The organism is Pseudomonas abyssi (assembly GCF_003444685.1).
Classification (GTDB): Bacteria; Pseudomonadota; Gammaproteobacteria; order Pseudomonadales; family Pseudomonadaceae; genus Halopseudomonas; species Halopseudomonas abyssi.
In genome coordinates, this window is sequence record NZ_LMAZ01000005.1 from 114,185 (window position 1) to 170,431 (window position 56,247).

Genomic DNA, 56,247 nt, shown 5'->3' on the forward strand with positions numbered 1-56,247 from the left:
TATCCCCCTTAAAGACCTGACGCCCGCCCAGCAGGGCGGACCCATTCATACCCGCAGTTTCAAGGGCCTGTACCGCAACTTGCGCCTGCTCGGAGCCGGTGCACTGATGCTGCTGTTTTTCGGTACCGCCTGGATCGACTGGAACGGCCAGCAGGCCGTGCTCTGGGATCTGGACAGCAAGCAGTTCCATATCTTCGGCGCGACCTTCTGGCCGCAGGACTTCATCCTGCTGTCAGCCATTCTGATGATTGCCGCCTTTGGCCTGTTCTTTATCACCGTGGTCGCCGGCCGGGTCTGGTGCGGCTACAGCTGCCCGCAGAGCGTCTGGACCTGGATGTTCATGTGGGTGGAGAAAGTCACCGAAGGCGAGCGCCACCAGCGCATTCGCCTGGACGCCGCGCCCTGGTCGCTCAACAAACTGCTGCGCCGCGGAGCCAAGCACGGGCTCTGGCTGGCGATCAGTCTGGCTACCGCCATCGGCTTCATCGGTTACTTCACCCCGGTGCGCGATCTGGTCGGCGACCTGCTGAGCTGGCAGGTTGGCGCGACCACCGCATTCTGGCTACTGTGCTTTACCGCCGCCACCTACTTCAACGCCGGCTGGCTGCGCGAGCAGGTATGCCTGCACATGTGCCCGTACTCGCGCTTCCAGAGCGCGATGTTTGATGCCGACACGCTGCTTGTGACCTACGACGCCGCACGCGGCGAAGCCCGCGGCCCGCGCAAGAAGAACAGCGATCCGGCTGCCGCCGGGCTCGGTGACTGCATCGACTGCACCGTCTGCGTGCAGGTCTGCCCGACCGGCATCGACATCCGCGACGGCCTGCAAATCGACTGCATCAGCTGTGGCGCCTGCATCGACGCCTGCAACGGCATCATGGATCAGATGGGCTATCAGCGCGGGCTGATTCGCTATACCTCCGAGCGCGCGCTGGCCGGCGGCAAAACCCACTGGCTGCGGCCGCGCCTGGTCGGCTACGCCATTGCCCTGTTGCTGATGATCGGCGGACTGGTGTGGGGGCTGCAGGAACGCCCGCTGATCGATCTGGACATCAGCCGGGACCGCAGCGTGTTCCGCGCCAACAGCAACGGCGAGATCGAAAACATCTACACCCTCAAGGTGCTGAACAAGACCCAGCAGCCCCGTGAGTACAGCATCAACCTGGAAGGCGCCGAGCGGTTCAACACGCAAGGTCTGGGCAACCTGCAGGTCGCCGCCGGCGAAACCCGCACCGTCGCCGTGCGGGTCAGCCGCCGCGATCCGAACGCTGCCGCCGGCAGCGAGCCGCTGGCGTTTGTAGTGCAGGATCTGAACGACACAGCGAGCAAGGTCAGCGACGAGAGTACCTTTGTCTCACCGATGACGCGTTGATATCGCATGCGCGCGCGTGATGACCTAGAGTGGCGGACACCTCCTTCAGAGTCGCAGAACGGGATGAAACGCTACGAAAAGCTGGCCGACGACATCGCCGAGCTGATCCGCACCGGGGTCATCGCCCCCGGCGAAAAGATCCCCTCGGTGCGGCACGCCAGCCGCACCTACGGGGTCAGTCCATCGACCGTCTTTCAGGCCTACTACCTGCTGGAAGATCGCGGTCTGATTCAGGCCAGACCCCGCTCGGGCTACTTTGTCCACGCGCTGGCACGGCGCCAGTTGAGCGAGCCGAACATCAGCCCCTACGCCTCCAGCAGCGTCGACGTGGACGTCAGCGAACTGGTGTTCTCGGTCCTTGGCTCACTCAAGGACCCGGAAATGGTCGCCTTCGGCTCGGCCTTCCCGAGCCCGGATCTGTTTCCGCTGGCGCGGCTGTCGCGCTCGCTGGCCAGCAGCGCACGGGACATGAAGCCCCACTCGGTGATTGCCGACATGACCGCCGGCAACCCCGACCTGCGCCGCCAGATCGCCCTGCGCTATATGGTCAGCGGCATGCTGCTGCCGATGGACGAACTGGTGATCACCAATGGCGCGATGGAAGCGCTCAACCTGTGCCTGCAGTCGGTCACCCAGCCCGGTGACCTGGTCGCCATCGAAAGCCCGGCGTTTTACGCCACCTTGCAGGTGCTGGAGCGCTTACAGCTCAAGGCGGTCGAGATCCCGGTGCATCCACGCGAAGGCATCGACCTCGACAGCCTCGCCGACAGCCTGCAGCGCTTTCCGATCAAGGCCTGCTGGTTTATGAGCAGCCTGCAGAACCCGCTGGGCGCCAGTATGAGCGACGCCAAGAAAAAGCAGCTATATGCCCTGCTCAAGCAGCATCAGGTGCCGATGATCGAGGACGATGTCTACGCCGAACTGTACTTCAGCGCCAAGCCACCCAGACCGGTCAAAAGTTTCGATACCGACGGGCTGGTAATGCACTGCGGCTCGTTCTCCAAGTGTCTGGCACCCGGTTATCGGGTCGGCTGGGTAGCGGCCGGGCGCTTTGCCGAACAGGTCAGCCGTCTCAAGCTGATGACCACCATTTCCCCGTCGGTACCCACTCAGGCCGCGCTGGCCGACTACCTGCAGCACGGCGGCTACGACCGTCACCTGCGCAAGTTGCGTCACGCACTGGAGAGCCAGCAACGGGCCATGCTGGCTTCTGCCGCGCGGCACTTCCCCCGTGAGACCCGGGTCAGCCGCCCCAATGGCGGGTATTTTCTGTGGTTCGAGTTTCCCGAACGGGTCGACTCGCTGCAGCTGTTCCAGCACGCGCTGGCGCAGGGCATCAGTCTGGCACCGGGGCCGATCTTCTCGGCCAACCGGCAGTACCGCAACTGCGCGCGGCTGAACTACGGCACGCCCTGGGATGAGCGCTGCGAACAGGCCATGGCAACCCTCGGACGCTTGCTCGCCGCCTTCTGAGCGCAGCCCTATCTGATCTGCTTTTTGCGGCCATCTCTGAGTCTGTTTTGTACTGGCGCTAAACCCTAGAGTGCAGGCGTTATCGCGACATGCGTCGTGTCACTGCCATGAAGGGGTTGAAGATGCAGAACTCTGCTGCGCAAGGGTACAACTACAAGGTGGTGCGCCAGTTCACCATTATGACCGTGGTCTGGGGCGTGATCGGCATGTCCGTCGGCCTGCTGGTCGCCTCGCAACTGGTCTGGCCAGCGCTGAACCTGGACCTGCCGTGGACCTCCTTTGGTCGGCTGCGACCACTGCACACCAGCCTGGTGATCTTCGGTTTTGCCGGCAGCGCGCAGTTTGCCGCCAGCTACTACGTCGTTCAGCGCACCTGCCAGGCGGCGCTGATCGCGCCGCGCCTCACCGCGTTCACCTTCTGGGGCTGGCAGGCAGTCATCGTGACCATGCTGGTAACCCTGCCCCAGGGCCTGACCACCACCAAGGAATACGCCGAACTCGAGTTTACCGGCGCGGTACTCATGGCGATTGTCTGGGTGGCTTACGCCATCGTGTTCTTCGGCACGCTGATGCGCCGCAAGAGCCGCCACATTTACGTTGGCAACTGGTTCTTCGGTGCCTTCATTCTGGTGATCGCAGTGCTGCACATCGTCAACCACGCGGCCATTCCGGTCAGCTGGTTCAAGTCCTACCCTGTCTACGCCGGGGCCACCGATGCCATGGTGCAATGGTGGTATGGGCACAACGCGGTCGGTTTTTTCCTGACCACCGGTTTTCTCGGCATGATGTATTACTTCGTGCCCAAGCAGGTCAATCGCCCGGTCTACTCCTACCGGCTGTCGATAGTGCACTTCTGGGCGTTGATCAGCCTGTACATCTGGGCCGGCCCCCACCACCTGCACTACACCGCGCTGCCGGACTGGGCGCAGTCGCTCGGCATGGTGATGTCGTTGATCCTGCTGGCCCCCAGCTGGGGCGGCATGATCAACGGCATGATGACGCTGTCGGGGTCCTGGCATCAGCTGCGCACCGATCCGATTCTGCGCTTTCTGGTGGTCGCACTCGCCTTCTACGGCATGTCGACCTTTGAAGGGCCGATGATGGCGATCAAAACCGTTAACGCACTGTCGCACTATACTGACTGGACCATCGGCCACGTCCATGCAGGGGCGCTGGGCTGGGTAGCGTTGATCACCTTTGGCTCGCTGTACCATCTGATCCCGAAGGTCTTCGGCACGGAGAAAATGTACAGCATCGGCCTGATCAATCTGCACTTCTGGCTGGCCACCATCGGCACCGTGCTCTATATCGTATCGATGTGGGTGAACGGCATTACCCAGGGCCTGATGTGGCGAGCCGTCAACGTGGATGGTACGCCGACCTACAGCTTCGTGGAGGCGCTGGAGGCCAGCCACCCGGGCTATGTCGTCCGCGTGATCGGCGGCGCCTTTTTCCTGACCGGCATGCTGTGCATGGCCTGGAATACCTGGCGCACAGTGCGGCAGGCAAAGGCGGAGCAGACTGCAACCACCTATCTGGCTACCGCCAGTTGATATAACGGAGGGAGTAACGATGCTGATTGCAGAAGTCTCGGGATTGCTGACCCTGCTGGGCCTGTACATCGCGGTCCAAACCTGCCTGGCCAATCACCCCGGCGATGAGCTGGAACAGGCCGCCCAGTTGCCGTTTGCCGAGGAGCCGGACCGCTTCGACGCCTGACATCCGGCGTGCGGCAAACAGCCACAGGATACGGAGTACGGAAAAGGGCGCGGAGTGCTAGAATTCCGCGCATGACTCTGCCCCGCCGCCACCATCACAGCCTCGTCCTGGTGCTCTATCTGTGCACCTTGCTGGGTTTGCTTACCTGCGGTTTACATCAGGGGCAGATGAGCGGCCAGTATCTCAGCGGCACCGGTATACCCGCCTGCTACCTGAGCAGCTTCCAGAGCAGTATCGATCTGGATGACGGCAGTCAGCAGCAGATGAGCGACCTGCAACCGGGTTGCCCGCTGTGCTCCTCTGTCGGCCACGCCGCGCCGCTGGCGTCACAGGGCTGGACGCTGGACTACCTGCCCTTTACCACTGTCAGTGCCCAGCCCAGCGGCCAATGGGCCCGTCCGCCGCCGCGCAAGGTCTGGCCCGCTATCAACCCCCGCGCTTCACCACACACGCTCGACGCCACGCCACGCGCCGTCTGAGCCTCTGCGGCCATCGGCCGTGCGTTGCGTCACCCTCACATCACCTTTTTCTGATTCCGGCCCGGCGCGCCTGCGCCGCAGTGGCCACTGTGTGGATGACAACAATGCAACATGCCAACCGTTTCACCCGGACCAGCGCCAGCCTGCGCTGGCAAGCCGCCTTCGCCCTGCTGCTGACCAGCCTGGGTGCCAACGCGCAAGCCGTTCATGAGGGCCATGCGCAACATGAACATGACCATCAGCCGGCGCTGATTCAGCTGCCCCCGGTGGTCGTGACAGCCGTGCAGCAAAGCTCACCGCTGACCATCATTGCCGACCCGAAAGACCCGCGTCAGCCCATTCCAGCCAGCGACGCCACCGACTATCTGAAGACCATCCCCGGTTTCTCCGCCATCCGCAGCGGTGGCACCAACGGCGACACCGTGCTGCGCGGCATGTTCGGCTCGCGCATCAACCTGCTGGCCAATGGCGGGCAGATGATCGGCGCCTGCCCCAACCGCATGGACGCGCCCAGCTCCTACATCTCGCCCGAAACCTACGACCGCCTGACCGTGATCAAGGGCCCGCAGAGCGTCCGCTGGGGGCCGGGAGCCTCGGCCGGCACCGTGCTGTTCGAGCGCGAGCCGGAACAGTTCGATGAACCTGGCAGTCGTCTCCATGCCAGTGTGCTGGGCGGCAGTAACGGTCGCTTCGACAAGACCCTGGACGCCGCCATCGGCAACCAGAGCGGCTACCTGCGCTTTACCGGCAACGACGCCAAATCCGACGACTACGAAGACGGCAACGGCGACACCGTGCCGTCGCGCTGGAGCAAGTGGAACGGCGACATTGCCCTTGGCTGGACGCCGGATGCCGACACCCTGCTGGAGTTCACCGCCGGCAAGGGCGACGGCGAGGCGCGCTACGCCGGCCGGGGCATGGACGGCAGCCAGTTTCTGCGGGAAAGCCTGGGCCTGCGTTTCGAGAAGAGCAACCTGGGCGCCATTGACAAGCTGGAGGCGCAGGTCTACTACAACTACGCCGACCATGTGATGGACAACTTCCGCCTGCGCGCACCTGACCCGACCAGCATGATGCCCATGCCCATGGCGGCCCAGGTTGACCGCCGCACGCTGGGCGGTCGCCTGGCGCTGACCTTCGAGCTGGACCAGCTCGAACTGGTCACCGGTGTCGACGCCCAGCGCAGCGAACACCGGGGCCGCTCGTCCAGCTACAGCATGATGACCGGCTATACCGATGCGGACGAGTTCGCCTGGGAAAAAGACGCGGTCATGCACAACTACGGACTGTTCAGCGAAGCCACCTGGCAGCGCAGCGACCGGACCCGCTGGATCGGCGGCGCACGGCTGGACCGCGCCTCGGTCAAGGACTACCGGGTGGGTATTCGCAATATGATGGGCATGGCCACCCCCAACCCGACCGCCGGCCAGACCCGCAGCGACACCCTGCCCAGCGGTTTTGTGCGCTACGAGCAGGACTTGCAAGGCAGCCCCACCACCCTGTATGCCGGCCTCGGTCACGCCGCGCGCTTCCCGGATTACTGGGAGCTGTTCTCCGCCAGCCTGGCGCCCACCGGCGAGGTCAACGCCTTTGACGGCATCGAACCGGAGAAGACCACCCAGCTGGATGTGGGCATCCAGTATCAGCGCGACAACCTGCAGGCCTGGGCCTCCGCCTACGCCGGCCAGGTGGATGACTTCATTCTGTTCCGGTATTCCACCGGCATGATGGGCATGTCCAGCAGCCAGGCCTACAACGTCGACGCGCGCATCGCCGGTGCGGAGATGGGCGTAGCCTATGACCTGACCGAGCGCTGGAACGCCGATGCGACCCTAGCCTACGCCTGGGGCGAAAACCGCAGCGACGGCGAGCCGCTGCCACAGATGCCGCCACTCGAAGCCCGCCTGGGCCTGAGCTACGCCCACAACGACTGGAGCGCCGGTGCCCTGTGGCGCGTGGTCGCCGAGCAGAACCGGGTGGATGAAGGCGCCGGCAACGTGGTTGGCCAGGACATTGGCAAGAGCGCCGGCTTTGGCGTCTTCTCACTCAACGGCGCCTACCGCCTGAGCGAGCAGCTGAAGCTCAGCGTCGGTGTCGACAACCTGTTCGACAAGGCCTACGCAGAGCACCTCAACCTGGCCGGCAACTCGGCGTTTGGCTATCCCGCCGATGCCATCGCCATCAACGAGCCGGGGCGCTCACTGTGGGCCAAGGTGGATTTTGACTTCTAGGGTCTGACAAAAGACGCGTTGCGCGGACACGCCTGCGGCTTAGTCCGCCCTACCGGGCAGCCCCCGTAGGGTGGATTAAGCCGCAGGCGTATCCACCATTGACCAGCACAAAAGAGCACCAACACACCGCCCGGCCATTGCCGGGCGGTGTCGTTTCAGCCCCGCCGCCAGACACTCGCCAGCCAGGGCTGCTGCTCACGCGGCAGGCCGGCTGGGCGATAGTAATGCTCCAGCTCGACAAAGCCCGCCGCCTGCAGCAAGGCACGCCAGGTCTCCAGCCGGTAGTAGGCACCGTAGCGCTCACCGCTCCAGCCTTCCTGATCCTCCCCGCGCGGGTTGGAACTGAACAGCACACCACCGGGCTTCAACGTCTGATGCAATTGCGCCAAGGCACCGGGCAGCAAGTGGCTGGGGATATGGAACAGACAGGCGTTGGCAAAGATGCCGTCAAAGCGCGCCGCCGGCAAGTCCAACGCCAGAAAGTCCTGATGCCACACCTCGCAACCGCTGGCCTCACGCGCCATCTGCACAAAGGCCTCGGCACCATCAAGTCCTACGGCGTTATGACCCAGCGCGCGAAACGTGCGCAGATCGCGCCCCGGCCCGCAGCCCAGATCAAGGATCTGCCAGGGCGCCGGCGCCTGAATGTGCCGCAGCAACGCCTCGATGTTCTGGCTGACATCGTGATCCTGCGTGCCCTCGCGAAAGCGCTCGGCATTGGCCTGATAGTGCCCTAGCGTGCGGCTGGCCAGCTGGGCAGACTCCTCATCCGGGTCAGTGGCTGAGCCTTCTGCCAGCCCCAGCAATTGCAGGGTGCGCGCATCGGGCTCACCGCCGCAGAACACATCGAGCACCTCACTGAACAGCGGGTTATGCGGCGCCGCCAATGCAAACAGCGTCATGCTGGAGCGCAACTTGAGGTCATCCGGCGAGCCGAGAATCTGCCAGGCCGTGCGTTCCGGCCAGCCCAGCAGCGCCCGAGCGCAGGCCTCAAGCCTTGCGCCCAGTAGCGGATGCGCCAGATAGGCGCGTGCTTCGGCCAGGTCGGCGATGGCGTAGAGCTGCGCGGTACTGCTGCGCCCAAGCCCGCCCAACTGCGGAAATACAAACCACATCCAGTGCGAGGTCTTGCGTCCGGCCTGCAGCTCGGCCAGCGCAGCGGCATAGCCATCGGCCTGGGCATCAACGAAGCGTTGCAAGTGGTGGGGATCGGCCATGCTGTTTCTCATTGCAGATATCGAAGGGTTGCGGAGGGTGTACGTGCTCAGTCTGGCGCGCAGCAACCAGATTGGACCATAACACGACACCGGTCGGCACCCGCGCAGGCTTATTGCCCCTCAGAAACGACAACGCCCGGCATGCGCCGGGCGTTGTTGCACCACCTTACCGCGCGAACTTACTCGCGGGTGATCAGCGCGTAGGCACCTTCCTGATCCAGGCGCGCCCAGATGTGCGGCACGCCGACATCGACCAGACCGGCGGCTGTCGGACACTCGGCAGCAACGCCAGCCGGCAGGCTGTCCAGGTAGCTGCTGTCGTAGGCGACATTGCTCAGGCAACTGGCGGGGGCGACGGCAACCCAGGCCTCTGCAACCGCATCCCAGCGGGCCAGGTTCAGGGTCGCCGGATCGGCGTCAGCCGGCAGGTTGAACTGCAGCACAAAGTCATCGCCACGGGCGTCGTCATCCAGCACCCAGTTGCTGTTGACCCGACCGGCCGGCAGCGTCACCGGCTGCTTGCCCAGCTCACTGCCATCACCATAGCTGCCGGCAAAGCCGACATCAGTCGCCAGGTTCTTCGTCGCGCCGCGGGCACCGACGTAGGTGCCGTCCTGCCCCTGAATACCACTGACGATCAGCACGTCCGACACCGATCCTTGTTGCGCCGCGGTCCAGCTCAGCGAGACCTGCTTTTTCAGGTCGATGGTGGTTTCGCGGATCTGCACCTCTTCATCCGGGGTACCGGCGTTGATCAGCCGCACACGCTGACTGTTGTTGAGGTTCGGGTTATAACTCGCGTGCGGAATATGCAGCCAGCGGTAGTAACGGGCCGCCAGTGCCGTGTTGGACTGGGCGGTGGAGACACCCGGTTCCACGTTGGTGGTGCGGGTACGGGTGTCGTAGCGGTTGAAGATACGGTTCTCGCCATCCAGAATCCGCGCGGTAAAGCCACTGGCTGAGGTGCAGGGGCTGGTGCGATAGCTCTTGTCGTGGGTCATGTTGAGCTGGTTGCCTTCCGGAATACTCGATGGGAAGACAATCTTGTCGCACCGATCCGTGGTGCGGGTGAAGCGATCGATCAGCTTCCACTCGGGCTCGGCCAGCTCGCGCATGCCGTCTTCGTTACTGAAGATGGTGTGGGTTTCATAGTAGGAGCGGTAATCAACCAGGTTGCCGGTAAAGGTCAGGATCGAGGCGTTGACGTCCAGCGAGCCGTTGCTGCCGTCGTTGATCTTGGTCATCACCACATTCTGGATCAGCTCACTCTCGCCAAAGCGGCTGTCGTAGCCCTTGTAGGAGGCGTTGCCGCTGACCAGCTCGGTGTAGTGACCACCGTAGTAACCCGACACCAGGCTGCGCAGATACTGGTGCTCGTGACCGGCGACGTAGAGCACGTCGTTCTCGGCGAACAACTGGCGGTAATCCTCGTGCACCAGCAGGAAGGCCTGGTCGGAAGCCGAGGTGTCATAGGCCTCAACCGCGCGCTCGCGAATATTGCCGTAGCGGGCGCCCACCATGGTGTTGTGGGAGGTGACGATAATGTGGTCCACCTGCCCGCGATGCGTTTCGATCATCTCGCGGACAAAGTCGTAGGCGTACGGAATCTGTCCGTAGGAGACCACCACAATCAGCACATTGTCGCGCACCAGCGCGTAATTCTTATCCTGCTGACCGGCCATCTGAATGGCATCGGCCGGGATCAGGTCGCTGACGTTGTCGTACCAGTCCTGATCGGTGCCCTTGATATCGTGATTGCCCTGCAGCGGCAGCATCACGAAGTCTTCGCGGTAGTCATCTACCACACTGCGCCATTGCGCGTATTCGGCTGGCGTGGCTTCTTCCGACAGATCACCCACGATCAGCAGCAGGTCAACGTCCTGCTCACGGTAAAACTCCATCAGTGCACGCATCGGCATGATTGAGGCATTTTGCCCGCCACCCTGGGTGTCGGGAATCAATCCAATCTTGAGCGCTTGGGCCTCGGGAGGCGTTGGTACCGGTTGGGCCGGGTTGTCGTCACTGCTGTCACTGCTGGAGGAGAGGCAGCCGGTCAGCAGACCGCCTGCGAGTAAGGCAAAAACACCTGTACGTATCGACATCATGCATCCTTTCAAGACACGGTTTTGGAGGAACCAAAACACTAGATGCCGCGCATGAACCGCCCGAGGCAGAGCGGTTTCATTGACATAACAGGATGTAACAAGATATTTCTTTCAACGCGCAGCGCACTCTGCGCTCAACTCGCAACGCGCCCCAAGAACCCGGTCTTCCGGTTGCAGGGTGCTGTGGGTAATGCCAAAGCGCTCGCGCAGCAGCTGCTGAATCTGCGGCAGGATGCCAGGCCAGCGTGCCAGCAGGTCGATATCCACATGCGCAGCCAACGCGTACTTGCTGGATGACAGGCTCCAAATGTGCAGGTCATGTACCGCCTGCACACCCTCGATGTCAGCCAGCGCGAGGCGCACCTCGGCCAGCTCGATGCCCGCAGGCACACCTTCCATCAGCACATGGGTTACCGCCTTGAGCAGTCGCACAGCCGAGACCAGAATCAGCACGCAGACCAGCAGCGACAGGAGCGGGTCCATGATCGACGGCCCGCCCAGATAAATGATCAAGCCCGCCGCAATGGCCGCCACCGAGCCCAGCAGATCGCCCATCACGTGCAGCAACGCGCCGCGCACGTTCATGTTCTGCTCACCACGCATCAGCACCCATGCAACGATGACGTTGACCAGCAGGCCCAAGCCTCCGACCAGCAACACCGCCCCGCCATCCACCTCCGGCGTATCAAACAGCCGCTCCACCGCCTCCCAGGCAATAAAGGCGACCACCACAAACATGAAGATGACATTGATCAGGGCGCCCAGCACCTCGGCCCGTTGCAGCCCGAAGGAATGCCGCTGCGAAGCCGGTCTGCTCGCAAGCCAGGCCGCCACGGCACCGACCGCCAGCGACAGCGAATCCGTCAGCATATGCCCCGCATCGGAGAGCAATGCCAGCGAGTTGGCCAGCACGCCGGCAACCGCCTCGACGATGGCAAAGGCACCGGTAAAGATCAGGGCAAACAGCAATACCTTGCCGCTGCCATGGCTGTGGCTGTGGCTGTGGCTGTGGCTGTGGCTGTGGCTGTGGCTGTGGCTGTGGCTGTGGCTGTGATCAGGGTGGTCGTGCTGGTGTGCAGACATGACAGGTGCTCCGCTGGCTCAATCGGGTATCCATGTGACTGGCTTGCGCCAGTCACCCCCATTGAAAACCCTGAAGTCGCTACAGGGTCAAGCACCCTCGCGGTTCAGCTGAACTCCGGATCAATCGTCAACAGCAAGCGCGTGTGCCCGGCCGCGACCGCCGGGCTGCGATGCACAATACCGCGCTCTTCGTTGCCCACCCAGCCACTGCCCTTGAGCAAGCAGACATCGCCTGCGGCCAACTGGCGAATGGCGCCGATATCGCGCACCAGCTCCGGCTTGCCCGGCAAGGGTTTGCCCAGGCCGGCGCGGTTCAGCGCCACCTCAGGCACCCATTCACTGCCGGGGCCGCTGTAGGTGGTTACCAGGCGCACCGGCAGATTGTCGCAGTGAAAGCGTGGACACATGGCACCGTCCAGCAAACGCATGCGAATGCCCACGGCGTCAACGTCAAACAGGCACGCCATCGCCTCGGCCAGCAGGCGCACATCAGACACCACCGCGTCAGCCTGCTGTGGTGCGGGCATGCTGCGGATCAGCGCCTGCTCCAGCGTTGTATCCGGCGCGCCGCGCCAGGACAGCTGCCAGGGCTGCGCCGCACACTGGGCCGCGATGCTGACCCGCATCGCCGAGTCCAGCTGACGCTGCATGATGGCGATGGTCACCGTCTCATCAAAGACGTCGGCCAGCACGCCGAGATCCGCACCAGTGGCCCAATGAGCCCCGGTGTGACTCAGCGCAGGTCGCTCGCGAAGGAGTGTCTGTGTGGACATCGCTTAGCGCCCCCAGCCCTCGAACGGGTTGTCCCAGCTCTCCCAGACAGCGGGCCCCTGCGCCATTTCCTCATCATTCAGCAGACAGGCATCCAGTGCGGCGCACAGCGCGGCCTGGTCCATCTGCATGCCAATCAGCACCAGCTCCTGGCGGGCGTCACCCACGTGCTCATCCCATTTGCTGCGGATCAAGGCGACCGACTCCGGATCATCCGGCCACTGCTTCGGCGGTACCGCCGCCCACCAGATGCCGGCCGGCCCGTGCCGTGCGACTGCACCGGCCTGCGACCACTGCCCGGCCATGGCCGGCGCGCAGGCCAACCAGAAAAAGCCCTTGGAACGCACCACACCCGGCCATTCAATGTTGACCAGAGTAAAAAAGCGCTGCGGATGGAAGGGGCGACGCGCGCGATAGACAAAACTGGAAATGCCGTACTCTTCGGTTTCCGGCGTGTGGCTGCCGCGCAGCTCCTGCAACCAGCCCGGAGCCTGGGAGGCAGCGGTAAAGTCAAACAGTCCGGTATCGAGTACCCGGTCCAAAGGCACCTGACCAAACTCGGCCAGTTCGATCCGCGCGCGCGGGTTGAGGCTGGCCAGAATGGCGATCAAGCGGTCGCGCTCCTCCGCGCTGATCAGGTCGGTCTTGTTGACGACGATGACATCGCAGAACTCGACCTGCTCGATCAGCAGATCGACCACGTTGCGCTCGTCTTCTTCGCCCAGCGACTCGCCACGCTCCTGCACACTGTCCTGCGAGCTGTAATCACGCAGGAAATTGAAGCCATCGACCACCGTGACCATGGTGTCGAGCTGAGCCACTTCGTTCAGGCTTTTGCCGTCTTCCGCTTCAAAGGTGAAAGTCTCAGCCACCGGCAGCGGCTCAGAAATGCCCGTAGACTCAATAACCAACTGGTCAAAGCGCCCTTCTGCGGCCAACCGGGAAACCTCTTCCAGCAAGTCCTCGCGCAGGGTGCAGCAAATGCAGCCGTTGCTCATCTCCACCAGTTTCTCGTCGGTACGCGACAGCTGAGCGGTGCCATCGCGCACCAGCGCAGCGTCAATGTTCACTTCGCTCATGTCATTGACGATGACTGCCAGCCGACGGCCTTCGCGGTTGTTCAACAGATGATTGAGCAGTGTGGTCTTGCCGGCACCAAGGAAGCCGGACAACACTGTTACGGGAAGTTTGCGGGCTGCGGACGCAGACCGGGCTAGATCATTCATCGGGTAATCCTCTGGACAGGCGTGAGCCGCGCCTCACCACCGCACTCTGACGGGCGATTCAATTGAGGCTGCGCAAATACGTTACGTTATAACAATTAATACGATCCAGCAATGTGGACCCGACACGCGGGACTGGCCAGGGGAGGAATAAAAACACCTGCAGAAACGCAAACAGCCTCCGTTGCGGAGGCTGTTTGGAGTGCGGCAACGCGATGCAGATCAGGCGTCGCGGATATCGCTGGCGTCGTGCCGCTCGGGCACCTGCAGGGCTTCGTCGCCCCACACCCGGTTGACCCGACGGCCACGCTGCACAGCTGGCCGTGCGGCAATCTCGGCGGCCCAGCGGCGCACGTGTTCGTATTCGTGTACCGACAGAAACTCCGCGGCCTCATACAAACTGCCTTCCACCAGCAGGCCGTACCACGGGTAGATCGCGATATCGGCGATGCTGTACTCGTCGCCAGCCATGTAACGGTTGTCGGCCAGATGGCGATTGAGCACGTCCAGCTGGCGTTTGACTTCCATGCTGAAGCGATTGATCGGGTATTCGAACTTCTCGGGCGCGTAGGCGTAGAAGTGACCAAAGCCGCCACCCAGATACGGCGCCGAGCCCATCTGCCAGAACAGCCAGTTCATCGCTTCGGTGCGCTTGCCGTGATCCGCTGGCAGCAGCGCGCCAAACTTTTCGGCCAGATACAGCAGGATGGAGCCGGACTCGAATACCCGGGTCGGCGGGTTGGTGCCGTGATCCAGCAAAGCCGGAATCTTCGAGTTGGGGTTGATGGCAACAAAATCACTGCCGAACTGATCGCCTTCGTTGATGCGAATCAGCCAGGCATCGTATTCGGCATCCGCATGGCCCAGCGCCAGCAGTTCTTCGAACATGATGGTTGCCTTGACGCCGTTGGGCGTGGCCAGCGAATACAGCTGGAACGGGTGCTTGCCGACCGGCAGCGTCTTCTCGTGGGTCGGTCCGGCAATCGGGCGATTGATGCTGGCAAACTTGCCGCCGTTCTCACTGTCCCAGGTCCATACCTTGGGCGGCGTATAGCTGTTGTCACTCATGCGATGTCTTCCTGTGTTCTGAAACCAGACAGCAAAGGGTAGACGACAGAGCATGTCGAGCCACACACAGCAGGTCAATGCCGAATTCTCGCGCAGCCATGCCCGGAACTGCCACGGAGCTAAAACATCAGCCGGGCACCAAAACCCACCAGCAGCGCGCCAAATGCCCAGCGCTGCAGCTGCTGCAAGCGCGGTCGCTCGCGCAACATCCCCCCCAGCAGCTTGCCGCCGGAGACGTAAAGCAGGTCAAAGCACACGCCCACCAACAGCACAATCAGCCCCAGCAGCGTGAACTGCAGCGCGACGCTACCGGTCTGCGGGTGAATGAACTGTGGCAGCAGCACCGAACAGAACAGCAGCGCCTTGGGGTTGCTGATGTTGGTCAGCAACCCGCGCCGGAACGCCGCGAGCGCGGTCCGCGAACGCTTGGCGCAAGCGTCCTCCGGCACCAGCGATGACGCCCTCCAGATCGAGATGCCAAGCCAGATCAGATACCCGGCGCCAAACAGCCGTACCGCGTTGAAGGCCCAGGGCGCCGCCTGCAGCAGCGCCGCCAGCCCCAGCCCGGCCAGCGCGACGTGGGCCGCCCGAGCCAGTGCCAGCCCGGCAATGGTTGCAGCACTCTGCAGCCGCGAGTGGCTCGCTGCAGTCTGCAGCAACAGCAGCATGTCGGGCCCCGGCACCAGATAGGCCACCGCCAGGGCACCCACAAACATCCACAATTCCGTCATCTCAGGCGCGCTCCGGCCGTGTCATCTCTCAACAACTATCGTAGGGCCGAATGGCGATACAGGTCATTGCGAGTTAGTGCGCCGGAGCTTTATTTATTGGCATAAACTGCCAGTGAAAAACCAAATAAATTGAGAATATGCCAATGCAATTGGACAACCTGGACAGACGCATCCTCGACGCCCTGCAGCGCAACGCCCGACTGAGCAACGTGCAGCTGGCCGAAGAGGTCGGCCTGTCTCCTTCGCCGTGTTTACGCCGCGTGCGTCTGCTGGAAGAGGCCGGCGTGATTCGTGGCTACCACGCAGAACTGGATCGAAGCAAAAGCGGCCTGGGACTGACGGTGTTTGTCGGGGTAAAGGTTGAACGGCACCATGACGCGTCGGCCAACGCCTTTCGCGCCGCGGTGATTGATTTGCCGGAAGTGATTTCCTGCCACGTGGTGTCAGGCGAGTCGGACTTTCTGCTGCAGGTGGTGCTGCCAGATCTGGCGTCCTACGAGGACTTTCTGTTCAGCACCCTGCTCAAGCTGCCCGGGGTCAGCGACATCCGCAGCAACTTCGCCATCTCGACCGTCAAGTCGCAGACGGCGCTGCCGCTCGATCATCTGCCGCAGGGCAGCCTGAGCTGACCCTCGTACTCAGGCGACGTCTTCGATACCGGTCTCTTCGCGCCGGCCGTAACGCTCGGCCAGTACCGCGCAGACCATCAGCTGAATCTGGTGGAACAGCATCAGCGGCAGGATCAGCGTCCCCAGCGCGCCGCCAGCAAACAGTACCTGCGCCATCGGCACGCCGGTGGCCAGGCTCTTCTTGGAACCGGCGAAGATGATGGTGATGCGGTCTTCGACGTTGAAGCCCAGACGGCGACCCAGCCAGGCGGTGAGCCCCAGCACCAACGCCAGCAGCAGGCAGCAGGCGACCACCAGACCCAGCAGATCGGTCAACGGCACCGTTTGCCAGATCCCCTCGACCACCGCGTGGCTGAAGGCACCAAACACCACCAGCAAAATCGAGCCCTGATCCACACTCTTCAGCCAGCCCTTGTTGCGCGCCACCCAGTCACCGATCCAGCGCCGGGCGATCTGGCCGGCAATAAACGGCAGCAGCAGTTGCACCACAATCTTGCCGATCGCATCCAGGGTATTGGAGTCACCGGCCTGCGCGCCCATCAGCAGCAGCACCAGCAGCGGCGTAACGAAGATCCCCAGCAGGCTGGAGGTTGCCGCGCTGCAGACCGCCGCAGCAACGTTGCCGCGGGCAATCGAGGTAAAGGCAATCGCCGACTGCACGGTGGCAGGCAGCGCGCAGAGGAACAGAATACCCAGATAGAGCTCATCCCCTACCAGCGGCACCAGCGCCGGCTTGAGCAGTACGCCCAGTAGCGGGAACATGATGAAAGTGCAGGAGAACACCAGCAGATGCAGCCGCCAGTGGGTCATGCCGGAAATGATCGCCTCGCGCGACAGCTTGGCGCCGTGCATAAAGAACAGCAGCGCGATGGCCGCGTTGGTCAGGCCGTCAAAGGCCACGGCGGCCTGACCCTGCACCGGGAACAGGCTGGCGGCAATCACCACCGCAATCAGGCAGAGGGTCATGTTGTCGGGAAGAAAGCGTGGTCGTGCCATGGTGGTATCTCGTTTTTCGTTATCAATGTTGCGACGCGCGAGGCCGCAGTCTACTGTCTGAAGCTTCGACCGACTAACGCGATTGGAAAGCACAATGTCGACAAACGGACAAAGGCACCTGAATCTGCGCGCGGTACCGGATCTGCCGGCCCTGCCGCGCCCGCTGTATGCGCGCAGCGAGTCGCTCGCCCGCAGCACCACGACCCACTGGCACAGCCACCCGTGGGCACAGCTGTCCTACGCCATATCCGGCGTGCTGTCGGTGCACACCCGCAACGGCCGCTTTCTCGCCCCGCCGCAGCGGGCGATTCTGGTGCCGCCGGATTTGCCGCACGCAGTCATCAGCTCACCCGACACGGAGATGCGCAGCCTCTACATCGAACGCAACGCCATGCCGTGGCAGGCAGGTCATTGCGCGGTGCTGGAGATCAACCCGCTGACCCGCGAGCTGATCAATCAGTTCGGTCGCATTCCGGTCGAGTACGACGAGAGCGGTGCCGACGGGCGACTGGTCGCGGTATTGCTCGACCAGTTGACCGCCGCCCGCGATACCGGCCTGTATCTGCCCTGGCCGGACGAAGCGCGCCTGCAGCAGGTCTGTCAGGCGCTGTTCGACAACCCGGAGCTGAACCTGACGCTGAGCGACTGGAGCGGACAGCTCGGCTGTTCCGAGAAGACCCTGACTCGCCTGTTCCAGCGCGACACCGGTCTGAGCTTCCGCGCCTGGCGCCAGCGCCTGCGACTGCTCAGCGCCTTGCCGATGCTGGAACGCGGCGAGCGGGTAACCGACATCGCGCTGGCCTGTGGCTACGACTCCACCTCGGCCTTTATCGCCGCATTTCGCACGCAGATCGGCATGACACCCAGCCAGTTTGCCAGCCGCCAGTAATGCTCAGGGCCGGGCAATCTCCGGGCTGAGGATCCATTCGGCGCTGTCGTTCCAGACGTCCATCCGGGTGATCTTGCCATCGCGCACCTCGAAGCGGTCGAGATAGCGGTTGCCACTGAAGGTGCGGCCGTCCGGCCATTCGCCGTACAGGGTGCCGTTGGAATAGACCACGGTGTGGTCGGCATGCTCGGTCCAGTCAAACTGGCCCAGCTGCTTCTTGACCCAGCTATAGCGCCCGGCATTGAACGCGGTGATTTCGTGGGCGCTGGGCATCGCCCGGCCACCGGTAAAGGTGATGCGTACATCATCGGCCATGAAGGTCGCTGCCAAAACCGGGTCCGGCGCCATGGATGCCGCCAGAAAATCGCTAACAATCTGTACTGCCTTATTCTCAAAACCCATCTGTCTATCTCCACTAGAGCGTGTTCGGCGCGCGGCGCGCCTGCTATCGGTGCGGGGCGCACTCATAAAGTGCGATATCCATGAGCATTCCCCGCTGAGGGCCGCTATTTCAGCGGTCTGCAAACATGGTCTCCATTTTGCTAGCAAATATCATGCGAATGCTAGCCATCTTAGGAGAAGACAATGTTCAAGGTACTGAAACCGTTTCGACGACTCTGGCCCCAGGCCGTCGCTGTCACCACCCTCGGCCTGCTGATGAGCAGCCCGGCACTGGCGGTCGAGCCGATCAAGATCGGTCTCGTGGCCGCGCTGTCCGGCCAGTCGGCCAAATCCGGTGAGGCACTGACTCGCGGCCTGACCATCGCTATCGATGAGATCAACGCCGACGGCGGCATCCTTGGCCGTCCGGTCGAGCTGATCCGCCGCGATGACGAAAGCAACCCCGCCAAAGGCATGCTGGCCGCCCGCGAGCTGATTCAGCGCGAGAAGGTCACCGTGCTGTTCGGCGGCCTCGACACGCCCGTCTCACTGGCGATTGTGCCGCTGGTCAACCAGATGAAAGTGCCCTTTATGGGGGCCTGGGCTGCGGGCACCTCAATTACCCAGAACGGCGCCAGCGACAACTACGTATTCCGCGTCTCGGCCATGGACGAGATCGTCGACGAAGCTCTGGTGCAGTACGGCATCGACGAGTACGGCATGCAAAAGCCGGGCATGCTGCTGATCAACAACCCCTGGGGTGAGTCCAACGAGAAGGGCTTCCGTCACGCACTGGAACAGCGCGATATGGCGTGGGCCGGTATCGAGCGGATTGAAGGCAGCGATCTGGACGTGATCCCGCAGCTGACCCGCCTGAAGAATGCCGGCGCCGATACCCTGCTGATGGTCGGCAACGTCGGTCCGTCTGCGCAGGTAGTGAAATCCCTCGACCGCATGGGCTGGGACGTGCCGGTAGTGTCCCACTGGGGCCCGGCGGGTGGCCGTTTCAGCGAACTGGCTGGCCCCAATGCTGACCGCGTGCACTTCATCCAGACCTACGTGTTCACCGAGAACAACAGCGCCAAGGGCGATGAAGTACTGAGCGCCCTGAAAGCCCGCTACCCGGAGATCCAGAGCCTGGCCGACATCACCCCGGCCGTGGGGATCGCCAACGCCTATGACGCCATGCACCTGAGCGCGCTGGCGATCGAGAAGGCCGGCAGCACCGACGGCACCGCGGTGCGTGACGGCTTCTACGCCATCGACAGCTACGCCGGTCTGATCAAGGACTACAGCACGCCCTTCACCCCAGAGCAGCACGACGCGCTGGGCCCGCAGGATTACGTGTTCACCCACTTCGTGGACGGCAGCATCGTCCCGGTCAAACCCTGATCTGGCAGGAAGGCGATCCGCGCCTGCGGGTCGCCGACAAGGAGTAGAACCATGATTACCGCCGCCCTGCTGACCGGCATCGGTCTCGGCAGCATGTACGCCCTGCTGGCGCTCGGCTTCCACATTACCTACGTGGTGTCGCGCACGGTGAACTTTGCCCAGGGCAGCGCCATGATGCTCGGCGCTGTGCTGGGTTACAGCTTCTGCATTACCTGGGGCTGGCCAATCTGGCTGGCGATCCCGGCGACGCTGACGCTGTCTGCCATCTACGGGCTGGCGGTAGAGCGCTTTCTGGTGCGACCCTTCAGCTCGCGCGGCTCGGACGCCTGGCTGATGGCGACCGTGGCCGCCGGGATTCTGGTCGACAACCTGGCGATGTTTACCTTCGGCAAGGAGCCGCGCCAGTTCACCAGTTCGCTGACCGAAAGCGCCTTCAGCCTGCTGGGCACGCAGGTCTCACCGCTGCAATTGATGATTCCGCTGATCGGCGCAGCCATCGCGCTGGCGCTGATGCTGGTGCGCCGCTACACCCGTCTCGGCAAGGTACTGGAAGCCTGCGTGCAGAACCCGCGGGCGGCCATGCTGATGGGCATTCGGGTCAACTGGGTGGTCGCCATCGCCTTTGCCATCTCGGCGGTGTTTGCCGCCATCGCCGGCATGCTGATCGCGCCGCTGTTCAATGTGAGTGCCGAGATGGGCACGCTGTTCGGCCTCAAGGCCTTTGCGGTCGCCATCCTCGGCGGCATCGCCAGTGCTGGCGGCGTGTTCGCGGCTGGCCTGCTGTTCGGTCTGGTCGAGGCCATCGTCACCATCTACTTCGGCTCGGCCTTTACCCAGATATTTACCTTCGCGCTGGTCATCCTGGCGCTGGCACTTCGTCCGGACGGCCTGTTCGGCAGCAAGACACTGGTGAAAGTATGATCAACACGATCTCGCTGGCGAACCTGCTGGCTACCGCCGCCCTGACCCTTGGCGGCGTGGTGCTGTCGTTTACCCTCGACAGCTATTCTCTGCTGGTGTTCAGCTTCTTCGCCCTGACCGTAGTGGTCGGCGCCGGGCTGAACATTCTCATCGGCCTGAGTGGCCAGATTTCCTTCGGTCACATCGCTTTCTATGCGATCGGCGCCTACGTCTGCGCCTTGCTGACCATGGCCGGTTGCCCGCTGGGTCTGGCGATGATCGCCGCCGCGCTGATCAGTGGTGCGCTGGGCGCACTGCTGGCGATCCCGGCACTGCGGGTCGAAGGCCCGTATCTGGCGATGATCACCATCGCCTTTGCGCTGGTAGTGCATCACGGACTGGTGGAGTGGCGCGGCCTGACCGGCGGCGCCAACGGTCTGATGGGCATTCCCATGCCGCAACTGGGTGACATGGACCCGGCGGTGCTGATGGCGCTGCTCGCCAGCCTGCTGATGGGCGGCTCGCTGCTGTTTTACCAGCGCCTGCGCAGCAGCGGCTGGGGTACCGCCATGCGCGCGGTCAAGGACTCGGAAATCGCCGCACGCTCACTGGGCTTCAACCCGGTGCAGACCAAGACCCTGGCCTTCGGCCTGTCGGCACTGCTGACCGGTCTGGCCGGTTCGCTGGTCGCGCCATTGATGATGTTCATCAACCCGGCCTCGTTCCCGTTCTCCCAGTCGATTCTGTTCGTGCTGGCAGTCATCGTCGGCGGCGCCGGCTCAGTGCTTGGCCCGGTGCTCGGCGCGCTGCTGATCGTGCTGCTGCCGGAGATGCTCTCGGACATGGCCGAGTACCGCCTGCTGATCTTTTCCGGCCTGCTTCTGGGTGTGCTGTGGATTGCCCCGCGCGGTCTGCTCGGCACCGCGGCCCGGCTGTGGATGCGCCCGCAAAACCTGCAAGCGCCAGCAGAACCGGACATGGCACGCATCCGCGAATTTATCGCCCGCCCAGCCAACAGCCCCGCGCTGGAGGTCAACGGCATCGGCATCAACTTCGGCGGCGTGCAGGCCGCGGCCAACGTCAGCCTGACCGCCCGCCCCGGCAGCATCACCAGCATCATCGGCCCCAACGGCGCCGGCAAGACCACCGCGCTGAACATGATCAGCGGCTTCTACGCACCGGACAGCGGCAGCATTACGCTCAACAGTGACCTGGCCGGTCTGCCCGCCTGGAAAGTCGCCCGCGCCGGTATTGCCCGCACCTATCAGACGACCCAGTTGTTCGGCGAACTGTCGGTGCTCGACAACGTGCTGGCCGGCATGCAGCGGGGCCGTCTTAGCCGCATCCTCTCCGCCGCCAGCACAGAGCAGCGGGAAATGGCTCTGCAACTGCTGGCACTGGTCGGCTATCAGGGCTCGGTCAACACCGCCGTCGATGAGCTGCCCCACGTCGATCGCCGTCTGGTCGAGATTGCCCGCGCACTGGCTTCACGCCCGGCGGTCCTGCTGCTGGATGAACCCGCTGCCGGCCTCAGCCGCAGCGACACCGACCAGCTCGCTGCACTGTTCCGCCAGCTGGCGGGGTTCAATATCGCGGTGATGCTGGTTGAACACGACATGACCCTGGTCATGGGCGTATCCGATCAGCTGCTGGTGCTGGACGCCGGCAAACCGATTGCCTGGGGCGAGCCCGAAGACGTTCGCCAGTTGCCCCACGTGATCGCCGCCTACCTCGGCGGCACCGAATACCAGGCGCCACCGCGCGCCAAGCCGTGGAACGGCTCACGCGATGCCCGTCTGTTCATCAAGGATCTGGTGCTCGATTACGGCGCCGCGCCGGTGGTCGACAGGGTCAACCTAGTGGTCAACCCCGGCGAGCTGATTGCGATTCTCGGTGCCAACGGCGCAGGCAAGTCGAGCATTCTGCAGTGCCTGGCCGGGCTGCACCCGGCGACCTCCGGCAGCATTCTGCTGGACAACGAAAGCATTCATCACAGCGACGCTGCCAGCATCGCCGCCCGCGGGCTGGCACTGGTGCCGGAAGGACGGCAGATGTTCCCGCAGCTGACGGTACGCGACAACCTGATGCTGGGCGCCTTTGCGCGCGCGGACAAGGTCGATGTCGAGGCCGAAATCGAAGCCATCCTGCAACGCTTCCCGCGCCTGCGCGACCGCATCGACAGCCCGACCGGCCTGCTCTCCGGCGGCGAGCAGCAGATGGTTGCCGTTGGCCGTGGCCTGATGGCCAAGCCCCGCATTCTGCTGCTCGACGAGCCGTCGCTGGGGCTGTCGCCGGCGATGATCGGCGAGTTGTACGACGCGCTCGCTGCGCTGCGCGATGAAGGCGTGACCCTGCTGCTGGTCGATCAGATGGCCAATCTGGCGCTGCAGGTCGCCGACCGCGCCTACGTGCTGGAAACCGGCCGCATCGTCAAATCCGGCAGTGCCGAGGCCCTGCGCGGTGACCGCGAGCTGGAAGCGGCCTACCTTGGTGAAGGAGCGGTCGCATGAGCTGTCTGCACCTGCGCAACCTGCGTCTGCCGGGTCAAAGCGGCCTGCACGAACTGCGGATTGAAGACGGATACTTTGTCAGCCAGTTCAGCAGCCGTGAGCCCATCATCCAGCGCGACCTGGACGGCTTGCTGGTGCTGCCCGGGCTGATCGAAACCCACATCCATCTGGACAAGGCCTGCATCATGAGCCGCTGCTGTCTGCAGCACGGCACGCTGGCCGAGGCCGTCGAACAGACCCGCCAAGCCAAGGCCGGCTTTACCGAGGACGACGTTTATCGACGCGGCGCCAGCGTGCTGGAACAGGCCATCGTGCAGGGCACCACGCACATGCGCACCCACGTCGAGATCGACCCGCAGATTGGCCTGACCGGGCTGCGCGCGGTGCAGCGCCTCCAGGCGGACTACGCCTGGGCGATCAGTCTGGAGATCTGCGTATTCCCGCAGGAGGGCATGCTCAACAATCCGGGCACCGAGGCACTGCTCTGCGAAGCGCTGGAGTCCGGCGCCGACCTGCTCGGCGGCTGCCCGTACACCGACAGCGACCCGCAAGGGCAGATTCAGCGCCTGTTTGCTCTGGCGGTGCGCTACAACTGCGATCTGGACTTTCATCTCGACTTCGACCTCAATCCCGAGGGCATGACCCTCGGCTGCGTGATCGAGCAGACTCACCTGCACGGCTGGCAAGGGCGCGTGGCGGTCGGTCACGCCACCAAGCTGTCAGCCCTGCCCCGCGAGGAACTGGAGACTATGGCAAAGGCGCTGGCCGAGGCCGGGGTGGCGGTCACCTGCCTGCCCTCGACCGACCTGTTTCTGACCGGCCGCGAGCAGTTTCACAACAAGCCACGCGGGCTGGCGCCATTGGCATCACTGCACGCGGGCGGCGTGATCTGCTCGCTGTCGACCAACAATATCGACAACCCCTTCACGCCCTACGGTGATGCGTCGCTGATTCGTCAGGCCAACCTGTTCGCCAACGTCAGTCAGTTGGCGACCGAGCAGGAGCTGCTGGATTGTCTGGGTTGGGTATCGGCCACCTCGGCACGCCTGCTGCGCCTGCCCGACTACGGTCTGCAGCCCGGCTGCCGGGCAGACTTTGTGGTATTTGATGCGCCATCGGCGGCGGCGGTGGTAGCACAGCTGAGCGCCCCGTTGATGGGCTTTAAGGCAGGACAGCAGACATTTGAGCGCAGCTCTGCAAGGCTGCTGCGGGTGGCGCCGTCAGAGGCCGCTCAACGCCTCGCGTAGGTCAACTTCCGGCGCGCTTTCGTCCTCCAGGTCGAGCTGGCTTTCCAGCTCGTCCAGGTGTTCGACCATCACCCGCACGGCGCGCTCGTGGTCGCCTTCGCTGAGCGCATCAAGAATCTCTTCGTGTTCGTCCGAGGCACAGGAGGGCACGTCGTTACGCTGATACAGCGCGACGATCAGCGAACTGCGAACCATCAGGTTGGCGAGGATCTCGCTGAGCACCCGGTTGCCGCAGATATCCCCCAGCATCAGGTGAAACTCGCTCAGCTCGCGGACAATCTCACGCCGATCCGTGGCGTTGGTTGCCTTGCGCTCATTGTGCACATGGGTGGTAACCCGCTGACGGTGGCGACGCATGGCCTCAGGAGTGATGCTCTCGACGATCCCGCGCTCAATCGCCCGCCGCGCCGCAAATACGTCGCGCGCCTCGGCGGCACTCGGCTGGGCAACCAGCGCGCCACGATTCGGTTCAATGGTCACGATCCGCTGCAAAGCCAGGCGCTGCAGCGCCGCCTGAACGTGGTTGCGGTTGGCTTTCAGGGCATCAACGATCTGGGCTTCGACAAGACGGGTACCGGGCCGCAGGCGATGCTGGGCAATGGCCCTGGACAGCGCGTCGATGATGCGCTGCACTTCTGCCTGCTTGCTGGTTTGCGGTTTACCGACCAAGGTGCCCTCTGCTTCGTCGTCTGGTGTGCCCACTCCGGCATGGGGTGCGGAGCAGCCGCATTATCGCTCTGCCCGCTGGCCATATACAACCGACCGGGTCACGCCTGTCCCAGTGCCACGCCCTGCCCGCGCGGATCATGCATCGCCTGCCGCCGCCCATCCGGATACAGCGCAATCGCCCCGGCCTGGCCGGTAAACGGGCTGGCCGCCGGAATCATCTCGATATCATGCCCCATCGCGGCCAGCTTCTGCGCCACCTGCGGGTCAATATCGGCTTCCAGCTTGAGATTGTCGGTACTGTCGAAGAAGCTGCGGCCCAGCAAAAAGCGCGGCGTGCGCAGCGCCTCATCAATCGGCTTGGCAAAGTCGATCAACTGGGTTGCCAGCACCATCTGGGTCTGCGGTTGACCGTCACCGCCCTGGGTACCAAAAAACAGCTGGCGGCCGTCATCAGCCAGATAGCCGGAGGGGTTGAGCGTATGCGCGGGCCGCTTGCCCGGCGCCCAGGCATTGGGGTGCGTTGGGTCGGCATTGAATCCGGCAGCGCGGTTCTGCCAGAGCACGCCGGTGTCGCCCAGCACACAACCTGAGCCGAAGTCATGGAACAGACTCTGGATCAGACAGGCCGTGCGCCCTTCAGCGTCGGTTGCCGCCATCCACACGGTATCGGCCGGACGGCCCGGCTCGTTCCAGGCCGCCGCCTTGTGGTCGTCGATGATCGCGGCGTAATCGCGCCCGCAGCCTTCCGACAGGCTGGAACGAAAATCCCAGTCCGCAAAGGCCGGATCACAGAGTTCAGCGTTGCGCCGCAGCAGCCCCTGTTTAATCGCCTCGACCAGATAGTGGTAATAGCGCGCACTGCCATCGCCACAGGCGCGCAGTGCCTTGTTCTGCAGCGCGGCCATGGCCTGCAGGGTGTACAGCCCCTGACAGGGCGGCGCAACGTTGAACAAGGTGCCGCCCCGATAACGGATGGAGATCGGCTCGACCAGTTCGGCCCGGGTCGCCAGCAGATCGTCACGACTCAAGCCGCAGCCCAGCCGGGCAAAGGACTCGGCAAAGGCCACACCCAGTTCACCCTGATAAAAGTCCTGCACGCCATGACGCGCCAGTTGCTCCAGCGTGTCAGCCAACGCCGGCTGGCGCAGCCGGTCTCCCGTCTGCAACCAGCGCCCCTGCTGCTGGCACAGCGCCTTGAGGTCCGGCAGGGATTCGATCAGATCGTGACGCTGCTGCTGCCAGAACAGCTGCGAGGCCGACACCTCGACACCGTCACGCGCCAGCACCGCAGCGTCTTCCAGCAGATCGCGCCAGCCCAGCCGTGAGCCCCACTGCTCGCGGCTGATCTTGCCCGCCAGCTCCCAGCTCGCCATGGCGCCAGCGGTGGTGGCCACCGACGCCGGGCCACGCAGGGTAATCCGCCCCCCGTCGGGCAACTGCTGCCCGGCCTGCCCGATCCCCACAATGGTGCGCACCTGCCCATCGTGCAGCATCCAGAGTGCATCGCCGCCCAGCCCGGTCATGTGCGGGTATACCGCCGCCAGGGTCGCGCTTGCAGCAAGCATCGCGTCAATGGCAGTACCACCGGCGTCCAGCATGCGCATGCCTGCTGCGCTGGCATCATTGTGGGGGGTACAGATCACGCCGCGGCGGGATTCAGCCAACATTCAGAACACTCCTGTTATCTAGCGATCAGCAAACACATTGCTAGCAATTTAAGCAAAAAGTATTCCGTCCTTGCAGGTACTCCCCGTCAGCTGGCTGCATGATGCTTTTGTGCAAACCATGCAGAGCCCGCGCCAGAGCCCTCTGGTTCAGTCAGGCGCTTGCCGGGCCAGCACAACCAGCGACAACATTGACCCCGCGCAATGCCGCCCCGCTAGACAGCGTCCAGTATCCTCCTAAGCTGAAGGAGGACAATCGCGTCCAGATAACAACAACATCCCGCAGAGGAATGCTTATGAACTTCAAGAAACCGGTCATGATTGCTGCTCTGACCATGGCAGCGCTGTTCACGACCGCAGCACAGGCCACGTCCCCGACCCCGCCCAGCGAACCTGGCTACGAGCAGCAGGCGGCCAGCGCTGCGCAGTTGCTGCACAAGGCGGTTGCCGCCTACCGCGAGGAAGGCAGCGCCGCCTTTGCTCGCTTCAGCCGCCAGGGCGAATTCGTTGATGGCGACCAATACGTCTACGTGGTTGACGAGAACGGCTACATGCTGGCCAGCGGCGGCCCCTCGGCCGCACTGATCGGTCGCGACATCCGCCCCCTGCTTGACCCGGAACTGCAGGAAGCCTTTGCTTCGGCGCTGCAGCAGCCCGACTCGGACAGCGTCTCCAGCGCCGAATATCGCTGGATGAACTGGAACGACGGCAAGGTCGAACGCAAGCACGTGTTCTATCAGAAGGTCGACGGCAAGACCTTCGCCGTGGGCTACTACCTGCCCCGCTCCAGCGAGGCCGCCGCCAAGGCGCTGCTGGATGATGCTGCCGCCGCCATCGAGGCGGACCCGAGCGCGACCATCAATCGAATCAACCGCCTGGACCCCGAATTCAACCGCGATGATCTGTATGTGTTCGTGGTCGATATGGACAGCATGAGCATGGTGGCGCACGGCTACAGCCGTCGCCTGCTGAATATTCACTTCCCCGAGCTGAAAAACCGCGACGGTGCACGTGTCGGTGAACAGATTCTCGATGCCGTCGAAGCGGGTCAGGACAGCGTGACCTACAGCTGGCCCAACCCGGTGACCGAACGCCCGGAGGAGAAGAAAACCCTGATCCGCAAGGTCGGCAACTATCTGGTCGCGGTGGGTTACTACCAGGAACCGGTGACCGAGTAAGCCTGACAGGCTGGTGGCGCTCGCCATCAGCCCGCTTGCAGCTAGCGCAGCTGGCTGTCCTTGCTGGCGTTGCGGTTATAGCCGGAATCGAACCGGGCGTCTTTCTCCTGCTCTGCCTGGCAGGCCAGACACAGGCGCACACCCGGCAGCGCCTGACGACGGCGCTCGGCAATCGGCTCGCCACAGTGTTCACAATGACTCAGGCTTTCGCCCTTGGGCAGATCCTGCCGGGCGCGCTCAACCGCCGAGTCGCGTGTCGCATCGATCTGCTCCTGTACCGCCCCGTCCTGTGCCCAGCCACTAGCCATGATGCCTCCCGCTCAATCCTGAAAAGCCGCCTGCAGCAACGCCGGCAAAATCTCGCCCGCCGCACCTGCCAACAACCATTCGTCAGTGCCTCCCAGCGCTTGCGGGTCGGGATTGACGTGTACCACAGTCGCACCGTTGTGCAAGGCAATCTCGGGCACCTGCGCAGCCGGGTAGACCACACCTGAGGTGCCCACCGACAGCAACAGATCACAGTCAGCCGCCGCAGCGAAGGCCGTTTCCAGCGCGGCCACCGGCAGGCTCTCACCAAACCAGACAATCCCCGGGCGCACTGCCCCACCGCACTGCAGGCAGCGTGGCGGCGCCAGGCGTCGACCTTCGGTCGCTTCTACCCGTGGCGCGGGAGCCAGCTCGAATGGCGCCGCGCAGCGACTACAGCGCGGGTAATGCAGGCTGCCGTGCAAGTGCAACACATCGCGGCTGCCGGCGCGCTCGTGCAGATCATCGACGTTCTGGGTAACCAGCGTCAGCTGCGGCAGCCGTTTGGCCAATTCGGCGATGGCGATATGGCCGGGGTTGGGTGAGCTGCAAAGCACCTGCCTGCGCCGCGACTCATACCAGCCCCAAACCAGCTCAGGGTCGGCGGCGAACGCCTCTGGGGTCGCCAACTGCATCGGATCAAAGCGCGACCAGAGGCCACTCAGCGCATCACGAAAGGTGGCAATACCGCTCTCCGCCGACACCCCGGCACCGGTAAACACCACCCCATGCCGTGCATCACGCAGCTGCGTCAGCAAGTCCTGATCAAACGTCATCACCACGCCTCCATAACCCGTTGCCCTCATCCTGCACCAGCGCGAAGTCAGTCGGCAAACACAAAGCCGGCCAGCGGTACCCCCATCGCCACCTGATGAAAGTCAGTGCGTCCGGGGCTGTCAGCTGCCGCGCCTGCCACCACATGCAGCGGCAGCAGATGCTCGGCATCGGGGTGCGCCAGCAGCGCGCCCGGCGCCTGCTGCCAGTCCGCCAGCGCAGCATCGCGCTCGGCCTGCGGCAGCACCACCGTTTCCCGCAACCAGCGATCAAAGGCGTCGATGGCCGGGGCCGGCGTCGCCAGGCTGGCGCGCATCAACGGGATATTGTGAAAGCTCATGCCGCTGCCGATGATCAGCACGCCCTGCTCGCGCAGCGGTGCCAAGGCACGTCCCAGCTCGAGGTGTGCCTGCGGGTCCATATCGGCACGCAGCGACAGCTGCAGCACCGGAATATCCGCCTCGGGCCGCACCAGCTTGAGCGGGATAAACACCCCATGATCAAACCCGCGCTGGTTATCACGCGCGGTGCTGAACCCGGCATCTTCAAGCAGCTCCGCAACCTCGCCAGCCAGCTCCGGCGCCCCAGGCGCCGGCCAGGTCAGCTGGTAGGTGTGCGGCGGAAAGCCGTAGTAGTCAAACAACAGGCCGGGGGCGGCCTGGGTATTCAGGGTAAAGACCGGTTCTTCCCAGTGGGCGGAGATCACCAGCAGGGCGCGGGGAGCCACATTCAGGCTCGGCAGCAGATTGCGCAACCAGGCTTCCATGCCCTGCCAGGTGTCGGCCGGTTCCCACTCCATGAAGAAGCAGGGACCGGCGCCATGGGGAAGAAAGACCGTCGGCAGTCGATTGGCAGACATGCTCAATCCTCCTTGGTCAATATCAGAACGGCAGGTTAAAACGACGGTCCAGCGAGAAGCGATCACCACCGCGCAGGAAGATACCGAAGGCCGTCAGGGCCCACAGCAGCGGGTATTCGATTCCGCCATTGGTCCAGAAGAAGCCGTTGGCCGTGTGCACTGTCAGCGCCACCCCAAGCATGAAGGTGACCGCCAGCGCCGCCGGACGGGTCAGCAAACCAAGAACCAGCGCCAGACCACCAAAGAACTCCACCAGGCCCGCCAACAGCGCAAACAGAATGCCGGGGGACATGCCCAACGAGCCTTCAAAGAACTGGCCGGTGGCTTCCAGGCCGTAGCCGCCAAACCAGCCAAATAGTTTCTGCGCGCCATGCGGCATCAGCATCAGGCCAGCGGTAATGCGGATCAGCGGATAGCCCAGCGGCGCCAGGCGCTCGAAGATGGCCAGGCCAGGGGTTACAGTGTTTTGGTTGCTCATGATGTGTCTCCAGACGTTGCGTTGAGTTGATGGAGAGCAGATTATGCTGGTTTCCAAATTTACATAAGACTGCAGATAAGGAACCCATGGTTAACGAATCGGAAACCCTAGGCGGGTCACTGGAAGACCTCTATGCCTTTTGCGCGGTTATCGAGTTCGGCACACTCTCGGCCGCCGCCCGCGAGCGCGGTGAAACCAAGGGCAGCATCAGCCGCCGCCTGTCGCGGCTGGAGCAACGCCTCGGCGTGGCCCTGCTGGCGCGCACACCGCGTTCGGTATCGGCCACCGAGGAAGGCACGGCCTTTTATCTGAAGGCCCGCGATGCCCTTACCCTGCTGGCCGACGCCAGCGCCAGCGCGCGCGCCGCTCAGGAGATCGCCGCCGGACACCTGCGGCTGACCGCCCCGCTGGATATTGGCGTTGGCGTACTACCGCCGCTGCTGGCGCGTTTCCGCGAGCTGTATCCGCAGATCGACATTGAATTGCTGCTGACCGACACACCGCTGGATCTCAGCGCCCACCGGATCGACCTCGCGCTGAGAGCCACACCGGGCAACCTGCCGGACATGAGCTACCGGGCCTCGGCATTGATCAATTTTCGTATCGCGCTGTACTGCGCACCCGATTATCTCGCCGGGCGCGAGCCGCCCCTGCGACCGGCCCAACTGGTCGAACACCAGCTACTGGCCTGCCGCGAGATGGTCGGCGCTGCCACGCTGCAGCTGAGCGACGCCCGCGGCCGGGAGGCCAATCTCACCCTCAAGCCGGTGATGCGCACCAGCGACTACGCCAGCGCCCACCAACTGCTGTGCAGCGGTGTCGGCATCGGCCCGTTGCCGGACCTGATCGCCCGCCGCAGTCTGGCCGACGGCGCGCTGCTGCCGATTCTAGCGGACTGGCAGGTCGCGCCGGGTACCCTGTATGCCATCAGCCTCAGCGGTGCGCAGGCGCCAGCACGGGTAAGGCTGTTCCGCGAGTTTCTGCGCGGCGAACTGAGCGCGTTGCAGCAACAGACCTGACCAACGCCCTTCTAGCCATTACACTGAAAGCGTATCCCCCGGACCGGATGTGACATGCAGATTGAACTGATCGAGATTCGCGACCACCTCAGCCGCTTCCCCCCCTTCGACGAACTGCCCGAGGACGTGCTGGATGAGGTCGCCCGACAGGTGGAAATCGGCTACTGCAAGGCCGGGACCCAGATCCTCACCTTCAACCAGGAAATCCACGAGCTGCACTATGTGCGCAGTGGCGCGGTGGAGATATTCCGCCGCAACGGTGACCTCTACAACCGGCTGACCGAAGGGGATGTGTTTGGCCATTTCGGCCTGCTGCGACGCAACCGCGTGCGCTTTCCTGCCAAGGCCATTGAAGACACGCTGCTGTATTACATACCCGGCACCCTGTTCGATCAGCTATGCGAGCAATACGAGCACTTTGCCGACTTTGTCGAGGCCGAGGGCCAGTCACGGCTCAAGGCGGCAGTCGAGAACGGCCGCGCCAGCGAGCTGATGAAGATCAAGGTGCGCAAGCTGATCTCGCGCCTGCCGGTGACCGTGCCGCTGACCACCAGCGTGCAGGAAGCGGCCCAGGTGATGACCAGCCAGAGCGTATCCTCGCTGGTCGTGGTCGACCCGCACAGCCAGTGGCCCAACCCTGACCGCGTGCCGGTTGCCGAGCCGCACCACGGCGTCATGGTCGGCATTATCACCGACCGCGACTTCCGCACCCGGGTGCTGGCCGAAGGGCTGCCGCTGGACACCCCGGTCAGCGACGTCATGTCGCCCAACCCGATTACCGTGCAGGGCGATGACACCGTGTTCGAAGCCATGCTCAGCATGCTGCGCAACAACATCCACCACCTGCCGGTGGTCACCCGGCGGCGTCCGATCGGCCTGATCAACCTCAGCGACATCATCAAGTACGAGTCCCAGAGCAGCCTCTATCTGGTCAGCGCCATCTATAACAAGCAGTCGGCAGAGGAGCTGAAAAGCCTGCTGCCGGACGTGCGTGCCACCTTTGTGCGCATGGCCCGCGACGAAGCCAGCGCCCACATGATCGGCAGCGCCATGTCCGGCATCGGTCGCAGCTTTACCCAGCGGCTGCTGGAGCTGGCCGAAGACCAGCTCGGCCCGCCGCCGGTGCCCTATGCCTTCATGGCGCTGGGTTCAATGGCCCGTGATGAGCAGCTGGTGGTCACCGACCAGGACAACGCCCTGGTACTGGATGATCGCTTCGATCCGGCGCAGCACGACGATTACTTTTTCCAGCTGGCGACCATCGTCAGCGACGGTCTCGCGGCCTGCGGCTACAGCTACTGCAAGGGCGGCATCATGGCGACCAATCCCAAGTGGCGTCAGCCGCTGTCGGTCTGGCGCGGCTATTTCAATGACTGGATCGACCGCCCCAAACCCGAGGCGCTGCTCAATAGCTGCATCTTCTTTGATCTGGATGCGGTCTACGGAGAAAGCGCGCTGGTTGAAGAGCTGCAGGAACTGCTGGCCGAACGCGCCAGCAGCAACGAGCCGTTCCTCGCCGCGCTGGCACGCAACGCACTCAACCGCACGCCGCCGCTGGGCTTCTTCCGCACCTTTGTGATGGAAAAAGACGGCCGCCACAAGAACGTCATCAACCTCAAGCGCCGCGGCACCGCGCCGCTGACCGACCTGATCCGCGTGCACGCCCTGGCCTGCGGCTCGCGGGCGCAAAATTCCTTTGACCGCCTGGACGCCATTGCTGCGACCAAGCTGATGCCTCCCGAAGCGCTGGAACGCCTGCGCTACGCGCTGGAGTTTCTGTCACTGGTACGCATCCGCCACCAGGCGGTCGATCTTGAAGACGGCATGGACCCGGACAACGACGTTGAGCCGGAGAACATTCCCGCCGCCGAGCGACACAACCTCAAGGAAGCGTTCCAGGTGCTCAGCAACGCCCAGAAGTTTCTGCGCTTTCGCTACCCGCACCTGCCCGTTACCCGGACTCTATGATTCGTTTTACCCCGGCCGCCCCGGGCGGCCCCGCCATCGACTGGACCAACGAGTTGGCTCGGCGCGCCGAGCGCAGCCGCCATCCGGCGCTGCAAGCCTTTTACCAAGCCGGTTGTGCCAGTGGCGACACGCCGCTGGAACAGGCGCAGCTGATCGCCCTGGACATCGAAACCACCGGCCTGGATGCACGCCGGGACGCCATCGTCAGTATCGGCCTGGTGCCCTTTGACCTGCAGCGCATTCGTTGCCGCGACGCCTTCTACGAGGTGGTCAAGCCCAACACCCCGCTGAGCGAAGAGTCCATCACCTTTCACCGCATTACCCATTCGGACATCCGCCAGGCGCCGCCAATGGCCGCTGTACTGGACCGGGTACTGAAGGCCATGGCCGGCAAGATCATGGTGGTGCATTACCGGGCCATTGAACGCGCCTTTCTGGATCGGGCGGTACAACAGCACCTGGGCGAGTCGCTGACCTTCCCGGTGATCGACACCATGCAGCTCGAGGCCCGCCTGCACCGGGGCAGCGCGCAACCCGGCTGGCTGGCCCGGCTATTTGGCCGCAAGGTGGAATCCATTCGTCTGGCCGACAGCCGCCTGCGCTACGGCCTGCCGCACTACAGCGCCCACCACGCCCTGACCGATGCGGTGGCGACCGCCGAACTGCTGCAGGCGCAGGTGCTGACTCACTATCAGCCAGAGACCCCGTTGCGGGATCTCTGGTACTGAGTCAGACCGACAGCGAACGCATCTTGCCCGGATTCAGCAACGAATGCGGGTCGTTCGCCGCCTTGCTGGCGAGAATTGCCGGGCTCAACGAACCGCCATGCTTGCCGTCTTCGAGCAGAAAGGTGTGGCTGTTGTTGATCTTGATGCCCAGCGACTCATGCAGCGCCATAACCTCGTTCAATCGCTCATCGGAGCTGTAGCGCACCAGCGGCAGCCCGGTGATCAGCGGTTGGCCGTTGCCCAGACGGATAAACTCCAGATGAGTGAGCACCTCATCGCCAACCAGCGCCTTGAGGTCTGCCAGTTGCTCCAGCACCCGCTCAGCAGCGTAGTTGGTCTGCAGGTTGGTGACGCTTTTATCGTGCTTCAGCGCCTGCAGGGTTGAGTGGTTCCAGCAGTGCTCCATCAGTGTCAGGCCGGAGGCCTGCGCCTCGGCGAAGGTCTGCATCCAGAGCTGCTCACCGCCGTATTCTGCCAGCAATTGCGCCAGCGGCTGGCGGGTGTGCGGCGCCACCAGCGCCATCACCAGGTAGTGCCCGTCAGGCTGCTCAAAGGGGATATCGCGGAAGTAGGATGCCGCCTTGCTGTCGTACAGCGACAGTTCGCGCTTCTCGATACCGGCCGCATCCAGCAGGGTGCGACAGAAGCCATAGGCTGTCTCGATAGTGGCAAAATCCAGCAGATATTCATCCCAGTCTCGCGCAGGGGCCAGCGCCAGTTCCAGATCAAGCAAAATGCCGTTGGTGCCATAGGTATGGTGATAGGTCAGCAGTTCTTCGCCACGCAACTCCAGCACCCGCGGCGTTTGTTCAATCGTCAGTACGCGGATCGCCTGCACCGTTCCCGAGGTCGAGATCGGCCCGTAGTTGATTGAGCCGATACCGCCGAAGCCACCGGCAAACAGGCCACCGATGCTGGCCGCGCGATAGGTCGAAGGCATGCAGCGCAGCTCCCAGCGCTGCTCGCGCACACGGGTTTCCAGCTCGCCGATCTTCATCCCGGCCTGAACACGGACCAGACCGTCACACAGCCACTGCAGCTCGGTGCAGGCGGTCATGTCGATGACCACGCCCCCTGCCAGCGGCACCGCCTGGCCGTAGTTGCCGGTGCCACCACCGCGCACCGTCATCGGCACACCCAGTTCAACGCAGCAGCCAACCAGCGCACTCAGTTCGGCCTCGTTGCGCGGCTTGACCACCAGGTCAGCCAGTTTGTCCGCCAGCTGCGGCACCAGCATCGGGCTGAACCAGTAGAAGTCCCGGGACAAGCGCTTGATATGCACCTTGGAGGTAATCCAGTCCAGCTCGGGCAGGCGCTGCTGCAGGCTGCCCAGCGTGTCTGTTGACGTCATCTCATGCTCCATTGGGTTGGGCCTGCGCTCAGGGCAGAACCGGGTTCTGCGTGATGAACTCGGTGGTGTAGACGTCCTGCAGCGCAACCTTGTCGCTATCCACCAACTGGTTTTCCAGCAGCATGTTCCAGGTCGCCTGCATGCGAGCATCGGTAATCACGCCGATCCCCTGGGTCGCCGCATCACCACCGGCAACCATGCCGCTGCTGCGCAGACGCTCCAGGGCAAAAGCCAGCTGCTCGGTGGTCATATCCGGATTTTCCTGCTGGATCACTGCATTGCCGCCGCTCGGGTCCGTGATGTAGCGCTTCCAGCCCTCACGGGAGGCATCCAGAAAGGCCTGTACCTGCTCCGGGTGCTGCTCGATCAGCTCGTCGCTGCAGGCGATCGAGTTGCCGTAGGGCGGGTAGCCCTCCTGCCCCAGAGAAAAAACGTTGAACTCAACGCCTTCGCGCTGCAGCGCAAAGGGCTCGGAACTCATGTAGCCCTGCTGCGCCAGCGAGTTGTCGGCAATGAAGGGTTGTACGTTGAAGGTGTACGGGCGGCTCATGGCATCGGTGAAGCCGTACTGACTCTTCGCCCACGGCCACCAGGACGAATGCGCACTGGAGGAAATCAGCACCTTGCGGCCATCCAGCTCAGCCAGCGAGTTGACGTCCTTGTGGGTGATAATCACGGTCGGGTCATACTGAAAGCTGGCACCGACCATGGTCAGTGGAATGCCCTGCTGGCGCGCCATGACGGTACCGATGTCATCCTTGATGATGCACTGGGCCTGTCCGGCGGCCAGCAACTGCGCGGAGTTGACCTGCGGCCCGCCCATGCGGATGCTGACATCCAGCCCTTTCTCTGCGTACAGCCCGTCCGCCAGTGCCTGGTAAAAACCACCGTGCTCGGCCTGTGCGTACCAGTTGGTGATAAAGGTGATCGGCGTTGCCGCCTGCGCGCTGGCGCAGCCCGCGGCGGCCAGCAGTGCGCTCAATGCGGCGATATGTCTAACCCGGTTACGCGTGTTGCCTGTTGCTTGCATGACTCATCTCCTGTCGCTTGAACAATATGAACCTGACAAAACTCAGTGACGTGACTCGATGTGGCCGCTGAACTGGCCGCGCCCCCAGGACGTCACCTCGCGCTCGACCCAGCGCGCCTGGTGTACTTCGGTGATCGCCTGCGCCCACTGGCTGCTCAGTTGCTCCAGCAGCTGAGCCCCCTGCTCCGGGGTCGCGCCGGTCGGGTCGCCAATCACCCCGGACGGTCCGAAGTCACGGGCGGCCCAGGCTGCGGCCGGCCGGGTGCTGGACAACGTGGGACAGGGAAACGGCGGCGGATAATTCGCTTCCGCGCGTTCCATCCGCAGGGTCTCGGGCGCCAGCTGCATCAGCAATGCGGTCTCGCCGTGGCCGGCGTGCATACCCAGCTGGCGCTCCTGTTCGGGCATGAAGCTGCTGTCAAACTTCACGCTCCAGGCCGAGCGCGGAATAACCATGAAATCGCCGTGACGCAGCCGCAGCTCGCGTGCCGCCATCTCCAGCGGCTGAGGCTGCCCGCCATGGGCGTTGACCATGATCAGCTTGCGAAAGCCGGCGCGATAAACCGACTCGCCGATCTCCTGAATGGTGTGCAGCAACAGCTCACCGGTCAGCGTCATGGTGCCGGGAAAGTGCAGATGCTCATCAGACTTGCCGTAGGTAATGGCGGGCAGTGCGTAGGCCGGAATCTGCGCCGGCAAACGCGCCAGCGCCTTGCCGACCACCCCGGCGGCGACAATCGAGTCGACCGCGCAGGGCATGTGCGGGCCGTGCTGCTCAATCGCGCCGACCGGCAGCACGATGACAGTATTGGCCTTGTCCGCCAGCGCATCGATATCGGTCCAGCTCAGGTACGGCAGAAAACGGTCTGCGGGGGTATAACCGTGCAACATCACGACTCCTTGGTGCCGCCCAGCGGCAGGTAGGCGGTGGCTTCAACTTCAATCAGGATGTCGTCGGTCGGCAGCATGGCGCTGACCTCAACGACCGTGGAGACCGGCGGCTCGCCGGGGAAAAACTGTCGGCGCACCTGGCTGTAGGCCGGAAAGTGGTCGAGGTTGCGGAAGTACTGCACCAGCTTGAACACATCGCTCATCTGGCCGCCCTCACGCTCGATGATCTGGCGGATGGCGTCCAGCACGTACCAGCTCTGCGCCAGGATCGGCCCCTGCTTGATGTCGCTGGAAAACTCGCCGGTACGCCCCAGGCGCTCGGCGGCCTCGTCTGGAATATCGTCAAAGCCGCGGACGATCATCCGGCGCGCCGGATCGACCGCGATCACGCCCGACAGAAAGAGGAAGTCGCCCACCCGCTTGGCGGCGGCGTAGCGCGCCAGCGGCGCGCCATTGGTTGTCTCGTTGCTCATCAACTCGCTCCAGATAGAAAGGGTTCAAAGCGCCAGCGTCAGGCGCGCTGAGCGGCAGCTGCCGCAGCACACAGCGATGTATTCGCTGCGATCGTCGTCATCCAGGCATTGATCACCATGCAGCGGCTCACCGTCGCTCCAGGCCACCACACAGCTGCCACAGATGCCCTGTTCGCAGTTAGTGTCGGGAGCCACGCCGGCCTGGCGCAGGGCCGCGAGCATCGAGCCTCCGGCCGGCACCTCGATATCCAGGCCGCTGTCACTCAGGTGCAGCTGAAAGCCGGTTTGCACGCTGGTCTCGCTGCCGACGAAGGCTTCCTCATGCCACTGGTCGCCGGGCAGATCGGCGCACTGTTCGCGGACCCGCTGCATCAGCCCTGCCGGGCCGCAGCAGTAAACGTGGGTATTGGCCGGCAACCCTTCCAGCCGGCGCCTCAGGTCCAGCTTCTGTCGCGGGTTATCGACCAGCTCGACAGGCCAGCCAGACGCGGCCAGCTGATCGACAAAGGGTGAGGAACCGGCACTGGAGACCGCCACCACAAAGCTGAACGCCCGCCCTTGGGCAGCCAGCTGATAAGCCATCGCCATCAACGGGGTGAGCCCGACACCGCCGCCGACCAGCAGGTGGTGCTCGGCCTCGGGCGCCAGTGCAAACAGGTTGCAGGGCAAGCTGGCGGCCAGCTCGATGCCCGGGCGCGCCAGCGCATGCAGCGCCTGTGACCCGCCGCGTCCGGCGTGCTCGCATTTCACGGCAATCTCGTAGTGACTCAGGTCGCTCGGGTTACTGCACAGCGAGTAGGCCCGGCGATGCTGCTCACTGATCTGGATCTGCAGGTGCGCCCCGGCCTCGAAAGGCGGCAGCCGCCTGCCTGTCGGATGCTGCAGCCGCAGGCGCATGACATCCGACGTCAACATCTCGCAGGCCGTAACACGCAGGGGACTGAACTGGACTGAAAACATAAATTGACCAAGTAGACTGTACACTTGGTCAAACTAAATGCATAACACATGCCAGCCGGTCGCCAATGCGATCCTTCAGACGACCATCAGAGGTATTTCAGGGAGGAATTCAGGCCCGCAGGCCGGCACCCGAGAGAACGAATTGAATCAGCTCCTGCTCGATCTTCTGCCGCACCTCGGGGGCTGTCAGCGATGATTCAAGCAGCATTTCGGCCTGCAGGGTGTAGTCGGAGTAATACTGGGTCAGCGCCCAGATGTGCATGATCAGCAGCCGCCCATCAAGCGGACGCAGAGCGCCGTCGGCAACCCAGCTGTTGATCCTGGCCACCTTGGCGTGGGTTGCCTCCATCGCGCCCGGCCAATAGTTCTCCAACCGCGCGCCGCCGCTGAGCACCTCCATGGTGAAGATCCGCGACAGCTTCGGGTTCTCCAGCGCGTAATCCAGCTTGACCCGAACAAACTCGCTCAGCGCCTCGCGCGGCGTCAGCTCCGGCTCGGCGTCGAACACAAAGAAATTGCGCCAGCTGTCCAGCACCATGCCCAATACCTGGGAGTAGAGGGCTTCCTTGTCTTCGATGTAGTAGTGCAGCTGCGACTTCTTGAGTTGTGCCCGCTCGGCAATCGCCTGAGTCGATGCCCCCTGAAATCCATGCTGGCTGAACTCGGCAATGGCCGCATCCAGAATCTTGCGCATGATTTCCTGGCGGCTCTGCTTCGAGCGCTCCGTTCGCATGTCTACTTTTGCCACAGTTGCACCATTTCAGTGAATGACAGATACCCGTTGCACCATTGGCAGGCCCCTTGATGTGCCGGGCTGCGCAGGCAGGTGGCTATCCTACCCTGCCCGTCGCCGCAGCATAACCGGAAACAAAAAAGGGTCGCACGCCGGAGCGGTGCGACCCTTCTGTCACGCAACCAGACTTAACGCGGTTCGCTCATCAAGCCCTTGATGATGGCGATACAACCGACCAGCAGGACGATGGTGAACGGCAGCCCGGTGGATACCGCCATGGCCTGCAACGCTGCCAGGCCACCGCCCAACAGCAGCGCAATGGCGACCACACCTTCACCAATCACCCAGAACACGCGCTGCGGCACAGGCGCATTGACCTTGCCGCCGGCGGTGATGGTATCGATAACCAGCGAGCCGGAGTCCGAGGAGGTGACGAAGAACACGATCACCAGCACGATACCGACAAAGGAGGTAATGGCGGTCAGCGGCAGCTCACCCAGCATCACGAACAGCTTCAGCTCGAGTGCCGCGTCCTGTACACCGGTGAAACCGTCAGCGACAAACTGACCGATCGCGGTACCGCCAAAAGCCGTCATCCACAGTACCGACACCACCGAAGGCACCAGCAGTACGGCAATCAGGAACTCACGCACGGTACGGCCACGGCTGACGCGGGCGATGAACATGCCGACAAAGGGCGACCAACTGATCCACCAGGCCCAGTAGAAGGCAGTCCAGCCCTGGGTAAAGTTGGCATCTTCACGGCCTATCGGGTTGGACAGCGCCGGCAGGTTGGTGACATAAGCCAGCAGGTTGTCAAAGAAGCCCGTGGCAATCGCCACCGTCGGACCAACAATGATGACGAAGCCCATCAGCAAGATGGCCAGCACCATGTTGATCTCGGACAGGCGCTTGACCCCCTTGTCCAGACCGGCAACCACCGACAGCAATGCCAGGCCGGTGATGCCGACAATCAGCAGCACCTTGGTCACGTTACCGGTGCCGATATCGAACAGATAGTGCAAACCGGCGGTCGCCTGCTCGGCGCCAAAACCAAGCGAGGTCGCCAGACCAAACAGGGTGGCAAACACCGCAAGGGTGTCGATGATATGCCCCGGCCAGCCCCAGACGCGCTCGCCCAGAATCGGGTAGAAAATCGAACGAATGGTCAGCGGCAGGCCCTTGTTGAAGGAAAACAGCGCCAACGCCAGTGCAACCACGGCGTAGATTGCCCAAGGGTGCAGGCCCCAGTGGAAGATGGTTGCCGCCATACCAAGACGACGGGCCGCCTCAGCGTCGCCAGCAGCCGCGCCGAGCGGTGCCCAGTCGGTACGCAGTCCGTCGTCGCCTAGGGTCACACCGCCGAGCGAAGAAGAGAAATGCGACATCGGCTCGGATACGCCATAGAACATCAGGCCGATACCCATGCCGGCGGCAAACAGCATGGCAAACCAGCCAAGGTAGCCATAGTCAGGTTTGGCTTCCATACCACCGATGCGCACCTTGCCCAGCGGTGACACAATCAGGCCAAGGCAGAGGATCACGAATATATTGGCGGCGCCGATGAAAAACCACGCCAGGTTGCCAGTCAGCCAGTCGCGCAGGGCCGAGAACAGCGGTGCCACTTCGGCTTGCAGTGCCAGGGTCAACACCACGAACAGCACCACAGCCAGTGCCGAGATGGTGAATACCTTGCCGTGAATATCCAGGCTGAAAACAAAATTGCCGGAAATGTTGTCCTGACCAATCACATAGTCGGTGTCGATCAGGTTGGCGTCGCCGGTCGGCGCCGGGATGCCATCGTGGGGGGCCTGAGAGGCCGCGGGGTCGTGCTCATTCAATGGTTCTTTCGCCATCTGAGATGCTCCGATACTTCAGTGCGGGCAGTAAGCCCGGTGACGTGTCAGCCGAACCGCACAGCGAGACGGGACACCAAAATGAGTCCCCGAGGGGACGCGAGAGCGCCCCTTTGGGCGCGCGGCGACGACATTGTTGTTAGCCCAAAAAGACAGATTCAGTCACTGTGTTTTTCAGTCGACGCGCGCTAATGATAGCCAGTTGCCGGGCATTAGTGAAATTGCCGCCCCCAGGCAGCGGCGCTCAGGAACGCAGATCCCCGCGCAGTTGCAAGGTGACAGCGCCGGTAAACAACATCATCACCTGTTCCTCGGCCAGCGCCAGAATTTCGCTGCGCCGGGCCGGCTCACCCAGATAATCCAGGGACTGGAACAACATGTTGCGATTGACCATGCCGGCTATCCGACGGACCTGCAGAGCCGGCACCTGGGGAGGCATCAGGCCCAGTTCATGGATGTCCTGGGCCATGTCATCGGCAAACTCGTCCATCTGCCGTTGCAGCTCGGTGCGCAGCACCTGCGAAGGGCCGTGCAGCTCGCGCACGGCAATCAGCACGCGCGCCCGGTTAGCATGCACATAATCGAAGTACAGACGCAGGGTCTGACGGCACACCGCGCGCCCCTTGCTGACGCCGACTTCACCTGCGCCCTGCTCCACCGTCCCGGCAGCCTGCCGGCGCAGAGCCCGCAGTGCCGCTCGCAGCTCGTCCTTGGACTGGCGCAGCAGCTGCAGGCCAAGGTCTTCCATATCGCGAAAGTGCCGGTAGAAGGTATTGGGATTTAGCCCGGCTTCGCGGGCCAGTTCGCGCAAGCCCAGACTGGTCAGGCAGCGGCTGCTGGAAGCCAAACGCTCGGCAGCATCCAATAGAGCTCGTTTGCCCGGCGGGTCGGCGCTCATGAAGGAGGGTGGGCTTATCGCGCCGAGCGCAGGATAGACAGCACCTGACGGGGCGTCATCGCGTAACTGTCCATCAACGCCTTGAGCTCCTCATTAAACGCCAGCTCCTTCTGCAACCCGCTGTCCTGCTTGAGTTTTTCAAGGTGCTCCAACTGCGCGGCCAACTCACGCTCAGCGGCGCGAAACTCCGAAAGCTTGCTCATGTCATACCTGTGTGCAAAAAAGGTTGTTAGAAAGTGCTGATTGACGCCGCATGCCCTCTGGCACTCGGGCCGGAGCCCCGCAAGGCCAGCGCTTGCCAAAGGATTCTACACCAGCGACGCGCCGGGTATGCACCCAAGTGCAGCATGCCCGTCGACGCGCCGCTGCTCACGCCGCAGGAGACAGGCCCCTATGTCCACCCTCGTCATGCCACCACGTACCCGCACCAGCGACGGCGCCTTGCGCCGCGTAGGCATCGAGCTGGAAATGAACGGCATCGATATCGACAGCCTGAGCCGGCTGGTCGCCGGCGACGGCCATTATCAGGTCGAAAAGCCCGGTCGCTACGAGCGTCGCCTGACCGGCGACGACGCCGGCGACTGGGTGGTCGAGCTGGACTCCAGCCTGGTCAAACGCCTTGGCCGCAAACCCCGTCCGGAAGACCCGCGCTCGGCCGAGCTGATGAGTTCCGCCGAAGACGCGCTGATCTGGGTAGCCGAGGCGCTGGTACCCGCCGAACTGGTCAGCCCACCGCTGCCACTGAACCGGCTGGATGAGGTCAACGCACTGATTGCCCGTCTGCGCGAGGCTGGCGCCAAGGGCACCGGCGACCGCCTGACCAATGCCTTTGGCATGCAGTTCAACCCGGAGATTCCGGATGACCGCGCCGATACCATCACCGCCTACCTGAAGGCATTCCTGTGCCTGTACGACTGGCTGGCCGAGCGCACAGAGGTGAACCTGGCGCGGCGCATCACCACCTATGTCGACCCGTTTCCGGCCGCCTACGTCAAGCGCGTCACCACGCCCGAATACTGGCCCGACCAGGCGCGGCTGATTGATGACTATCTGGAGCACAATCCGACCCGCAACCGCGCCCTGGACATGCTGCCGCTATTTCGTCACCTGGATGAACAACGGGTGCTGGCCCGCGCACCGGACCCGCTGATCAAGGCGCGGCCGACCTTTCACTACCGCCTGCCCGATTGCCGCATCGACGAGCCAGGATGGGACATGACCCCCGCCTGGAACGACTGGCTGCAGATTGAGCGGCTGGCCTGCGACCGCGAGCGCCTGCAACGCTGCTGCGAGGCCTATCAGCAATGGCTGCACCAGGGCCTTGGTCGGCTGCTGGAGAGCTGGCCAAGGCAGGTGGAACGCGGCTGGCTCAGCAGCGACGCCCAATGAAACGCCCGCGCATTGCCATTACCGGGCCCCGACGCGGCGCCTTTGGGCCGCGCTTTCTGGTCGCCCGCGCGATCCGCTACTACGGCGGCGTCCCGGTCCAGCTGGGGCCCGGCGATGAGCGCAAGCTACCCACCTATGAAGGCGTGGTAGTCACTGGCGGGCACGACGTCGACCCCGTGCTCTACGCCGCCGAACCCGAGGTCAAACCGCGCTACGACACCGCGCGCGACGCCCTCGAAGCCGCGGTCATTGATGACGCCCTGAGCCGCGGCCTGCCGCTGCTGGGCATCTGCCGGGGAGCCCAGCTGCTTAACGTACGCTGCGGCGGCAACCTGTTTCAGGATCTGCGCTCGCGCCGCAAACTGACCTCCAAGCGACGCACCATCCTGCCCTTGAAGACCCTCTGCGTGGACGCCGGCAGCCACCTGGCGCGACTGCTGGGCGTGCAACGCGCGCGCATCAACAGCCTGCACAACCAGGCAATCAACCAGCTTGGCGAAGGGCTGGTAGTCAGCGCCCGCGACCTCGATCAGATCACCCAGGCCATCGAAGCACCTGGCCGACGCTTTGTCATGGGCGTGCAGTGGCATCCGGAGTTTTTGCTGTTTCTGCCGCGCCAGCGCCGGCTGTTCAAGGCACTGGTGTCGGCCGCGCGGGAGCTGGGCTAGATGTTCAGCGCAAGTGCACAATAACCAATCATTAACGAGGTCGCCCCGGTTGGCCAGCTGGCATCCGCACTGCGTTTGTCGATAGCGGCCAGGCCCCATACACTGGTCACGCAGGCGCGCCAGAGTGTTGAACGGCGCTCGCCACTGCTGCGGCTGGTTCCCCTGGCCACATAGCGGCACCTCCTCTTCCCTTCAAATCGGAGTACCCGTGTCCGTCGATCCGTTGAAAACCCTGTCAGACCTGGTCAACGATGCCCACACACAGATTCAAGCCGCGCATCAGCACATCAACCCGGTGGTGGAAGTGCGCCAGAGCATGCGTGATGTCGGCATCCCCGCCGATGTGCTCACTCTGGACTGCTTGCGCAGCCAACGCCGTATCACCCTGATACTGCATGACCAGCAGCCGGGCGTGGTGCTCTACCAGTTTGTTACCCGGGAAGAAGAAGTCGGCGGGGAGTTCAGGCAGATGCCGCTGGCGGAGATGCGCAGCCAGACGCTGTTCGACTGGATGCAGGATTACTTCGGCTAGCGCTCGGCCGCGGCCCAGCGCTTGCGCGCATGCAGGTAGGCGGCAGTATCACCGTAGCCCAGTCGCTCTCCAACCTGGGCTCGGGTCAGGCCTTGCAGGCCCAGATACTGATCCAGCTCGGCGCGGACCAGATCGAGTAGCCGACGGAAGCTGAGCTGTTGATCCTGCAGGCGACGTCGCAGGGTGCGCGGGCTCAGATGCAGCTGCCCGGCAACCTCTTCCAGACTCGGCAAATGGCCGGCCAGCAGGCCCTGACGCAGCTGCTCGGCCACCTGGCCAGCAGCCCCACCAAAGCGCCGTTGCTGCGCCAGGCGGCGGTCGAGTTCCGAGGTCGCCAACTCATACATGCCGTCGTTGGCGCCGGGGTTGGGGCGCAACAGGTCTGCGCGCCGAAACCACAGTTCGTTGCGTGCTGCAGCAAATACCAGTTGCTCGCCGAGCAGCGGCTGGTAAGCCTGCCAGTAATCCGGCTGGGCGTGTCGCAGGCAAACCCGCGCCGGTAGCAAGGGCTGCTCGGCGGCAGCACTCATCTGGGTCACCGCCATGCTCATGTAGTGCTCTGTCAGATAGCGCTCCAGCCCGGCCGAGGCATGCACCCGGATCGCCACACCGAGCAGCTCCTCGCTCTCGATCTGGGTAATGGCATCCAGCGAAGAGGCCAGCCGCTGGTATCGCACCCAGCTGGCAATCGACTGGGCGGCGTTGCGGGCATAAAAGCCCAGGCACGCCAGCACATGCCAGTCTTGTCGGGAGAACAGCGAAAACAGGTGCAGACCGATGGCGGGATCATGGGCAGCAGCGCGTTGCCAGAGCTGTTCCAACGCGACGAGGTCGAAGTCCTGGCGCTCTCCGCGCTCCTGCAGAAACCGCTGCAGCACCCGGCCAAGAGGGCCATGGTGATACAGCTGAATCGGAACTTTGGCCGATTCGATACTGTTTTTGTCCTCTGCGCGCATGTTGGATCGGTCCGGTTTGGCTTCTTATTAAAGGGCAATCGAATCACTCAAACGCCCGCAGAGGTTAGCATGGAAACAATAACAACAAGCCTGAACCCCGCCGTCATCGTGGCCGGTATCTTTTTTTCATTCATCCTCATGGAGCTGGTGGTTGGCCGCTTCTTTCAGCGTGAAGGCGACCGCCGAGACGCCATTATCGAAACCGTCGGCTCGACGCTGCTGCTCGGCGTGACGGTTCCCTTCATCACCTTTGCCACCGGCGCCATCATGGCGACCCTGGCTCCAGACGCACAGGGCGCGCTCAGCGGTATCCCCTGGCTGGCGGGCTTTGCGCTGTTCCTGCTGTTCGACGACATGACCCAATACTGGTGGCATCGGCTCGCGCACAAGGTGCCCTTCCTCTACAGCCTGCATCGCGCGCACCACTCGGCCAAGTACATGAGCATCCGCATCGTGTACCGCAACAACAGTTTCTACTACCTGCTGATGCCCGGTATCTGGTTCTCCGGCATTCTGATTTACCTGGGCCTGGCGCACGTCTACTTCGTTTACCTGATCCTCAAGATGTGCGTGATCTTCGGTGCGCACAGCAGCGTGCCCTGGGACGCCAAGCTGTATCAGATCAAGTGGCTCAAGCCGATCATGTGGGTGGTCGAGCGCACCATCTCCACCCCGTCGACCCACTCGGCTCACCATGGCCTGAGCGCGGAGGATGGTGTCACCAACTACAAGGGCAACTTCGGCAACCTGCTGTTTTTCTGGGACATCCTGTTCGGCACCGCCAAGATCACCCGTCGCCGCCCGCCCAAGTACGGTATCGAAAACCTCGGCCCGGTCAGCTGGCAGCACGAATTGTTCTGGCCGCTGGTGCGCAAACCGAAGAAAGCGGCCAAGCCCGCGCTGAAGCCAGAGGTCGCCCAATGAGCCGTCACATCGCCCTGATCGCGGGATCCAGCCAGCCATCCAGCCAGAGTGCCAAAGTCGCGCACTGGTTGGCCGCCAGCCTGCAACGCCAGAGCTGCGAAACCAGCGTTATCGAACTCGGCCAACAGACCCTACCGCTATGGCCTGAAGCCGACAGCAAAGGTGTGTGGCCCGAACTCGCAGCCACCCTGCGTAGCGCTGACGCGGTGGTGGTGATCAGCCCCGAGTGGCACGGCATGGCCAGCCCGGCACTGAAAAACCTGTTCATGTATGCAGGGCGCCGCGAGCTGGCACACAAACCGGCGCTACTGGTAGGTGTGTCAGGCGGACAGGGCGGCAGCTACCCGCTGGCCGAGCTGCGCGCTTCCAGCTACAAGAACTGCCGCCTTTGCTACTTGCCCGAGCACCTGATCGTGCGCAACGTAGAACAGGTCATGAACCCGGACGAGCCCGCCAGCGAAGACGACCAGCGTATCCGCGCTCGCGCCGACTGGGCCATGGGACTGCTGCTCGATTACACCGAAGCGATGACTCCGCTGCACGAGCGCCACCGCAGCCCGCCAGCGGACTGGATGAACGGGATGTGATCAGTTGGCGGTCGCGCCCAGGTCCAGCCCACTGATCCGCCGCACCGGCGTCTGCACCGCTGGCTCAAACACGCCGGGACGGCTTTCCAGCAGGCTGAAGTGTTTGCTCGCGCGGGTAATCGCGGTGTAGACCAGCTCCTTAGTCAGTACCGGGTTGCGCGCCTCCGGCAGCACCAGCACGGCGTGCTCGAACTCCGAGCCCTGCGACTTGTGCACGGTCATGGCAAACACCGTTTCCACCTCCGGCAGACGGCTGGGCAACACGAAGCGAATGCCGCCCTTGCCATCGTTGCGCGGGAAGGCGACGCGCAGCGCCTCGGTCTCCGGCTGACCGGCGTGCAGCGCCGGTTCGCGGATGCGCAGGGCAATGCCAATGTCGCCGTTCATCAAGCCCAGACTGTAGTCGTTGCGAGTGACCAGCACCGGGCGCCCCTCGTACCAGAGCTTGTCGGCGTGCAGCAGGCCGCGACGGGTCAGCAGATCCGCCACACGCTGATTGATGCCTTCGACGCCCCATTCCCCGCGGCGCACCGCACACAGCAGCTGGAAACGGTCGAAGGCTCGCAGCACATCGCCCGCCCAGGCTTGCCAGCAGGGATCATCGGCCATCGCATCCGCGCCCGGGCGCTGCGCCTGCAGGGTGCTCAGATAGGCGCCATAGGCCGGCAGGCCACCCTCGCTGCCCAGCACCAGCGCGGCAAACCCGGGGTCGCGCAGGTCTGACAGGCGCCGGCTGTGAATATCGGCGAACTGCCCCCGCTGCAGCAGATCGCGCGCGGCGGTGGCGTCGCAGCGATTAACCGCGCGGGCCAACTCACCGATGCCGCTGTCGGCGCCGAAGCGGTGGGAATGGCGCAGCATGGCGGTCTGCTGCTCCAGCAGATGGGTCGACTCGTCACCGGGCTGCAGGCCGCTGCCTGCCAGCGACTGCCCACTCACCTGCTGCAGCCAATCAACCGTGGCCGGTGAGTAGCAACCGGCGTCGGCGCGTCTGCACAGGTCGCCCAGCACCGCCCCGGCTTCCACCGAGGCGAGCTGATCCTTGTCACCGAGCAATACCAGTCGCGCCTGCGGCGGCAGCGCGGCCAGCACGTTGGCCATCATTTCCAGATCGATCATCGAGGCCTCGTCCACCACCAGCACATCCAGCGCCAGCGGGTTACCGGCGTGATGGCGGAAGTGGCGGCTGTCCGGCAGGCTGCCGAGCAGGCGGTGCAGCGTGCTGACCTCGGTCGGGATGGCAGCGCGCACCGCGTCATCAACCGGCAGCGCGCCGACCTGCCGCCCGATTGACTCGGTCAGCCGCGCGGCGGCCTTGCCGGTCGGTGCGGCCAGGCGGATACGCAGCGGCTTTCCCGCTTCCACTGCCGGCGTCTGCAGCAACGCCAGCAGCCGCACCACCGTGGTGGTCTTGCCGGTACCGGGGCCGCCGGTAATGATGCTGAAACGCCCGCGCGCCGCCAGTGCGCAGGCAATGCGCTGCCAGTCCGGGTTCTGCTGACTGCCGGCAAACAGGGCATCCAGCCGCTCAGGCAGATCCCCGGCAACCTGCAGTGGGTGCTGCAGGCGCTGATGCAGGGTCGAAACAACGTGCCGCTCGTGCTGCCAGTAGCGGCGCAGATACAGACGCTGGCCGACCAGTACCAGCGGGCAACTGCCCTGCTCCGGTTGCTGGCTGTCTACCACTCGGCTGGCCTGCAACGCCGCACGCCAGCTGTCCAGCGTAACGCCCGCCAGTACCGCCGACGGCAGCGGCGTATCGATTAGGCTCTCCCCTTCCGGCGGCAGCGACAGGGCAAAATCCGGCTCGGCCAGCGTAGCCGCCAGATCGAGGCAAACATGCCCATGGCCCAACTGGTGGCTGACCAGCGCCGCCGCCAGCAGCACCGCCGGGCTGGTTTCCGGCGCCTGCTCCAGCAGAAACCCGGCGAAGGCCCGGTCCAGCGCCCGCAACCAGCCGTTGGCCAGCCAGTCGTCCAGCAGCTGCAGCAGCGCGGCGCTGCTATCCAGCTGCGTTGCGGATGCGGGCAGCGCGCCCAGCAGGTCCAGTTGATCACCCTGCATGGTCAATCTCCTCAACCGGCTGGCCGGCGAACAGGCGGTCCAGCGTTTCAATCAGCTCGCGCGGCGGGCGCTGATGGCAGAGGCCGCCGTTTTCCGCGTCCACACCCCGCATGAACCAGTAAAGCGCGCCGCCGATATGACGGTCGTAGTCGTAGTCCGGCAGCCGCGCCTGCAACTGGCGGTGCAGCGCCAGCAGGTAGAAGACATATTGCAGATCGTAACGGTGCTCCAGCAGCGCACGGCTCATGGCCGCCTCGCTGTAATCGGCCGCCGTTGCGCCCAGCCAGTTGGACTTGTAGTCGAGCACGTAATAGCGCCCCTCGTGCTCCAGCACCAGGTCGATATAGCCCTTGAACAGGCCATTCAGGCGGTCACGCTGCAGCGCCGGACGCGGCTGCCCGTCCAGCGTCATCGCCGTGACCAGCCGATCGATCTGCTGCACGTCGACCTTGCTGGCGGCAAACATAAAGGCCATTTCGCTCTGGTAACGCGACGGCGGCAGCTCACCCAGCGCCAGCTCGGTACCCGGCACCAGCCCCGGGCGCTGCAGCAATTGCCCCAGCCAGTCGCTCAGGCAATCACTCCACTCACCCCAGCCACGGCGCTGGCAGCGCGGCGCCAGCCAGCGGCGGCAACGCTCGGCATCCTGCAACGCCGAGAAGCCTTCCTGAGCCGCCAGCTCCAGCAGACCGTGCAAAAAGGTGCCGGGCTGCGGGCCACGCGGAAAGCGGTGAATGCTCGGCTGCTCGCCACGACGCAGCGGCACAAAGCGGCTCTGGCGCTCGTCGTCGGCAATCCACTCGGCCAGCGCGCTGTCGGCACTCTCACCGCTGAGCGCCAGCGCACTGTAGGAACCGATCCACCAAGAATCGAAGCGACCGTGCGCCGGGCTGCGGGCATCGACCAATGCCGGGCCATCATCCAGCAGTGGCAGTCGATCATCACGCGGCTCCGGCGCGCCCTGCAACGCGATTACCTCGCCGTCCGGCTGCCAGCGGGTCAGCCAGTCTTTCAGTTGAATAGATGATTCCAGCGCCGCGCCACCGCCCAGCAGCCAGGCAATCGCACTGCGGTGCAGCACCGACTGCTTGTTGTTGCCGCTCTTGAGGTCAGCCATGCCCAGCCAGCAGGCATGCTGCGCGCGGGTCAGCGCCACATAGAGCAAGCGCAGATCTTCACCGAGCCGCTCGCGGTCAGCCTCGGCCACCTGATCGGTGGTTGGCTTCAATACCCAGCCGTCACTCAGGCGCAGCGGCTGGTCCGCCCGCACCGGGCGGCTCATGCAGATAAAGGGCAGGAACACCAGCGGGTACTCAAGGCCCTTGGACTTATGGATGGTCACCACCTTGACCAGTTCGGCGTCGCTTTCCAGCCGCAGTACCTGCTCATCCGCAGCCCCCTCGTCCGCCTGCCGAATCAGCTCGGCCAGGTGGCGAATCAGCGCCTGTTCGCCATCCAGCTCGCGGGCGGCGCGCTGCAACAGCTCGGCCAGATGCAGCAGATTGGTCAGCGCGCGCTCGCCATCGTCCTGCTGTTGCAGACGTGCCGGCAGTTCAAAGTCATGCAGTAGGCGGTGCAGCATCGGCAGCACACCCTGGCGCTGCCAGATGCGCCGGTAATCACGGAACTGGTCGACCCGTTGCTCCCACAGGCGCTCGTCCTGATTCAACTGATCCAGCGCCTGCCAGTTGAGGTGCAGGCTGTGGCTGGCCAGCGCCGCGCGCAGCAGGCGGTCGTTGCCGGGCTCGGCACAGGCGCGCAACCAGCGCAGCACATCCTGCGCCTGTTGGGTTGCCAGCACCGAGTCCTTGTCGGACAGATACACACTGCGCACGCCGCGGGCGGCCAGCGCATCACGAATCAGCTGCGCCTCGCGACCGGTCCGCACCAGCACCGCCATGTCTGCTGGACGCACCGGCGCAAGCGGCCGGTCGCTTCGGGCAAACCCGGCGCTGCCCTGCTGGCCTGACTGCAGCAGCGCGGTCATCTCGCTGGCACAGCGCTCGGCCATCTCCCGTCGGTAGACATCGCCAGTCAATGGCTCTTCCGATTCCAGCAACCAGGCGGTCAAGGCCGGCGCGGGCTCACCGTTGCAACACCAGACCTCGCTGCGCCCACGCGCCTGCACCGGCAGAAACGGCATGGGGTTGTCATCACCCTTGCGAAACAGAAAGGCGCCAGCAGCAAAGTTCTGCTCGGCCTGCTCGAACACCCGATTGACCGCCGTGACCATCGTCTGGCTGGAGCGGAAGTTGGTATCCAGATTCTCATGCCGCCCGGCGGTGTCGCCACGGGCGCGCAGGTAGGTATGAATATCCGCCCCGCGGAAGGCGTAGATCGCCTGCTTGGGGTCGCCGATCAGCAGCAGCGCGCAGTCCTGATCGTTTTCCGCTACCCGATAGATGCGGTCGAAGATGCGGTACTGCAGCGGGTCGGTATCCTGAAATTCGTCGATCAGCGCGACCGGAAACTGCTGACGGATAACCTCGGCCAGCCGGTCGCCATTGGGGCCCTGCAGCGCCGCATCGAGCCGGGTCAGCATGTCGTCGAAGCCCATCTGCGCACGGCGGCGCTTTTCCGCCTCAAAGCGCACCGACATCCAGTCCGCCGCATGGCGCAGCGCATCGCTGTCCGGATTCGGCAGCGCAGCCAGCGCCTCGCGCAGTTGCGGCAAGCCGCGCAACGCCGGGTGATCGGGCACGGCGCCCTTCTTCCAGGCCTCGCCGAGGCCGTCTTCGCTGAGCCGGGCCCAGGCCGCCGGTGGCAGTTCGAGTTTTATCTGCTCCGGCGTCAGCGCCCATTGGCGCAGGGTCTCAAACCAGGGCGCGTAGTAGCGCTTCTGGATCTTGCGCTTGTCGACCACGCCCTGCTCGACCGCCTGATCCAGCAACGCTTCCAGCTCATCGGCCCACTGCACACAGGGCACCTTGAGCGCGGCCAGTTCGGCATCACGCTGGTTGAGTACCTGCTCCAGCAACGCCTGCAGTTCGGTAGCAGGCGCAGCGGCTGTCGGGTCGAACAACCGGCGCGCCTGTGCCAGCAACGCGTCCGGCTGGCCCCAACCGGACTGCACCCAGGCCAGCGCACTGCCGTGCAGGTGATAGCAATGCAAGCGCCAGTAATCACGCGCGACTTCGGCCAGCAGGTCGCGTTGGTCGGTTTCCAGCGTTTGGGTAAACAGGCTGCCGCTGTCAAAGGCATGCTCGCGCAGCATACGCTGACACCAGCTGTGAATGGTCGATACCGCGGCTTGATCCATCCACTGGGCGGCGATATCCAGCTTGCGCGCGGCGCTAGCGTGCTCGGCTTCAGGGATATCCGCCAGCAGGCCGGCGAGAATCGGGTCCGGTTCAGGCAGTTCACCACGGAACGCCTGCGCGCCCTCTACCAGCCGTGCGCGAATGCGGTCACGCAGTTCCTGGGTCGCGGCCTCGGTAAAGGTCACCACCAGCACATCCGGCGGCAGCAGTTCACGGCTGAAGGCACTGTCGCCATCGCCATGCCCCAGTACCAGCCGCAGGTAAAGCGCCGAGATGGTGAAGGTCTTGCCGGTACCGGCACTGGCTTCAATCAGGCGACTGCCACGCAGCGGGCAGCGCAGGGCCAGAGGGCGTTGGTTGCTCATGCCTGGTCCTCCCCGGCCGGGGTAATCATCAACCATTCATCCTCAATCGCCTGCGCCAGCGGTTGATAGAGGGACTGTGCCCAACCGATAAACTCGTCGTTCGCCTGCAAGCTGGCAAAGTCGGGATAGCTGCGTTGCAGCGCCGGGCTGCCGTCGACCTCGCCGCGACTGAAGTCGTTGCCCTCGTAGCAGAGCCGTGCGGCACCGAGGCGCTTTTCGTCCTTGCCCTCGGTTAGCCAGGCGAAGGCGGTTTCCACGGCGACCGGCAACGGTCGGCTCAGGCCGTGCAGATACCCGAGCAACCAATCGCGCACGATACTGGCGGCGCGTTCCTGCTCCAGCGGCAGCAGCTGAATGCTGGCATCGGCACCGATCAGACAGGTCGTGAGCCGGTGACCAGAGGCCGCAGCCAGCACGTGCTGGCACAACTCGCCCAGCAACTTGCGCCAGCGCAACGCGCCCTTTTTGCCGAGCAGGCTGCCGGTCACCAGCTGGACCCGCATCAGGCCGTCCAGCGGAGCACAACGGCGCACGCCGGCAAGCCAGCTGACCACTTCGATAGTCGCGTCCGCCGTGCTCGCCACTGCCTGCAACAGCAACGGATTTTCCAGCGGCTGATCCCACAACAGCAGTTGCTCACGGAAGCGCTCAAGCTGTCCGCCCAGGGGCGCAACCAGTTGCGCCAGGGTCAGCTGACCGAACCCGGCCAGCGGCAGGCTGCCGCGCTGCTGCAGGCGGCTGGCCTGCTCAAGCAGCAGGGCCTGCCAGTCATCCTGCAAATCGGCCTGCTGCACCTGCTCCAGCAGCCACTGGCTGAGCTGGTGCCGCTGCAGACCGTCGAGTGCAAAGGGTTCGTCGTCTTCGCTGGTGCTGTGCTGCTCCTGCAGCCAGACCTTCAGCCGGGCGGCAAAAAAGTGCTCAACCGGGTTACGCAGAAAGCGCTGCAGCGCCAGCAGCTCGATGGGCGCCTCCAGCGTGACCGGCGCCAGCGGCTGGTCTGCATCATCGCCAGCACGGGAGTTGTGCAGCTGACGCCACTCGCGGGCATAGCTGAACAGCTCGGAATCGGCGCTGAAATAAGCGCGACTGAACGGCTGCAACGGGTGCTCGACGGTCAGCGCGTGCAACAGATCTGCGCCATCCGCCGTATGCCAGCCGGCGGCCAGATGATCACGCAGCTGGCCGATCAGCACCGACGGCGGCCGTTCACTGTTGTCGCGGATACTGCGCCCGACCCAGCTGATATGCAGGGCGTCGCGCGCTGATAGCAGCGCCTCAAGCAGCAGGTAGCGGTCGTCCTCGCGGCGCGAGCGGTCGCCCGGTCGATAGTCACGGCCCATCAGGTCGAAATCCAGCGGTGGCTGCGCGCGCGGGTAATCGCCGTCATTCATGCCCAGCAGGCAGATGCGCTTGAACGGAATGGCGCGCATCGGCATCAGGGTGCAGACGTTGACCGCACCGGCGAGAAAACGCTGACTGAGCTGGCTCTGGCCGACACCATCGAGCCAGGCCTCGGCCACCACGTTGAGCGGCAGCGCCACGTCCAGCGCGACGCCGTCACACAGCTCCAGCCAGTCGGCCAGCCCCTCGTGCAGCTGCGCCAGCAGCAGTTGATCCCGATCACTCTCGGCGATAAAGAAGTCATCCAGCAGCTGACGCAGGCGTTCGCCCCATTCACTCGGCACGGTCGCACTGGCCAGCTGCGTTTCGTGGCGGTCCAGTGCATCCAGCAGGCCGCTGAGCGGGCCGATCAGCGCCGCGTCCAGCCCGCCAATCTCGTCATAGGGTTCGATCTGCTGCCAGGCCTCGGCACCGCCGCTGGCGTAACCCAGCAGCATCCGGCGCAGGCCGAAACGCCAGCTGTTGGCTTCCAGCCCGTCCGGTAAACCCAGAGCGGCGCGGCGCTGCTGATCCAGCCCCCAGCGGATGCCTGCGCCCTCGATCCAGCGTTGCAGGGTCGGCAGGTCAGCCTCACTCAGACCAAAGCGACTGCGCAGCGCCGGCACATCGAGCAGGTCCAGCACCTCACTGACCGGCAGCCGGCTGTCAGGCAGACGCAGCAGGTGCTCCAGCGCAATCAGCAGCGGCTCCTGGCCGCGCTGGCCCTGATCGGCCAGGGTAAAGGGAATCGCCCGCGGATCGTCGCCACTGTGCTGACCAAACACCGCCTGAATATGCGGAGCGTAGAGATTGACGTCCGGCACCATGACGATGATGTCGCGCGGTTTGAGGTTCGGGTCGGCAGCAAAGGCGGCCAGCAGCTGATCGTGCAGCACTTCGACTTCGCGCTGCGGGCTGTGCGCCAGGTGAAAGCGGATGGAGTGATCCCGCGCGGTGTCGACCGCTGGCCACAACTCGCGCGACTCGGCCAGCGGCCGCAGTTGCAGGATGTCCTGCTGCAGTTGCTGCAGCAGCGTGTTACCGGCAGGTGCTTCAAACAGATCAACCCGGCCACCGGCAATATTGGCGAAGCGCGCTTCGTAACTGGCGCGCTCGTCGTGCTGGTCGAGCAGGTTGATATAGTCACGGCCCTGCTTGCCCCAGGCGGCCAGCAGCGGATGGGCGTGCTGGTGCAGGGTGTTCTCGTCCAGCTGCAGGGGCGCGCCCGGCCGCCTTTGCTGACGACGGTACTCGTGACGCAGCAGATCCTGATCGGCAACGATATCGCCCCAGTGGTACTCACAGGGGTTGAGCACGCAGAGCAGCACCTGCGAGAAGCGGCCAATCACCGCCAGCGCCTCGAGCGTCTGCGCCGGCAGCGACGAGATACCGAACACGATCACCCGCCGCGGCAGGCTGGCCGGTCGGCTGTCACAGTCGAGCAGGTGCTGGACAAAACGCGGATGGATACCGGCCCGGCTGTCGCTCAGGCGCTCAGCCCCCACGTCCGCCAGCACCGCGCGCCAGAGCGCCGGCTGCCAGCGCTCCTCGTCATCCAGCGGCCGCGCGCCGGTACGCGCCAGGCCAATATGGTCACGCCCGGCGGCCCAGTCGTTCAGCCAGTCGGCGCGGTAGACCTGATACTGGTCGAACAGGTCGGCGAGCCGCACCGCCAGTTGGTAGCGCTTGCGGCAGTCGTGGTCATCGGCAAGAAAGCGTTTGAGCGGGGCGAAATCGGGCTGATCCTGCAGTGCGGGCAGCAGCCGCATCAGCCGCCAGGTCAGCGGCTGCTTGTCGAGCGGCGATTGCTCGGGCACGCTGCCGCGTCCCAAAACGCCGCGGTAGCTGTCCCATAGAAACCGCGCCGGCAG

The 56,247-nt window shown here is 64.0% G+C and carries 49 protein-coding genes and 1 pseudogene (2 of these 50 only partly in view); 21 read left to right on the forward strand and 29 right to left on the reverse strand.

Annotated elements, in window-relative coordinates; all coding sequences use genetic code 11:
- From ccoG to ASB58_RS15390, 6 genes are all read left to right on the forward strand, one after another.
- Positions 1–1,372: the 3' portion of a cytochrome c oxidase accessory protein CcoG gene (gene ccoG / locus ASB58_RS15370; protein ID WP_118131496.1), read on the forward strand. Its footprint begins 11 nt before the window's first position; the window shows 1,372 of its 1,383 coding nt (coding positions 12–1,383); the start codon falls outside the window, past its left edge; it ends in the stop codon at positions 1,370–1,372.
- Between the two features lie 63 nt (positions 1,373–1,435).
- A complete protein-coding gene (mapR, locus tag ASB58_RS15375; RefSeq protein ID WP_118131497.1) occupies positions 1,436–2,845 on the forward strand; it encodes a GntR family transcriptional regulator MpaR in 1,410 nt (469 codons plus the stop codon).
- A gap of 122 nt (positions 2,846–2,967) precedes the next feature.
- Complete coding sequence (gene ccoN / locus ASB58_RS15380; RefSeq protein ID WP_118131548.1) at positions 2,968–4,398, forward strand: cytochrome-c oxidase, cbb3-type subunit I; 1,431 nt, start codon at positions 2,968–2,970, stop codon at positions 4,396–4,398.
- Positions 4,399–4,417: 19 nt separating this feature from the next.
- Positions 4,418–4,564: a hypothetical protein gene (locus ASB58_RS20075; protein ID WP_181977952.1), complete on the forward strand. Its 147-nt coding sequence runs from the start codon at positions 4,418–4,420 to the stop codon at positions 4,562–4,564.
- 71 nt (positions 4,565–4,635) lie between these two features.
- On the forward strand, positions 4,636–5,043 hold the full coding sequence (locus ASB58_RS15385; RefSeq protein WP_118131498.1) for a DUF2946 family protein: 408 nt from the start codon (positions 4,636–4,638) through the stop codon (positions 5,041–5,043).
- Positions 5,044–5,138: 95 nt separating this feature from the next.
- Entirely contained in the window at positions 5,139–7,274 is a 2,136-nt protein-coding gene (locus tag ASB58_RS15390; RefSeq protein ID WP_407920685.1) for a TonB-dependent copper receptor, read from the forward strand.
- A 155-nt stretch (positions 7,275–7,429) separates the two neighbouring features.
- On the opposite strand, the gene ASB58_RS15395 is transcribed toward ASB58_RS15390, so the two are convergent.
- From ASB58_RS15395 to ASB58_RS15425, 8 genes and pseudogenes are all read right to left on the reverse strand, one after another.
- Entirely contained in the window at positions 7,430–8,071 is a 642-nt protein-coding gene (locus ASB58_RS15395; RefSeq protein ID WP_235827321.1) for a class I SAM-dependent methyltransferase, read from the reverse strand.
- A 15-nt stretch (positions 8,072–8,086) separates the two neighbouring features.
- Positions 8,087–8,503 (reverse strand): annotated as a pseudogene (locus tag ASB58_RS20295) (DUF1810 domain-containing protein); the annotation flags it as partial.
- A 167-nt stretch (positions 8,504–8,670) separates the two neighbouring features.
- Complete coding sequence (locus ASB58_RS15400) at positions 8,671–10,593, reverse strand: metallophosphoesterase family protein (protein ID WP_202974644.1); 1,923 nt, start codon at positions 10,591–10,593, stop codon at positions 8,671–8,673.
- A 114-nt stretch (positions 10,594–10,707) separates the two neighbouring features.
- Positions 10,708–11,679, reverse strand: a complete 972-nt coding sequence (locus tag ASB58_RS15405; protein WP_118131501.1) for a cation diffusion facilitator family transporter — start codon at positions 11,677–11,679, stop codon at positions 10,708–10,710.
- 104 nt (positions 11,680–11,783) lie between these two features.
- Positions 11,784–12,452: a DUF1826 domain-containing protein gene (locus tag ASB58_RS15410; RefSeq protein ID WP_118131502.1), complete on the reverse strand. Its 669-nt coding sequence runs from the start codon at positions 12,450–12,452 to the stop codon at positions 11,784–11,786.
- A gap of 3 nt (positions 12,453–12,455) precedes the next feature.
- Positions 12,456–13,676 (reverse strand): zinc metallochaperone GTPase ZigA, encoded by a 1,221-nt coding sequence (zigA, locus tag ASB58_RS15415; RefSeq protein WP_118131503.1) that lies wholly within the window; start codon positions 13,674–13,676, stop codon positions 12,456–12,458.
- 219 nt (positions 13,677–13,895) lie between these two features.
- The gene (yghU, locus tag ASB58_RS15420) at positions 13,896–14,741 is read right to left on the reverse strand and encodes a glutathione-dependent disulfide-bond oxidoreductase (RefSeq protein ID WP_118131504.1); all 846 of its coding nucleotides are present in this window, start codon (positions 14,739–14,741) and stop codon (positions 13,896–13,898) included.
- 119 nt (positions 14,742–14,860) lie between these two features.
- Positions 14,861–15,472: a LysE family translocator gene (locus ASB58_RS15425; RefSeq protein ID WP_118131505.1), complete on the reverse strand. Its 612-nt coding sequence runs from the start codon at positions 15,470–15,472 to the stop codon at positions 14,861–14,863.
- A 143-nt stretch (positions 15,473–15,615) separates the two neighbouring features.
- On the opposite strand from ASB58_RS15425, the gene ASB58_RS15430 reads away from it, so the two are divergent.
- Positions 15,616–16,101 carry an Lrp/AsnC family transcriptional regulator gene (locus tag ASB58_RS15430; protein WP_235827317.1) on the forward strand — a complete coding sequence of 162 codons (486 nt, stop codon included), beginning with the start codon at positions 15,616–15,618 and terminating at the stop codon, positions 16,099–16,101.
- A 9-nt stretch (positions 16,102–16,110) separates the two neighbouring features.
- Here ASB58_RS15430 and ASB58_RS15435 read toward each other — a convergent pair whose 3' ends face one another.
- The gene (locus ASB58_RS15435; RefSeq protein WP_118131507.1) at positions 16,111–17,097 is read right to left on the reverse strand and encodes a bile acid:sodium symporter family protein; all 987 of its coding nucleotides are present in this window, start codon (positions 17,095–17,097) and stop codon (positions 16,111–16,113) included.
- 94 nt (positions 17,098–17,191) lie between these two features.
- Here ASB58_RS15435 and ASB58_RS15440 point away from each other — a divergent pair, with 94 nt between their 5' ends.
- Positions 17,192–17,986, forward strand: coding sequence for an AraC family transcriptional regulator (locus ASB58_RS15440; RefSeq protein WP_118131508.1), 795 nt, complete (start codon positions 17,192–17,194; stop codon positions 17,984–17,986).
- A gap of 3 nt (positions 17,987–17,989) precedes the next feature.
- Here ASB58_RS15440 and ASB58_RS15445 read toward each other — a convergent pair whose 3' ends face one another.
- Positions 17,990–18,388 carry a nuclear transport factor 2 family protein gene (locus tag ASB58_RS15445; protein WP_118131509.1) on the reverse strand — a complete coding sequence of 133 codons (399 nt, stop codon included), beginning with the start codon at positions 18,386–18,388 and terminating at the stop codon, positions 17,990–17,992.
- 183 nt (positions 18,389–18,571) lie between these two features.
- Between ASB58_RS15445 and ASB58_RS15450 the strand changes: the two genes are divergently transcribed.
- The 4 genes from ASB58_RS15450 to ASB58_RS15465 are packed head-to-tail and all read left to right on the forward strand — an operon-like array spanning position 18,572 to position 24,416.
- The gene (locus tag ASB58_RS15450) at positions 18,572–19,759 is read left to right on the forward strand and encodes an ABC transporter substrate-binding protein (protein ID WP_118131510.1); all 1,188 of its coding nucleotides are present in this window, start codon (positions 18,572–18,574) and stop codon (positions 19,757–19,759) included.
- A 51-nt stretch (positions 19,760–19,810) separates the two neighbouring features.
- Positions 19,811–20,680, forward strand: a complete 870-nt coding sequence (locus tag ASB58_RS15455) for a branched-chain amino acid ABC transporter permease (RefSeq protein ID WP_118131511.1) — start codon at positions 19,811–19,813, stop codon at positions 20,678–20,680.
- The gene (locus ASB58_RS20460; RefSeq protein ID WP_118131512.1) at positions 20,677–23,169 is read left to right on the forward strand and encodes a branched-chain amino acid ABC transporter ATP-binding protein/permease; all 2,493 of its coding nucleotides are present in this window, start codon (positions 20,677–20,679) and stop codon (positions 23,167–23,169) included. The genes ASB58_RS15455 and ASB58_RS20460 overlap by 4 nt, the downstream gene beginning before the upstream one ends.
- Entirely contained in the window at positions 23,166–24,416 is a 1,251-nt protein-coding gene (locus ASB58_RS15465; protein WP_118131513.1) for an amidohydrolase family protein, read from the forward strand. The genes ASB58_RS20460 and ASB58_RS15465 overlap by 4 nt, the downstream gene beginning before the upstream one ends.
- Here ASB58_RS15465 and ASB58_RS15470 read toward each other — a convergent pair.
- Entirely contained in the window at positions 24,390–25,118 is a 729-nt protein-coding gene (locus ASB58_RS15470; RefSeq protein WP_235827318.1) for a GntR family transcriptional regulator, read from the reverse strand. The genes ASB58_RS15465 and ASB58_RS15470 overlap by 27 nt on opposite strands.
- 65 nt (positions 25,119–25,183) lie before the next feature.
- Positions 25,184–26,752 (reverse strand): gamma-glutamyltransferase family protein, encoded by a 1,569-nt coding sequence (locus tag ASB58_RS15475; protein WP_118131515.1) that lies wholly within the window; start codon positions 26,750–26,752, stop codon positions 25,184–25,186.
- Between the two features lie 293 nt (positions 26,753–27,045).
- Between ASB58_RS15475 and ASB58_RS15480 the strand changes: the two genes are divergently transcribed.
- Positions 27,046–27,927, forward strand: coding sequence for a cache domain-containing protein (locus ASB58_RS15480; RefSeq protein WP_096005586.1), 882 nt, complete (start codon positions 27,046–27,048; stop codon positions 27,925–27,927).
- A 41-nt stretch (positions 27,928–27,968) separates the two neighbouring features.
- Here ASB58_RS15480 and ASB58_RS15485 read toward each other — a convergent pair whose 3' ends face one another.
- Genes ASB58_RS15485 through ASB58_RS15500 form a run of 4 tightly spaced genes read right to left on the reverse strand, consistent with a single transcriptional unit; the run spans position 27,969 to position 30,344 of the window.
- Positions 27,969–28,235, reverse strand: coding sequence for a DksA/TraR family C4-type zinc finger protein (locus ASB58_RS15485; RefSeq protein ID WP_096005587.1), 267 nt, complete (start codon positions 28,233–28,235; stop codon positions 27,969–27,971).
- A gap of 12 nt (positions 28,236–28,247) precedes the next feature.
- Positions 28,248–29,009: an SIR2 family NAD-dependent protein deacylase gene (locus tag ASB58_RS15490; RefSeq protein WP_118131516.1), complete on the reverse strand. Its 762-nt coding sequence runs from the start codon at positions 29,007–29,009 to the stop codon at positions 28,248–28,250.
- 47 nt (positions 29,010–29,056) lie between these two features.
- Positions 29,057–29,866 carry a DODA-type extradiol aromatic ring-opening family dioxygenase gene (locus tag ASB58_RS15495; protein ID WP_118131517.1) on the reverse strand — a complete coding sequence of 270 codons (810 nt, stop codon included), beginning with the start codon at positions 29,864–29,866 and terminating at the stop codon, positions 29,057–29,059.
- A 22-nt stretch (positions 29,867–29,888) separates the two neighbouring features.
- A complete protein-coding gene (locus ASB58_RS15500; protein ID WP_096005590.1) occupies positions 29,889–30,344 on the reverse strand; it encodes a DoxX family protein in 456 nt (151 codons plus the stop codon).
- Between the two features lie 86 nt (positions 30,345–30,430).
- Between ASB58_RS15500 and ASB58_RS15505 the strand changes: the two genes are divergently transcribed.
- Genes ASB58_RS15505 through ASB58_RS15515 form a run of 3 tightly spaced genes read left to right on the forward strand, consistent with a single transcriptional unit; the run spans position 30,431 to position 34,059 of the window.
- The gene (locus ASB58_RS15505; RefSeq protein WP_118131518.1) at positions 30,431–31,363 is read left to right on the forward strand and encodes a LysR family transcriptional regulator; all 933 of its coding nucleotides are present in this window, start codon (positions 30,431–30,433) and stop codon (positions 31,361–31,363) included.
- A 54-nt stretch (positions 31,364–31,417) separates the two neighbouring features.
- Complete coding sequence (locus tag ASB58_RS15510) at positions 31,418–33,331, forward strand: DUF294 nucleotidyltransferase-like domain-containing protein (protein ID WP_096005592.1); 1,914 nt, start codon at positions 31,418–31,420, stop codon at positions 33,329–33,331.
- Positions 33,328–34,059 (forward strand): 3'-5' exonuclease, encoded by a 732-nt coding sequence (locus tag ASB58_RS15515; RefSeq protein WP_118131519.1) that lies wholly within the window; start codon positions 33,328–33,330, stop codon positions 34,057–34,059. Before ASB58_RS15510 ends, ASB58_RS15515 begins: the two co-directional genes overlap by 4 nt.
- Before the next feature lies 1 nt (position 34,060).
- Here ASB58_RS15515 and ASB58_RS15520 read toward each other — a convergent pair whose 3' ends face one another.
- The 9 genes from ASB58_RS15520 to ASB58_RS15560 all read right to left on the reverse strand — a co-directional run bounded on the left by ASB58_RS15520 (position 34,061) and on the right by ASB58_RS15560 (position 42,454).
- Positions 34,061–35,410, reverse strand: a complete 1,350-nt coding sequence (locus ASB58_RS15520) for an FAD-binding oxidoreductase (RefSeq protein ID WP_118131520.1) — start codon at positions 35,408–35,410, stop codon at positions 34,061–34,063.
- A gap of 28 nt (positions 35,411–35,438) precedes the next feature.
- Positions 35,439–36,440 carry an ABC transporter substrate-binding protein gene (locus ASB58_RS15525; RefSeq protein WP_118131521.1) on the reverse strand — a complete coding sequence of 334 codons (1,002 nt, stop codon included), beginning with the start codon at positions 36,438–36,440 and terminating at the stop codon, positions 35,439–35,441.
- Between the two features lie 42 nt (positions 36,441–36,482).
- Positions 36,483–37,331: a creatininase family protein gene (locus ASB58_RS15530; RefSeq protein WP_096005596.1), complete on the reverse strand. Its 849-nt coding sequence runs from the start codon at positions 37,329–37,331 to the stop codon at positions 36,483–36,485.
- On the reverse strand, positions 37,331–37,804 hold the full coding sequence (locus ASB58_RS15535; protein WP_118131522.1) for a RidA family protein: 474 nt from the start codon (positions 37,802–37,804) through the stop codon (positions 37,331–37,333). The genes ASB58_RS15530 and ASB58_RS15535 overlap by 1 nt, the downstream gene beginning before the upstream one ends.
- 24 nt (positions 37,805–37,828) lie before the next feature.
- Complete coding sequence (locus tag ASB58_RS15540) at positions 37,829–38,764, reverse strand: PDR/VanB family oxidoreductase (protein ID WP_118131523.1); 936 nt, start codon at positions 38,762–38,764, stop codon at positions 37,829–37,831.
- Positions 38,765–38,873: 109 nt separating this feature from the next.
- Positions 38,874–39,458 carry a TetR family transcriptional regulator C-terminal domain-containing protein gene (locus tag ASB58_RS15545; protein ID WP_202974645.1) on the reverse strand — a complete coding sequence of 195 codons (585 nt, stop codon included), beginning with the start codon at positions 39,456–39,458 and terminating at the stop codon, positions 38,874–38,876.
- Between the two features lie 227 nt (positions 39,459–39,685).
- A complete protein-coding gene (locus ASB58_RS15550; RefSeq protein WP_118131525.1) occupies positions 39,686–41,353 on the reverse strand; it encodes a BCCT family transporter in 1,668 nt (555 codons plus the stop codon).
- Positions 41,354–41,597: 244 nt separating this feature from the next.
- Complete coding sequence (locus ASB58_RS15555) at positions 41,598–42,251, reverse strand: TetR family transcriptional regulator (RefSeq protein WP_118131526.1); 654 nt, start codon at positions 42,249–42,251, stop codon at positions 41,598–41,600.
- Positions 42,252–42,265: 14 nt separating this feature from the next.
- Positions 42,266–42,454 (reverse strand): hypothetical protein, encoded by a 189-nt coding sequence (locus ASB58_RS15560; protein WP_118131527.1) that lies wholly within the window; start codon positions 42,452–42,454, stop codon positions 42,266–42,268.
- Between the two features lie 190 nt (positions 42,455–42,644).
- Between ASB58_RS15560 and ASB58_RS15565 the strand changes: the two genes are divergently transcribed.
- The 3 genes from ASB58_RS15565 to ASB58_RS15575 all read left to right on the forward strand — a co-directional run bounded on the left by ASB58_RS15565 (position 42,645) and on the right by ASB58_RS15575 (position 44,840).
- Positions 42,645–43,640, forward strand: coding sequence for an amidoligase family protein (locus tag ASB58_RS15565; RefSeq protein ID WP_118131528.1), 996 nt, complete (start codon positions 42,645–42,647; stop codon positions 43,638–43,640).
- Positions 43,637–44,308: a gamma-glutamyl-gamma-aminobutyrate hydrolase family protein gene (locus tag ASB58_RS15570; RefSeq protein ID WP_118131529.1), complete on the forward strand. Its 672-nt coding sequence runs from the start codon at positions 43,637–43,639 to the stop codon at positions 44,306–44,308. Before ASB58_RS15565 ends, ASB58_RS15570 begins: the two co-directional genes overlap by 4 nt.
- 208 nt (positions 44,309–44,516) lie before the next feature.
- Positions 44,517–44,840, forward strand: a complete 324-nt coding sequence (locus tag ASB58_RS15575) for a hypothetical protein (RefSeq protein WP_118131530.1) — start codon at positions 44,517–44,519, stop codon at positions 44,838–44,840.
- Here the strand turns inward: ASB58_RS15575 and ASB58_RS15580 are convergent.
- A complete protein-coding gene (locus ASB58_RS15580; RefSeq protein ID WP_118131531.1) occupies positions 44,837–45,796 on the reverse strand; it encodes an AraC family transcriptional regulator ligand-binding domain-containing protein in 960 nt (319 codons plus the stop codon). The two genes, ASB58_RS15575 and ASB58_RS15580, sit on opposite strands and share 4 nt — an antisense overlap.
- Positions 45,797–45,865: 69 nt before the next feature.
- Here ASB58_RS15580 and ASB58_RS15585 point away from each other — a divergent pair, with 69 nt between their 5' ends.
- Together ASB58_RS15585 and ASB58_RS15590 are read left to right on the forward strand one after the other, a co-directional pair.
- Positions 45,866–46,720 carry a sterol desaturase family protein gene (locus ASB58_RS15585; RefSeq protein ID WP_118131532.1) on the forward strand — a complete coding sequence of 285 codons (855 nt, stop codon included), beginning with the start codon at positions 45,866–45,868 and terminating at the stop codon, positions 46,718–46,720.
- Positions 46,717–47,307, forward strand: a complete 591-nt coding sequence (locus tag ASB58_RS15590; protein ID WP_118131533.1) for an NADPH-dependent FMN reductase — start codon at positions 46,717–46,719, stop codon at positions 47,305–47,307. The genes ASB58_RS15585 and ASB58_RS15590 overlap by 4 nt, the downstream gene beginning before the upstream one ends.
- Here ASB58_RS15590 and recD read toward each other — a convergent pair whose 3' ends face one another.
- The 3 genes in view from recD to recC are tightly spaced (each overlapping or abutting the next) and all read right to left on the reverse strand, a layout consistent with a single transcriptional unit that may run on beyond the window.
- Positions 47,308–49,371 (reverse strand): exodeoxyribonuclease V subunit alpha, encoded by a 2,064-nt coding sequence (gene recD / locus ASB58_RS15595; protein ID WP_118131534.1) that lies wholly within the window; start codon positions 49,369–49,371, stop codon positions 47,308–47,310.
- The gene (gene recB / locus ASB58_RS15600) at positions 49,361–52,996 is read right to left on the reverse strand and encodes an exodeoxyribonuclease V subunit beta (protein WP_118131535.1); all 3,636 of its coding nucleotides are present in this window, start codon (positions 52,994–52,996) and stop codon (positions 49,361–49,363) included. The genes recD and recB overlap by 11 nt, the downstream gene beginning before the upstream one ends.
- Positions 52,993–56,247 carry the 3' portion of an exodeoxyribonuclease V subunit gamma gene (gene recC / locus ASB58_RS15605; protein ID WP_118131536.1) on the reverse strand. It continues 228 nt past the right edge of the window, so only the last 3,255 of its 3,483 coding nucleotides appear in the window; its start codon lies beyond the right edge, outside the window; the stop codon is at positions 52,993–52,995. Before recC ends, recB begins: the two co-directional genes overlap by 4 nt.

What these genes read in the sequence shown, in the direction of transcription:
- mapR (WP_118131497.1), top strand. Translation starts at nt 1,436, where the DNA reads ATGAAACGCTACGAAAAGCTGGCCGACGACATCGCCGAGCTGATCCGC.
- ccoN (WP_118131548.1), top strand. Translation starts at nt 2,968, where the DNA reads ATGCAGAACTCTGCTGCGCAAGGGTACAACTACAAGGTGGTGCGCCAG.
- ASB58_RS20075 (WP_181977952.1), top strand. Translation starts at nt 4,418, where the DNA reads ATGCTGATTGCAGAAGTCTCGGGATTGCTGACCCTGCTGGGCCTGTAC.
- ASB58_RS15385 (WP_118131498.1), top strand. Translation starts at nt 4,636, where the DNA reads ATGACTCTGCCCCGCCGCCACCATCACAGCCTCGTCCTGGTGCTCTAT.
- ASB58_RS15390 (WP_407920685.1), top strand. Translation starts at nt 5,139, where the DNA reads ATGACAACAATGCAACATGCCAACCGTTTCACCCGGACCAGCGCCAGC.
- ASB58_RS15400 (WP_202974644.1), bottom strand. Translation starts at nt 10,593, where the DNA reads ATGTCGATACGTACAGGTGTTTTTGCCTTACTCGCAGGCGGTCTGCTG.
- ASB58_RS15405 (WP_118131501.1), bottom strand. Translation starts at nt 11,679, where the DNA reads ATGTCTGCACACCAGCACGACCACCCTGATCACAGCCACAGCCACAGC.
- ASB58_RS15410 (WP_118131502.1), bottom strand. Translation starts at nt 12,452, where the DNA reads ATGTCCACACAGACACTCCTTCGCGAGCGACCTGCGCTGAGTCACACC.
- zigA (WP_118131503.1), bottom strand. Translation starts at nt 13,676, where the DNA reads ATGAATGATCTAGCCCGGTCTGCGTCCGCAGCCCGCAAACTTCCCGTA.
- yghU (WP_118131504.1), bottom strand. Translation starts at nt 14,741, where the DNA reads ATGAGTGACAACAGCTATACGCCGCCCAAGGTATGGACCTGGGACAGT.
- ASB58_RS15425 (WP_118131505.1), bottom strand. Translation starts at nt 15,472, where the DNA reads ATGACGGAATTGTGGATGTTTGTGGGTGCCCTGGCGGTGGCCTATCTG.
- ASB58_RS15430 (WP_235827317.1), top strand. Translation starts at nt 15,616, where the DNA reads ATGCAATTGGACAACCTGGACAGACGCATCCTCGACGCCCTGCAGCGC.
- ASB58_RS15435 (WP_118131507.1), bottom strand. Translation starts at nt 17,097, where the DNA reads ATGGCACGACCACGCTTTCTTCCCGACAACATGACCCTCTGCCTGATT.
- ASB58_RS15440 (WP_118131508.1), top strand. Translation starts at nt 17,192, where the DNA reads ATGTCGACAAACGGACAAAGGCACCTGAATCTGCGCGCGGTACCGGAT.
- ASB58_RS15445 (WP_118131509.1), bottom strand. Translation starts at nt 18,388, where the DNA reads ATGGGTTTTGAGAATAAGGCAGTACAGATTGTTAGCGATTTTCTGGCG.
- ASB58_RS15450 (WP_118131510.1), top strand. Translation starts at nt 18,572, where the DNA reads ATGTTCAAGGTACTGAAACCGTTTCGACGACTCTGGCCCCAGGCCGTC.
- ASB58_RS15455 (WP_118131511.1), top strand. Translation starts at nt 19,811, where the DNA reads ATGATTACCGCCGCCCTGCTGACCGGCATCGGTCTCGGCAGCATGTAC.
- ASB58_RS20460 (WP_118131512.1), top strand. Translation starts at nt 20,677, where the DNA reads ATGATCAACACGATCTCGCTGGCGAACCTGCTGGCTACCGCCGCCCTG.
- ASB58_RS15465 (WP_118131513.1), top strand. Translation starts at nt 23,166, where the DNA reads ATGAGCTGTCTGCACCTGCGCAACCTGCGTCTGCCGGGTCAAAGCGGC.
- ASB58_RS15475 (WP_118131515.1), bottom strand. Translation starts at nt 26,752, where the DNA reads ATGTTGGCTGAATCCCGCCGCGGCGTGATCTGTACCCCCCACAATGAT.
- ASB58_RS15480 (WP_096005586.1), top strand. Translation starts at nt 27,046, where the DNA reads ATGAACTTCAAGAAACCGGTCATGATTGCTGCTCTGACCATGGCAGCG.
- ASB58_RS15485 (WP_096005587.1), bottom strand. Translation starts at nt 28,235, where the DNA reads ATGGCTAGTGGCTGGGCACAGGACGGGGCGGTACAGGAGCAGATCGAT.
- ASB58_RS15490 (WP_118131516.1), bottom strand. Translation starts at nt 29,009, where the DNA reads ATGACGTTTGATCAGGACTTGCTGACGCAGCTGCGTGATGCACGGCAT.
- ASB58_RS15495 (WP_118131517.1), bottom strand. Translation starts at nt 29,866, where the DNA reads ATGTCTGCCAATCGACTGCCGACGGTCTTTCTTCCCCATGGCGCCGGT.
- ASB58_RS15500 (WP_096005590.1), bottom strand. Translation starts at nt 30,344, where the DNA reads ATGAGCAACCAAAACACTGTAACCCCTGGCCTGGCCATCTTCGAGCGC.
- ASB58_RS15505 (WP_118131518.1), top strand. Translation starts at nt 30,431, where the DNA reads ATGGTTAACGAATCGGAAACCCTAGGCGGGTCACTGGAAGACCTCTAT.
- ASB58_RS15510 (WP_096005592.1), top strand. Translation starts at nt 31,418, where the DNA reads ATGCAGATTGAACTGATCGAGATTCGCGACCACCTCAGCCGCTTCCCC.
- ASB58_RS15515 (WP_118131519.1), top strand. Translation starts at nt 33,328, where the DNA reads ATGATTCGTTTTACCCCGGCCGCCCCGGGCGGCCCCGCCATCGACTGG.
- ASB58_RS15520 (WP_118131520.1), bottom strand. Translation starts at nt 35,410, where the DNA reads ATGACGTCAACAGACACGCTGGGCAGCCTGCAGCAGCGCCTGCCCGAG.
- ASB58_RS15525 (WP_118131521.1), bottom strand. Translation starts at nt 36,440, where the DNA reads ATGCAAGCAACAGGCAACACGCGTAACCGGGTTAGACATATCGCCGCA.
- ASB58_RS15530 (WP_096005596.1), bottom strand. Translation starts at nt 37,331, where the DNA reads ATGTTGCACGGTTATACCCCCGCAGACCGTTTTCTGCCGTACCTGAGC.
- ASB58_RS15535 (WP_118131522.1), bottom strand. Translation starts at nt 37,804, where the DNA reads ATGAGCAACGAGACAACCAATGGCGCGCCGCTGGCGCGCTACGCCGCC.
- ASB58_RS15540 (WP_118131523.1), bottom strand. Translation starts at nt 38,764, where the DNA reads ATGTTTTCAGTCCAGTTCAGTCCCCTGCGTGTTACGGCCTGCGAGATG.
- ASB58_RS15545 (WP_202974645.1), bottom strand. Translation starts at nt 39,458, where the DNA reads ATGCGCAAGATTCTGGATGCGGCCATTGCCGAGTTCAGCCAGCATGGA.
- ASB58_RS15550 (WP_118131525.1), bottom strand. Translation starts at nt 41,353, where the DNA reads ATGGCGAAAGAACCATTGAATGAGCACGACCCCGCGGCCTCTCAGGCC.
- ASB58_RS15555 (WP_118131526.1), bottom strand. Translation starts at nt 42,251, where the DNA reads ATGAGCGCCGACCCGCCGGGCAAACGAGCTCTATTGGATGCTGCCGAG.
- ASB58_RS15560 (WP_118131527.1), bottom strand. Translation starts at nt 42,454, where the DNA reads ATGAGCAAGCTTTCGGAGTTTCGCGCCGCTGAGCGTGAGTTGGCCGCG.
- ASB58_RS15565 (WP_118131528.1), top strand. Translation starts at nt 42,645, where the DNA reads ATGTCCACCCTCGTCATGCCACCACGTACCCGCACCAGCGACGGCGCC.
- ASB58_RS15570 (WP_118131529.1), top strand. Translation starts at nt 43,637, where the DNA reads ATGAAACGCCCGCGCATTGCCATTACCGGGCCCCGACGCGGCGCCTTT.
- ASB58_RS15580 (WP_118131531.1), bottom strand. Translation starts at nt 45,796, where the DNA reads ATGCGCGCAGAGGACAAAAACAGTATCGAATCGGCCAAAGTTCCGATT.
- ASB58_RS15585 (WP_118131532.1), top strand. Translation starts at nt 45,866, where the DNA reads ATGGAAACAATAACAACAAGCCTGAACCCCGCCGTCATCGTGGCCGGT.
- ASB58_RS15590 (WP_118131533.1), top strand. Translation starts at nt 46,717, where the DNA reads ATGAGCCGTCACATCGCCCTGATCGCGGGATCCAGCCAGCCATCCAGC.
- recD (WP_118131534.1), bottom strand. Translation starts at nt 49,371, where the DNA reads ATGCAGGGTGATCAACTGGACCTGCTGGGCGCGCTGCCCGCATCCGCA.
- recB (WP_118131535.1), bottom strand. Translation starts at nt 52,996, where the DNA reads ATGAGCAACCAACGCCCTCTGGCCCTGCGCTGCCCGCTGCGTGGCAGT.